Source organism: Actinoplanes sp. NBRC 101535, assembly GCF_030269225.1.
GTDB lineage: Bacteria > Actinomycetota > Actinomycetes > Mycobacteriales > Micromonosporaceae > Actinoplanes > Actinoplanes rectilineatus.
The window spans coordinates 57672-111589 of the sequence record NZ_BSSY01000026.1; the positions used below are offsets into that span (position 1 = coordinate 57672).

Below are 53918 nucleotides of genomic sequence, written 5' to 3' on the forward strand. Positions count from 1 at the left end.
CCGTCACTTACGAGAAGGCGTCCCGGATCTACCCGGGCACCGAGCGTCCCGCGGTCAACGAGCTCAACCTCGAGATCAGCGACGGCGAGTTCCTCGTCCTGGTCGGCCCGTCCGGTTGTGGCAAGTCCACCAGCCTGCGCATGCTCGCCGGCCTGGAGGATGTCGACCGCGGCCGCATCCTGATCAACGACAAGGACGTGACGCACCTCCCGCCGAAGTCCCGTGACATCGCGATGGTGTTCCAGAACTACGCTCTCTACCCGCACATGACGGTGTACGAGAACATGGCCTTCGCCCTGAAGCTGCGCAAGACCCCGAAGGCCGACATCGACAAGGCCGTCAAGGAGGCCGCCGCCCTGCTTCAGCTGGAGGAATATCTCTCCCGCAAGCCGAAGGCGCTCTCCGGTGGTCAGCGTCAGCGTGTCGCCATGGGCCGCGCGATCGTCCGTAAGCCGCAGGTCTTCCTCATGGACGAGCCGCTGTCGAACCTCGACGCCAAGCTCCGCGTCCAGACCCGTTCGCAGATCGCGTCCCTGCAGGCCAAGCTGGGCGTCACCACGGTCTACGTGACCCACGACCAGGTCGAGGCCATGACCATGGGTCACCGGGTGGCGGTCATGCTGGACGGCGTGCTGCAGCAGGTGGACACCCCGCGGGCACTCTACGACACCCCCGGCAACGTCTTCGTCGCCGGCTTCATGGGCTCCCCGGCCATGAACATCAAGACCGTTCCGCTGACCGAGACGGGCGGCAAGTTCGGTTCGCTCACCATCCCGCTGACCCGCGAGCAGGTCGAGGCGGCGAAGAGCGGCGACGGCAAGGTCACCATCGGGTTCCGTCCCGAGGCGGCCTCCGTGGTCAGCGAGTCGCCCGACGCGCTGCCGATCGTCGTCGACCTGGTCGAGGACCTCGGCTCGGACGCCAACGTCTACGGTCACGCCGACCTGGACGGCACCCAGGAGCGTTTCACGGTGCGGACCGAGCGCAGCAACATGCCGAACATGGGCGAGACGGTCTACATCAAGCCGCAGCCGACCGCGCTGCACGTGTTCAACGCCGGCACCGGCATCCGGATCTGACGCCGGACACTGAGAACGGCCGGTCCCTTCGGGGGCCGGCCGTTCTCGTATGACGGGGACTATTCGGAGAACCGGTAGAGGACGAAGTTCTCCTTGCCCACACAGGCCAGGGCGTAGGTGTTCCACGAGCAGGTGTCCGGCCGGACGCCCAGGGCCTGGCCCAGTTCGACCGGCTCGCCGCCGAGCGGGACTCCGGCCACCGAGCGGTCCTCCGCGTACCCGGTGGTCAGATCGTCCGAGAAGCGCAGCAGATTGCCGTCGTTGAGGCGGACCGTGACGCCGGGCTGATCGCTCCACACGGCTTTGCCGTCCGCGCCGATGAGCGTGGTGGTCGTGGTGGTGACCGCCGCGACCGCGTCGCCGACCGGCACCAGCGAGGTGACGTCGGGGACCGGGAGCCGCCACTTCTCGCCGAGACCGGTCACGTCCAGTGCCACCACTTCGGCTTTCTTCCGGTCGTACCCCGGCGTCTCCACGAAGCAGAGCAGCTCGCCGCACGGGGTCAGCTTGCCGAGGTCGGCGCCGGACTGTTGCGAGGTGTAGAGCGCCACCGGCTCCGCCGTGTTGATCTTCGCCAGGTCGTAGGACCAGATCCGCCGGGAACTGCCGCTCTCCGGGACGAAGAGCCGGCCGTCGTGCGCGACCATGCCGGAGCCGGTCGCGGCGATCTCGTCCCGCTCGGCGGTGGTGCCGAGCTCGCGCATGTCCCGGACCATCACCGCGCCGCGTGAGGTGACCTGCACGAACGGGTTGTCGTCCGCCAGGGCCGGGTTGATCGCGGTGCCGGTCGCGTCGGCCGGGCCGGTCAGATCCGCCGGCGTGGTCGGCACGACGATGGTCGAACCGATGGTGTTCCTGGTGACCTGAACCGTCCCGCCGGTGCCGGAATCCAGGCTGTACAGCAGCTTTCCGCCGTCGGCGACGACGAAGACGACACCGGTTCCCAGGTGGATGCTGTCCGCGGCGGCCAGACCGTCCCGGTGCCAGACGGAGGCGCCGCCGGACTCGTCGAGCAGCTCCATCCGGGTCTCCGTGCTGCCACTGCCGATCCCGGCGACGAGCAGCGGACCGGCCTCGGTCGCGATCAGCCTGTCCCAGCGAGCCGCGGAGAGGGTGGTGTTCCCGTGCCAGAGCTCCTCGCCGCTCGCCGTGTCGACAGCGGTCACCGCGGCCACCCCGTTCGCGGCCGCACTGACGTAGTAGGCCCGGTCGCCGATCACCGTCGCGTCCGAGAACGCCGAGGTCAGCGCGATGCCGGGGGTGAAGACGGACGGCTCGCCCAGGCGGTGGAAGTCGATCGAACTGCTCGGCCAGAGGACCACCGCGGCGGTCACCCCGAGTGCGACGGCGGCGGCGCCTGCCGTGCTCCAAAGACCGATTCTGTACGCTCGGCGCGACCGTCCACCGGTCTTCCCCGCGGGGTCGCCCACCCCTGGCGCCGGTGTGCCCGCCGAGGGGCCGCTGACCTGGTACGGCAGGTGACCGCCGGCCGCGACGGCCGCCGCCTCCGCCTCGGCCCACGGGTCGACGGGCCGTGCGTACTGCACGTCGGCGACGGTGGGTTCGGAGAACGACGGGTCGATCCGGGTCGGGTCCGGTGGTGAGCCCGGCTCTTGCCTGGTCTCGTCGTGGCCCTGTGCCGCCATCACGCTGCCCTTCCGCCGCTCGTACCGCCGCCACGCTACCGACCGGCGTGCGGTTGATCAGTCCACCGACCGGCCGTGACAGTGTCCAGCGATCGAGTGCTTCGTCACGCCGTCCGGCCTGGTTAACGTTGACGGATGCGGATCGAGCGAGCCACCGCGGTGGCCGAGGTGCAGCGTGCCGCCGACCTCTTCGACGCGCCGCCGCTCGAGGCGGCGACCCGTCGTTTCCTGTCCGAGCCCACCCACCATCTGCTGCTGGCGTACGACGACGCGGACCGCGCGGTCGGCATGATCAGCGGGGTGGAGACCACACATCCGGACAAGGGCACCGAGATGCTGGTGTACGAGCTCGGGGTGGCGCCGGTGGCGCGGTTGCAGGGCATCGGCGCGGCGCTGGTCGAGGCGCTGGCGGAGCTGGCCCGGCGCAACGGCTGTTACGGCATGTGGGTGGCGACGGAGACCGACAACAAGGCGGCGCTGGCGACCTACCGGCGGGCCGGGGCGCTCGAGGAGATGACGTTCACCCTGCTCAGCTGGGATCTGGTCGAGGATCCCGGCCGCGCCTGAAGCCGGCACGGCGGGACTGGCGGACGACAGCGCGGGAGCGCGCGCCGATGGACGTACGGCACGCGCTCCCGCGGGTTCTGCGACTGCTCGAACTACTTGGTCGAGGGGACGCCCTCGGCCGGCTCCTCGAACAGGCGCGGGTCGGCCTTGACCGGGTCCTCAGTGCCCGCGTCGGCCGTGGCCTGCTTCGAGGTCACGGACGGCGTGGCGGACGGGGTCACGGTCGCGGTGGCGGTCGGCGCCATCGTGCCGGTGGTCGCCGGGGCGGTGGTCGCCGGGGTGGCGGCCGACGCGCTCGGTGCCGCGCTCGGCGACTGGGTGGCGTTGTGCTTCTTCTTGTCGTGCTTGTCCTTCTGGACCGGCTCGTCGGTGTCGTCGTCGACCGGCGTACCGCCGGCCGGCATGCCCAGGGCGGTGCCGACCCGCTTCTGCACGTTGTTGCTCACCGGGACGACCCCGCCGAGACCACCGAGCAGCGGGCCCTCGTCGTCGACCGAGGCGCTCTCGGTGAGGTGCCCGCAGCCGCAGTTCTTGCCACCCTGGTGGCCGTAGCCGCCGGCCTGGTGGCCGTAGCCACCACCCTGCTGGTGGCCGCCGCCGAGGCCCGGGAAGCCCGGGATGCCGGCCGGGCCGAGACCGCCGGCCATCGGCAGCCCGGTCAGCGAGCCGAGGCCGCCGCCGTGCGCCAGGTTGTGCCCGGCGTTGGCGAACTGCTGGCCCAGGTTGCCGTGGGCCACGTTGTGCCCGGAGTTCGCGAGACCCTGGCCCAGGCCGCCCAGGCCGTAGTCCCCGCCACCGTTGGAGACGGTGGTGTGGGTGTAGGTGTAGGTCCGCTTCTGGTTGCCGTTGCCCAGGCCGTAGGCACCGTAGTTCCCGTGGGCGAGGTTGTGGGCCAGGCCGGGGAGCGAGGTGCCGTTGCCCGCGCCGTAGTTCCCGTGAGCCAGGTTGTGGGCCAGGCCGGGGAGGGCGATGCTGTTGCCCGAACCCGCGAGGGCGTTCAGGGGCAGGGTGCCGAAGGGCAGGCTGCCGATCGGCAGGTTCCCGACGGGCAGGTTCCCGGTCGGCAGGTTGCCGGCCGGGGTGTTGCTGTCGTTGCCGTACCCGTGCTTGTTCGGGCGGTTCGGCTTGGTTCCGCTGAGCACGTCGGCGTCGGCCACCGCCGGCTTCTTGTTCGGCTTGGCGTACGGCTTCTCGCCGCCACGCTGGTCGTCGAGGTCCATCGGGGCCTCGTCGTCGACGAGGACGTCGTCGTCCATGGCGCCGGCGTCGATGACGTCGTCGCCGTAGCCGCCGGCGCCCATCACGGCGTCGGGCTCGTCGCCGTGATGCAGTTCGATGAGCGACTGACCGCTGAGCGGGTCGGCCGCCATGGGGGTGGAAAGCTGCCAGTCACTGGTCGCCGCGTACGGGTGGGCGAGGCCGTGCAGAGCGCTCTGCAGGGGATCACGGGCCGCTCCGGCGCCGCCGACCACGTCTGCCTGGGCGGGCGTAGCCGCTCCGAACAGGAGGAACATCCCGCCGGCGACAGCTCCGGCACACCACAACTTACGCACTGAGTCTTCTCCTGACCACATCGGACAACGGGTTGGTGTATTTGCTACCAACTCGGACGAAAGGTTCGGATGGGGCAACGAGCGGCCCCGCGAGAGGGTTCCGGCTGACTACGATCTGCAAACGTGAGCGCCACATCCGTATCCGGGCAGCCCGACCACCATTCGTCCGATGAGGACAGACGGCGGCATCTGGTGCTCTGTGGAGCGGATGCGCTGGTCTACACCCTTGCCGAGGAGCTGGCGAATTCACGGCACGGAATCCGGATCACCGTCATCACGCCGCTCCGGTTGCGTTCTGACGTCCCAAATCTCTCCACACTTCGCGACCGCGGTGTCGAGTTGCGCACCGCCGACCGGCTGGACGAGACGACTTTCCGGGACGCCGGGCTCGACGGGGCCACGGCGCTCGCGCTGATCATGCCGGACGACATGGTCAACCTGCATGCCGCGCTCTGCGCCCGCGAGGTCGAGGCCGAACTGCGGGTTGTGGTGCGGATGTTCAACACCGGCCTGGGCCGCAGCGTGGCCCGGCTCTTCCCCGGCTGCACGGTGCTCTCCGACGCCGAGATGGCCGCACCCGCCTTCGTCGCCGCCGCGCTGGGCGAGGTCGCACCCACCCACTTCCGCCGGTCCAACCGCACCTTCTACCTCGCCGAACGCACGGACGTCCCGGACCGCCGGGTGATGCTGACCCTGGCCACCATCGCCGACGACGGGGAGATCGGCGTGCTCCCGGCCGAACCCGGCCCCGAGGGGACCCGCTCCACCGATCTGGTCCTCGCCGAAGCCGTCGGCGGACCACCCGGCGAGGACGTCACCCGGCGGCTGCTCGTCCGGGCCGGCCGCCGGCGGCGACCCCTGCGGGCCGTGGCACGCGCGATCAACGCGGCCCTGAGCCGCAAGCTCGGCCTCGCCGTGCTGATCACCCTGGCCACCACACTGCTGGCCGGTGCGGTGCTGAACAAGTTCGACGACAGCCCGCACGGCGTCTGGGAGTCGATCTACATCACCCTGCTGACCGCGGTCGGGTCGTCCGATGTGGAGGTCGGGCGCAACGCGATCGCGCAGGCCGCACAACTGGTCCTCACCATCGCCGGCCTGGCCCTGCTCCCACTGATCACCGCGGCGGTCGTGGACGGCATGGTCAACGCCCGGCTCGCCCTCGCCGAGGGCCGGGTCCCCCGCGACCTGAGCGACCACATCGTGCTGGTCGGCCTCGGCAACGTCGGCACCCAGGTGCTACGCCAACTGCACGACCTCGGCGTCCGGGTGGTGGCGATCGACCAGGACCCGAACGCCCGCGGCATCGAATCGGCCCGCAGACGGGGAATCCCGGTGGTCGTCGGCGACGCGTCCGTCGAGGAGACCCTGCGGGCCGCCTCGGTCGACACCTGCCAGGCGCTGGTCGTGCTCTCCACCAACGACCCGGTCAACCTGCAGGCCGCGCTGCGCGCCCGGGACGCCCGTCAGGACCTGCGCGTGGTGCTGCGGCTCTTCGACGACGACTTCGCCAAGCGGGTCGAGTCGACGTTCCAGATCGACACGTCCCGCAGCGTCTCCCGGATCTGCGCACCGGTGTTCGCCGCCGCCCTGCTGGAACGGCACGTGCACGCCACCATCCCGGTCGGGCGGCACACCGTCATGGTCGCCACCCTGGAGGTCGCCGCCGGGTCCCCCCTGGACGGTGCACCGCTGTCCCAGGCCGAACAGGACGGGGCGTCCCGGGTGATCGCGCTGTCCGCGGTCGGCCAGGAGTGGATGGACTGGGTGCCGGATCGCCGCCGGGTGCTGGCCGCCGGCGACCGGATCCTGGTGGCGGCCCGCCGCGGCGGGCTGCACGCGCTGTCCGAGATGACAGCGCAGGACTAGACACGTTCCGCGGTCCGGGTGCGAACCCCGTCCGTCAGATCAGCTCGGCTTCGACGGTGCTCAGCGCGTCCGCGTCCACACCGAGGACGGCCTGCTCGTCGGGCATGTTGACGAGCACCTCGGAGAGGTAGGACTGGACCGCCGGGGCCATGCCGACGTCCCGGCCGGCCTCCTCGGACAGCAGCCACTTGTGCTGGATGATCTGCGAGAAGATCTCCTGCGGTTCCAGCTTGCGGCGCAGGTTCACCGGCACCGCGCGTACCACCGGCTCGAAGACCTCGGTCAGCCAGCGGTGCGCGGCCTGCTGCTCGTCGGTCAGGTGACTCTCCGCGCGGTACGCGTCCAGATCGTTGAGCAGTGCCCGGGCCTGGTTCTCCTCGGCGTCCAAGCCGGTCAGGCGCATCAGGCGGCGGGTGTGGTAGCCGGCGTCGACGACCTTCGGGCGCACCCGGTAGCCACCGTCCACGGTGGACATCGACACCTCGGCGATGTCGAAACCCATCTCGTTGAGGCGGCGGATCCGGCGCTCGATGTGGTGCCGCGCGTCCTTCGCCACCTCCTGCTCGTAAGTCACCTCGTGCCACAGACGCTCGTAGCGCGCGACGATGTCGTCGACCACCGTCTCCGGGTCGATCGACTCGTGCAGCAGCTCGGCGGCCTGCAGGTCCAGGCACTCCCCGAAGATGTTCAGCCGCAGGATCTCGATGTCCTCGCTGCGCTGGCCCTCGGACAGTTTCGGATAGAGGTTGCCGGTCTCGGCGTCCACCAGATAGGCCGCGAAGGCGCCCGCGTCCCGGCGGAACAGCGTGTTGGAGAGCGAGCAGTCACCCCAGGAGAAACCGGTCAGGTGCATCCGCACGATCAGCGCGGCGAGCGCGTCGAGCAGGCGGTTCATGGTGTCCGGCCGCAGCACACGGGAGAACAGTGCCCGGTACGGCAGGGAGAACTGGAGGTGCCTGGTGACCAGCACGGTCTCCAGCGGCTCGCCTTCGGGGGTCCGCCGGTCGGTGGCGATGGCGACCGCCTGCACGGCCGGGAAGTCGATCCGCTCCAGCGCGCGGAGCAGGTCGTACTCCTTCTCGGCGATCCGTTCCCGGGTCTCCTTCATCGCATAGACCGTGTCGTTCAGCTTGACGAAACGCACGATGTGCCGCGAGATGCCCTGCGGCAGGGCGACCAGATGGTCGGCCGGCCACTCCTCGAGCGGAATGTGCCAGGGCAGATCCAGCAGCGCGGGGTCGATGAGGGCGGAGGTGATGCGCACCGCCCAAGTGTGCCCGTTCGTTCGGCGCGTCGCGTCCGTACGTGGCTCGTTACACAGGTGCGAAACGGCCGACGACGTAACGGGAGTGGCATGCGACGCAGGACTGGCATCGTCATCGGAGCATGCGCCGCCCTGGCGCTGGCCGCAACGGCCGGCGCGGTGGCGTCCGGGTCGGCGGGGGAACAGCCGGCCGGGGTCTGGCACGAGGCGAGTGCTGTGGAGCGTACCCCCGTGTCGGCGCGGGGGAAGGCGACTGCCGCGCCCAGCGGGAAACCGGATCGTGCGGCCCGGCCGGAGACGACCGCCCCGGCCGGAACCGACCCGTCCGTGCCGGGGAGGTCGGCGGGTCGGGAGTCGGCGGGTCGGGAGTCGGCGGGTCGGGGGTCGGCGACCGGGAAGCCTGCGGATGAGAAGGCGACGGCGGGCGCCGGGACGCCGCGGAAGGGTCAGGACGCGCGGCTCGAGTCGGCGGCCACCAGCCGGCAGCGGGTCGGCGAGCTGCTGCGGGTGGAGAAGCTGCTCGGCTACCTCGCCGGGCCGCAGACCGAGACGTTCCGCTACCCCGGCGCCTCCTACGTGAAGGTGCACTTCGACCGGATGGCGATGGCGCCCGGCGACCACGTGACCGTGTCGAACCCGGAGAAGACCGAGTCCTACCGCTACGACGCGCCGGCCGCGGTCGACACCGGCGGCGCCGACCGCTGGGCCATGTCGATCACCGGCGACACGGCGGTCGTCGAGGTGCACCGGGCGGCCGACCCGCTCGGCCTCGGCGCGGCGCTGGGCAGCCTCGGCGTCCACGTCGACCGGGTGGCCCGCGGGTACACCCGCACCGAGCAGCGTCGTGAGAAGGCGGGCCGGGCCGGGCCGGGGCGCGAGGAGTCGGTCTGCGGCGTGGACTCGTCGACCGACGCGGTCTGCTACCGCTCGGCGGATCCGGTGGCGTACACGAAGTCGAAGGCCATCGCCCGGCTGCTGATCAACGGCACCGAGCTGTGCACCGGCTGGCGGGTCGGCGCCAAGAACCGCATGATCACCAACAACCACTGCCTGACCTCGTCGGAGGAGGCCTACGACACCGAGGTCTGGTTCAACTACCAGTGCGCGACGTGCGGCGGCTACGACGTGTTCAAGCCGACCAAGGTGTGGGGCGACAAGGTGCTCGCCACCGACAAGGTGCTCGACTTCACGCTCTTCTCGGTGGACGGCTTCGCGTCGGTGGAGAAGTTCGGGTACCTGACGCTCGACACCGTGCGCCCGGTCAAGGGGCAGGAGCTCTACGTGCCGCAGCACCCGGCGGGCGAGCCGACCCGGATCGCCGGGGGCCAGGGGGACAAGGCGGGCAACTGCGCGGTGGAGGATCCGGCCTACACCGGGTACGCGGCCCAGTCGGACGTCTCCTACTACTGCGACACCGCGGGCGGTTCGTCGGGTTCGCCGGTCCTGTCCCGCGCCACCAACAGGGTGGTGGCGCTGCACCACTTCGGCGGATGCCCCAACTCGGGCGTACGCGGCGACCTGCTCGCCGCCAAGTTGCGCACCTACCTCTAGTTTTGGAGGGGTGACCTCGCCCCGCACTCTGAGCTGGTGGCCCGACGCACTGGCCGCGGGTGCCCTCGTCTGGCTGACCGCGGCCCTCGCCACCGGCCTCCTGCTCGACCTGGACGTGGCGGTGGCCGACTGGGTGTTCGCCCACCAGCCGCCGGTCGTCTACTGGACCGCCCGCACCTTCAACTATCTGGGCCAGGGCCTCACGGTGGTGACGCCGATCGCGGCGATCCTCACCTTCTTCCTGGTCCGCCGGACCCGGTCGGTGCGGGCGATGCTGCCGCTGATCGTCACGTTCGTGCTGACCTACGTGACGATCGGCCCGATCAAGCTGGTCTTCGACCGGGCCGCACCGCGTTTCACCGGGCCGGACCGGGCCGAACTCTTCAACCCGGCGGCGATCGGCGATCTGGGGATGAGCTACCCGTCCGGGCACATGGGCAACGTGATGACCTGGTACGCGATCATCGCCCTGCTGACCGCCGCGCTCCTCGGCCGGCGCCTGCACCCGTGGGAGTGGGTGACGATCCGGGTCGCCCCCGTGGTGATCGTCTTCTGGACCACGGTCTACCTGGGTTTCCACTGGGTGACCGACTCGGTGGCCGGGCTGCTGCTGGGCCTGGTGCTGGCCCGCGTCCTGCAACGCATCCCCTGGGAGCGGCTGCCACTGCCGGCGTTCCTGCACCGCTGGGACCGCCCGGCCGGCCTGAACGCCGACAGGCCCGGCCACGAATCGGCCGAGCCTGTCGTCTAGCGATCGAATCCGGTCAGGACTGGAACGAACGGTGCCCGATGTCGGACACCTCGGTGACGCCGTAGACGTCCCGCAGCGTCGACACCATCAACTCGGCGATCCGGGCCGCGTCCCGGCTGTGCAGCGGCCACTTCGGGACCTCCAGCCACCAGTTCAGCCGGGACGGCCGTTCCGGGGGCTGCCAGCCCTTCGCCGCCAACTCCCGCTCCTGCTCCGGGCCGAGACGCCCGTCCGGCGGCAGGAACTCGTTGGAGACCGCGTCCAGCGCGAGACCGCCCGCCAGCTGCACGAGTTCCGTGTACCGGTTGCCGGGCGCCTCGACGATGACGACCTCGCCGGTCGCCAACCGCGGAAGACGGTCGGCGACCTGCCCGGTCAGTTCCGCCCACGAGGAGGCACTCACGACAGCGCCTCGGTGACCCGGTCCCAGTCGTCCTGGAACCGGTTGCTCGCCCAGGTCACCGTCACGGTCGATTCGAGGAGCGTGATCAGGACGGTGCTGTCGTCGAACCGCCAGCGCACCGTCGGCGGTTCGTCCTGCTGCCGGGCCGTCGGCTCGCCCAGGACGGTGGCGCTGTCGTCCACCGCGTCGGCGAAGACGTCCCGGAGGAAGCTGTCCCGTTCCGGCCCCTCGTCCCAGATCGGCTGCGTGATGCGCAGCTTGAGATCGTCGACCTGACCGTCCCGGAACGCCATCCGGAGCCGGTCACCGGGCACGCCCAGTCCGGCATCGGCGAAGGCGCCGTTGTCGTACGACTCGAGCAGTGTCCAGCCCATCGTCCGGCACAGCTCCTCGACGCCGTCCGGCTGCCAGGACCAGCGCACGTCCCTCATCTGTGTCACCGCTGATCGCAGCACGTCGGAACCGATCCGGGCCCAGGTCGTCACGCGTCTCTCCTCACGGGATGCCTTTCGCATCCTTTCACGGTCATCGGGTGGCTACGGAGTTCCGGCGATGGAGATGACTCCCCGGCCGAGGCCGGTCAGGGAGAAGTCGAGTTCGTACTCCACCGTCGTCACCAGGCCCGTGGGTGACGTCTTGACCTGCAGATAGATGATCTGTTTCGGATCGTTTCCGTCGAGGACCCGCTGGAACTTCCCACGCAGTACCGCGTCCTTGGCGAGCAGCGGTCCGAGCTTGTTGTCGTACTGGAGCATGTGCCGCAGGTACGCGGTGCTCATCTGCTGCGCCCGGATGTACGGGCCGGTCAGGTCCTTCGGGTTCCGGACCAGCCGGCTGCCGAGGTTGCTGCCGGCGCCCTTCTCCTCGATCACGATGATCCGGCCGCCGTTGCTCTCGTCGAACAGGACCCGGTCGAGGTTGCCGGACGTCCCGGGTGCGTCATCGGCCGGCGTGATCTTCTTCGCGGTCGGGAACTCGGTCCGGGCGACGTAGTCACCGCCCGCGGTGCCGAGGTCCTGACTGGCGTCCCGGAGATCGACGGTCAGCTCGTTGTAGGTCTTCCCCTTCTCGCCCAGGTCGAGGAGTTCCTTGCCGGTGAGATACGGTTCGGCCTTCTCCAGGAGGTTGGCCATCCTCTTCGGGCTCATCGAGGCCTCGTTGACGATGATGCCCTTCGGGGACAACTTGGTCGCGATGGGACCGAGGATCTTGTCCCAGATGTCCTTACGCGGATCGAAGACGTTCTTACGGCCCTCGACACCGATCTTGACCCCGGCATCGCTTGCCGCGTTGGTCGTCGTCGACTTGCCGGGAACAGCGGTCACGTCGATCTTCGTGGGACCGCTCGAGATGAACTCGCCGGACGCGGTGTCGTGCAGCTTGCCGTTCACATCCCGCCACGTACCGATCGGGTCACCGACGAAGTGCGTGTTGGCGTCGCTGCCGACCCGCAGCGGCTCGCCGCTCGGAGACGTCGGAGAGAACTCCGCGGGGGCCAGGTCGTTCTCGCCGTACCGCGGAATGTCGGGGTCGTTGATGCAGTCCTCGTTGTGCACGAGGACCGGCGTCCGGCCGGCCAGCACGTAGTACGTGTGCACGTCCGCCACGGTCAGGTCGAACATGTCCCGGGAGCCCCAGTGCCGGTGCACCCCGGCCACCGTGGCCTCGCCGTCGTGGGCGAGCAGCGCGTCCCCGGCGTCCAGGGCCGCCGCGTCGTCCCAGTGCTGGTCGGTGACGTTCCAGAACGGGTGGTCGGACGTGGTGCGCACGATCGCGCGGCTGCCGTCCGCCGCGGTGACGGTGACGTCGGCGAACCGCTCGTCGAGGTTCCGGTGCAGTGCGGTGACCGGCCGCGCCGAGGTCCGCCCGGTGAGCGGGTCGGTGGCGAGCACCTGGTCGCCGAGCCGGATGGACGCGATCCCCTTGGTCGACCCGTCGGCCATCAGCACCGGCGTCTCGGGGGTGAAGCTGCGGCCCTTGGTGCAGGCCTTCAGCAGGCCTTCCAGCAGGTCGGTGAGGTTGATGTCGATGTTGTCGAGCCCGCGGATGGCGGCCTCGACGGCGGAGAAGCCCTGGCTGTCGACGACGGCCTTGAGCGCCTTGAGTTCCGGCGTGGTGAACTTGAGCCGGTCCGGCAGGTCGACGTCCAGGTCGAGCAGCTTGGCCACGTTGATCGCGCCGAGGTCCTTCAGCGCCGCATCCATCGCGTCGGCACCGAACTTCTTGATGCCGGCCATCAGGTCGCCGTTGAGGAGCTTCTTGAGGCCGTCGGTGAGGGTGCTCTCCAGCACCCGGATGCCCCCGGCCACCTTGCTCACCTTGGGGATGACCAGGCTGGCGATGTCGTACGTCCACAGTCCGAGGAACTTGGCGTACTCGCCGTTCTGCCACTCCTCCAGGTGGATGAGCGAGCCCGGGTCCTGGATCAGGCCCTTGACGCCCTCCACGAGCATGTCGCAGGCCTCTTCGGAGTCCGGCGTGTTGCCCGGGCTGTTCCCGCCGGGGCCGAACGCGCACAGACCGGACAGCCAGATGCCGCCGGCGGACTCCACCGCGCCCTCGTTGATGGCCTTCAGGTACTCCCGTACCTTCGGGTCGTCGAACTTGCCGTCGATGAACTTGCTGAAGCTGTCGCGCCAGCTCTGCATCCACGCGGTCTGACGGGCCTGTTTCTCCGCCTTGGACAGCTCGGCGACCTGGTCGACCGCGCCGGTCAGGTTGTTGGCCAGGTTGGTCATCTCGACGGCGACGAGTTTCATCGCGTCGGCGACCTTCTTGGCGGCGGCGGCCGCGGTGGTGACCTTCTTGGTGATGGTGCTGACGTTGTCGGCGGCCTTCTCCGCGGTGTTCGCGAAGCTGCGGGCCGAGTTGGCGGCCTGCCGGGCCACCGCCGCGTCGTGACCGGCCTCGGTGGCGACCCGGTCGGCCCCGGCCGCGTACGCCGCCGCCTTCTTGGCCGCTGCGGCGGCGTCCTTGGCGGCGGTGACGGCGCCCTTCGCCTCGGCCGCGGCACCGATCGCCGCGTCGATGGCCACCTTGGAGGCGCGGATCGCCCGTTCGGCTTCCTCAGCGGCCTTCTTGGCCGCCTCGTACGCCGGTTTGACCTGGTCCTGCGCCTTGAGCGCCATCTCCGCGGCGTGCACCGCGGCGGCTTCGGCGTCGACAGCGTGCTGTTCGGCCTGAGTGCTCTGCTCGGTGCTGATCAGCAGGGCGCTGTGCGCGATGTCGATCGCCATGGCGGCGTCGTTGTCGGTCTCCGCGTAGTAGGACGCGATGTCGAGGGCCACCGCTACCGGTTCGGCGAGGGCCAGGGCGGACACCCGGGCGTTGACCGCGTTGCGGCCGGCCACCCGGCTCTGGAACGACGCGATGCCCGCCTCGTTCACCGCGGCGTCCGCCGCCGACTGGGTCAGTTCGGCGTTCGCCTTGGCGGCCACCGCCTGGTTGACGGCGGCGCGTGCGGTGTTGACCGCCTGCCGGGCGTACTCGTTGGCCTTCTGCGCGTCGGCGATGGCCTTGTTGGCCGCGTTCGCCGCGCTCTGCGCCTCCCGCTTGGCGCCGGCCGCCGCGGCTGCGGCGGCGTCGGCCTCGGCACGGGCGGCAGCGGCCGCGGCCGCTGCCCGCTGTGCCGCCACCGCTGCGGCGTCGGCTGCCGCGGCGGCGGTGTTCGCCGCACCTCGCGCGGCGGTCTCGGCGGCGCGGAGGCCCGGCAACTGCGCGTCGATGATCCGGACCTGCTCGGCCGCCTTGTCGCCCTCGGCGGTGCCCGCCTTGGCGATCGCGTCCGCCGCGTGCGCGGCCCGGCTCAGTTCCTTGGTGTTCCGTTCGTTGATGTACTTGTTGGCCTCGACGGCCTTGTTCCGGGCGTCCGAGGCGAGACCCTCGAAGCGCTTGGCCGAGGCGTTCAGCTCGTCGCCGGCCGCCTGCGCCTTGAGGCCCTTCTCCGAGGCGATCTCCTGCTGGGCGACCGCCTTCTGTGCCGCTGACAGCGCGATCGTCTGCTGGACCACGGCGATCGACATCTGCTGCCGGGCGATGTTGCGCTGCACGACGGCCGCGTTGTAGTGGTCCTCGGCCTGCTGGGCCTTGGCCCATGCGTCCTGGGCGTCCTGCTCGGCGCGCAGCCGCTGCTTGCGGGCGTCGGCCTCGGCGGCCTTCGCCGCGGCGGCCAGCTTCTCCGCCTGGTCGGCCAGCTTCGTCGCGGTGGCCTGGTTCCTCTCGGCGGCCTCCCGGTACTTGACCGCGTTCTTCATCTCGATGGTCGCGTTGCGGTCGGCGTCGAGTGTCTTGCCGGCCGCTTCGGTGGCCTTGGTGGCGCTGCAGACGGTGTCCGCGGCCAGCTTCGCCGCGGTGGCCGCCTCGCTCTGCGCCATGAGCACTTCGGCCCAGTCGACGCCGTTCGACAGCCCGGTCGCCATCAGCACCCGTGCGGCGGTGTCCGCGACACCCGCGTGCGCGGCGACCTGGTCGGCGTTGCGGGCGGTGACGACCGCCTCGGCGCACGCGTCGGCGCTCAGCCGGGTCAGGTCGGCGGTGTGGGTCTGCCCGCCCGCCTTACGGATCGGCAGGTCGGCGGCGTAGATCGCGTCGGCCTGCTTGGCGTACCTGTTGGTCAGCAGCATCGAGTTGGCCGTGATGGTCAGCGACTGGGTCGCGGCCACGCTCGACTCGATGATCGTCGTGCGGGCGGTCGCCGCCCGGGTGGCCCGGTTCGCCAGGTCGATGAGGTCCTTGAGCGACTGGGACCGCGCCGCGAGGGCCGCCTCGATCTGGGTCTGTGCGGCGGCGTCCCGAGCGGATGCCGCCTTGTAGCCGGTGTTGTAGAACTCGGCGATGGTCGCCGGGTCCTCGCTGTCCAGCGCCATCTGGCCGGCGCTGGACACTTCGTAGCCGCCGGCGGCGACGATCTGCACGACCCGCGCCTTGATCAGCTTGGCCTGCTCGGCGGCGTTCAGCTCGTCCTGTTTGTCGGCCGCGACCGCGGCCTCCTTGCCGATCGCCACGAAGTCGGCGATCTTCAGGTCGTTGTTGGTGGCCAGCACCGCCGCCGCGCGCTCGCGCAGGATCGGCCCGCCGGTCTCCGCCCAGCCGGCCACCAGAACCCGGTTGGCCGCCGCGATCTGCTTCTTACGCTCGTCGGCCACGGCCCGGTAGATCGGCAGTGCCTTGTCGAGGAACGCGATGAACTCGTCCGGATCCTCGGTCAGCAGCACCGCCGCCGCGGCCGCCCGCACTTCCGGGTCCTCGTCGTAGTCGGCGAGATCCTGGATCAGCATCCGGTTCAGTTCGAACTCGTCGATCGGGCCCTGGGCGAGCAGGCGCTGTTCACTCTGCTGCGCGGCGACCCGTTCCATCTCGATGGCCTCGGCCAGGGTCAGCGACCGGGCCGCCACCGGCAGGCGTTCCGCCGCCGCGGCGGGCACCGACACCGCCTGCGGCAGCAACGTCACCGCGGCGAGGCCGGTGGCCAGGGCGAGCAATCGTCGGGATGGGACTTTGCGACGTGTACGCCGTGCGTACAGGTGGTCGCGGAACATGGAACCCCCGTAGAGCTGATCGATGAAGCGCACGAGGACGTCGGTATACGTGTGCGGCTGCTGTAGGGGCCGCGACAACGGACCTCGGCCGCAAACCTTCGTCGATCGACTGACATGCGCGGCCGGCGCGATTCATGGATCCCCCGAACGCCCTGGAGATCGACGCCGTGCGAGCCTTCCGCCCCGTCGCTTCAATGAAAAGGATTGATGCTGTCGCATATTTAAGCAGTAATCGGATCACCACGATAGGCGGGTTTGATCAATGCCCGTGGGGGACGATGAGGGATCCACCACACTGGAGGCGTCCCATCCGGCTCACCCCACGATCGCGTGGTGGTCCGAGGATCCGACGCGGCGAGCCCACAGGATCGATTCGATCCTGGTATGAGTTCTGCACTGGTCGCCGCGATACTCGCGGTCCTCACTCTGCCTTCGGAGTGGGCCCAGCCGGGCTACGGTCCCGGCGCCACCTACTACAACCCGGGTGAGACCCGGCTGACGGCGGCCACCGTCGGCACGGCCGTCGAACGCTGGGCGATCAAGACCCACGACGCGCCGGACTGTGAGGTCGGCAGGGAACCTCTGGCCGCCTACGGCAAGGTGTTCAGCAGCGACCCGGGCGGAGTGGGCGCCTACGACCCGGTGACCGGGCAGTTGCGCTGGCATGCGCCGCTGTCCCGGCGTGGTGTCACACGGATGGCGGTCTCCGGCGGCTCGCTCGTCACCCTCACCTATGCCTGCGACACCACGGCCAGTTTCCTCACCGCCTTCCGCACCTCGGACGGGGCCAGACAGTGGGAGATCCCGGTCGGCGGGCTGGCCCAGGACATGGTCGTGGACCGGGGTGTGGTCGTCGTCGACACCCGCCCCGACTTCGCGCTGGCCACCACCGGGTACCGGCTCACCGACGGCACGCAGCTGTGGCAGCTCACCGGCACCCGCGGGGACGGCCTGCTGTCCTCAGGCGGCCGGCTGCTGCTGCGGACCGAGAAGCAGGGGACCCGGGTCGTCTCGGTCGCCGACGGGACGACGGTCTGGGAGAAACCCCGCAACTGGTACGCCGTCGGCAGCGACCCGGCCGGCACCCGCTTCTACATCGGTGGCTCCGGCACCGGGCTGGCCGCCGTGGACGCGGCCACCGGCACGGTCCTGTGGAGCAGCGATCAGCCCGCACCGAACGTGACCGCCGACGACAGGCACGTCTACGTACCCCGGCAGCGCACCATGATCTGCCTGGACGCGCGGACCGGTAAGCGACTGTGGGCGGTGCATCTGGGCGACGGCGCCGGGCAGCCGGTGAGCGCCGGCGGCCTGCTCTACAGCCCGGCCGGCATCGACGAGCCACTGTCGGTCGTCGACGTGCGCACCGGGCGGCCGGTCCGCACCGCGAAGATCCCCAGCACGCAGAACTACGCGCCGATGGTCGCCGGCGGCCGACTCTTCGTGACCGACGGCGACCGTCTGCGCGCGTACTTCTGAGAGCTAGCTCTGGTAGAGCCGGCGGCGGGTCACCTCGGCGAGGGTCACCGCGGCGGCCACGCTGGCGTTCAGCGACTCGACGTCGGACGCCATCGGGATGCGGACCCGCAGGTCGCACGTCTCGCCGACCAGGCGCGACAGACCGCGCCCCTCGGAACCGACCACCACCAGCAGCGGCCCGACCGCGGCCTCCAGCTGGTAGAGATCGGTCTCGCCGTCCGCGTCCAGGCCGATCGCGGTGAACCCGGCCTTCTGCGCCGTCTTGACCGCCCGGGTCAGGTTGACCACCTGCGACACCGGCACCCGCGCCGCCGCGCCGGCACTGGTCCGCCACGCGGTCGCGGTGATGCCCGCGGCACGCCGCTCGGTCATGAACACACCGTGCGCGCCGAACGCGGCCACCGACCGGATCACCGCGCCCAGGTTGCGCGGGTCGGTGATCCCGTCGAGCGCGACCAGCAGCGGAGCGGTCTGCTCCAGCGACGCTGCGACCAGGTCGTCGAAGTCCTCGTACGCGAACGGCGGCACCTGCAGGCCGACGCCCTGGTGCAGCACCCCGCCGGTCATCCGGTCCAGTTCGTTGCGCCCGATCTCCAGGATCGGGATGCCCCGGTCGCCGGAGGTCCGGACGATCTCGTTGATCCGGTCGTCGACGTCGATGCCCTGCGCCACGTACAGCGCGGTCGCCGGCACGTTCGCCCGCAGCGCCTCCACCACCGGGTTGCGCCCGAGCAGCAGCTCGGGGCCTTCCTTGGTGGGGTTGGAGCGGCGACCCGGCGCGACCCGCGGGCCCCGAGGACCGGCGGCACGGCCGCCACGGGTGGTGGGACGGCTGACGCCGGCGCCACGGCCACCGCCGCGACCCCAGGTGGTGTCCTTGGAACCGGGCACGCCGATCTTGGGCGCCCGGCCCTCGGCCGCCGCCGCCTTGCGTTCCTTCTCCTGCTTACGCGCGGTCTTCTCGGGCAGCTTCTCGGTGCCCGAGTAGCCCTTGTGCCACGGGCGCTCGTCGGCGGGCAGGGTCTTGCCCCGGCCCTTGAGCCCGGCGCGGTTCTTGCCGCCGGAGCCGAAGGACGCGCCCTTCTTCGAGGTGGCGCGCTTGCTCGCGTTCTGTGAATTTCCCGGCATCAGTGTTCTCCTACCGTCCAGCGCGGACCGGCCGGAGTGTCCTCCACCTGAATACCCGCGTTCTTGAGCTGGTCCCGCACCGAGTCGGCGGCAGCCCAGTCCTTCCTTGCGCGGGCCTGCGCCCGCTGTTCCAACGCCAGGGCGACGAGACCGTCGACCACCGGCTTGAGATCGTTGCCGCCCTCGCCGCCGTCCCAGGCGGCGTCGAGCGGGTCGAGGCCGAGCACGCCGAGCATGGCCCGGACCGCGGTCAGCGCACCCCGGATGGCCGGCTCGTCACCCGCGGTCAGGGCGGTGTTGCCCTCGCGGATGGTGTCGTGCACGACGGCCAGCGCCGCCGACGTGTTCAAGTCGTCGTTCATCGCCTCGGCGAAGGCGGGCGGCACCGCCTTGGGCCGGCCGGGGCCGACCACCTCGGCGGCACGCCGGACGAAGCCCTCGATGCGCTGGTAGGCCACCGCGGCCTCGCGCAACGCCTCGTCGGTGTAGTCGATCCGGGAGCGGTAGTACGGGCTGCCCAGGTAGTAGCGCAGCTCGACCGGGCGGATCCCGGACTCGATCACCGACGGCAGGTCGATGACGTTGCCCAGCGACTTGCTCATCTTGGACTTACCGAGGTTGAGCAGGCCGTGGTGCACCCAGAACCGGGCGAAGCCCAGGCCGGCCGCCTTGGACTGGGCCAGCTCGTTCTCGTGGTGCGGGAACGTCAGGTCCAGGCCGCCGCCGTGGATGTCGAACTCGTCGCCCAGGTAGCGCCGGGCCATCGCGGAGCACTCGATGTGCCAGCCCGGACGGCCCCGGCCCCAGGGGGACGACCAGGACGAGTCGGCGGGCTCGTCGGCCTTGACACCCTTCCACAGGGCGAAGTCACGGAAGTCGCGTTTGCCGGGCTCACCACCGTCGGTGGGAACGCGCATGTCGGCCGGGTCCTGCCCGGAGAGCGCGCCGTAGCCCTCGAAGGACGGCACGTCGAAGTAGACATCCCCGTTGCCGGCGCTGCTCGGGTAGGCATGGCCGTTCTCGATCAGCGTCGTGATCAGCTCGTGCATCTCGATGACGTGCCCGGTGGCCAGCGGCTCGTAGGTCGGCGGCAGGACGTTGAGAGACCGGTAGTCGCGATCCAGCAGGAGGCGGTTCTGATAGGCGATCGCCCAGTACGGCTTACCCTGCTTGACCGACTTCTCGAGAATCTTGTCGTCCACGTCCGTCACGTTGCGGATGAACGTGACCTCGAAACCGGTGTGCAGCAGCCAGCGGCGGAGCACGTCGTAGTTGACGGCGGAGCGGAGGTGGCCGATGTGTGGTGAGGACTGCACGGTGAGACCACACAGGTAGATCCCCACCTGACCGGGCGTCATCGGGACGAAGTCCCGGACCGATCGGGTCGCGGTGTCGTACAAGCGCAGCGTCACCGTACAAGGGTACCGGCCCACCGCCCCGCCCGTACCACACGGGCGGGGCGGTGACCCGGAGCGGCTAGCGGCCGCCGACCGCCGCGTACGCGTCGACGATGCCGTGCCCGTAGAACCCGTTGAACTGCTCGCCACCGCTGCAGTACGCGTCGAACTCGGCCTCCCGGCCCTCCCGCACGTAGCTCTGCAGGCGCGGCTCGGGGCAGGCCTGCTCGGCCGCGCTCTGGTAGAGGCGCTTCTCCACCAGATCCGGCGCCAGGGTCTTCCCACCGCGACGGTGATCCGGGACGCCGTACCGGCTGACGATCAGCGCGGCGACACCGGAGGCGTGCGGAGCGGCCATCGAGGTGCCCTGCAGATAGGTGTAGTACCCGCACCTACCGGCCTTGGTGCACTCCTTGAGCACCGTGCCCTCGCCGTCCGGGGTGATCTCGCCGAACTCGTCGACCAGCCCCTCCTCCTGCAACACCTTGAGCGGGTAGCTGGAGAGGATCTCGTTGCCCACCGTGCGGTACGTGTCGGTGCCGAACCCGTCACGGAACCACCCGCCGGGCGCGGCGACCGAGATCTGCTCGGTGCCGTAGTTCGAGTAGTCGGCCTTGGTCTTCGACGGCCCGATCGAGGACACCCCGATCACGTGCGGGCCCTCGGTCGGCAGGTCCCAGCAGGATGCGTTGTCGATCGGCCGCGGGTACGGGTCGGCGCCGTAGTCCGGGCTGCTCACGTCGGTCCGCGGCTTGCCCAGGTCCTCGTGGTTGTTGCCGAGCGCACCGACCAGGGTGACACCCTTGCGGTGCGCGTACTCCAGGGCCCGCTTCATGCCGGTGATGATGGCCCGCTGCTCGGCCTGGTCCTCCGGGCTGTCCGCCGGGTTCGCGGTGCAGTTGTAGAGCCACGGGTCGACGTAGAAGGACATGTTCACCACGTCCAGGCCGACGTCACCGGCGTACGTGAGGGCGTTGACCACTGGGTCGAGGAAGAAGTACCCGGAGTCCTGGCCGCCCTTGAGCTCGACCAGGGTGACCCCGGGCGCGACGCCGGACAGGCCGGTGCCGTTGGCCGCCGCGCCGATCGTGCCGGCCACGTGCGTGCCGTGCCCGCCGTCGTCGGTGCCGATCGGGTCGAGGCAGCTCGCCACCTCGCACGGGCCGTCGACGTCGACTATGTCCGGCGCGAAGTTGCGGGACAGTTTCGCGTTGAAGTTGGGGGCGAGGTCCGGGTTCGAGGCGTCCAGACCGGTGTCCAGCACGCCGACGGTCACGCCGCGATCACCCGGCTCGATCTTGCGGGCCTTGTCCGAGCGGACCATCGCCAGGCCCCAGAGCTGGTTGTCGAGCGGGTCCAGTCTCGCCGGGCCGCCCTTGCCCCGGCCCGCGCCCTTCGCGGTCCGGTCGATCTTCTCGATGCCGTTCGGTGCGCGGCCGAGGGCCCGGCGCTCGCTCGCCCCGATCAGGGCCGCCGAGGCGGTCGCCTTGCTGCCGAACCGGCTGTCGGCCGAGCTGACCCGGTAGACCCCGACGGTGTCGTTGCTGGTCACGATGGTGCCGCCGGCCGCTGTGATGGCCTTCGCGGCGTCCGTGGCGGAGACCCCGTCGGCGGCCACCACCGTGTATTCGACCGTGTTACCGGGTTCCGCCACCGCGGAACCCGGGATCACGGCCAGAAAAGCCAAGCCCGTCGTGGTGACGACGGCCCCCGTGATGAGGCGTCTTCTCATGGAATGCGCTCCTCCTGGAAATGGAACCTAGGAGGATCAGATCGAGAAGAGTGAGTTTTTACAAGAGTCGATTCATGGCCGGGTCATCCGCAGCACGTCGAGCGCCTCGTCCAGCTGCGCCTCGGTGAGCTTGCCGGACGCGACGTGCCCCCGGTCGATCACCACCTGGCGGATGCTGGCACCGGAGGCGAGCGCCTGCTTGGCGATGGCGGCGGCCTCGTCGTACCCCAGGTGGCGGTTGAGCGGGGTGACGATGGACGGGGAGCCCTCGGCGTACCCGCGGGCGATCTCCTCGTTCGCCTCCAGCCCGGCGATGCACCGGTCGGCGAACTGGCGGGCGACCGCGGCCAGCAGCCGGATCGACTCGAGCAGGTTGCGGGCCATCACCGGCAGCATCACGTTGAGCTCGAAGTCGCCCTGGGTGCCCGCGAAGGCCACAGTCGCGTCGTTGCCGATGACCTGCGCGCACACCTGGCGCACCGCCTCCGGCACCACCGGGTTCACCTTGCCCGGCATGATCGACGAGCCGGGCTGCAGGTCGGGCAGGCGCAGCTCGCGCAGGCCGGCCCGCGGACCGGAACCCATCCAGCGGATGTCGTTGGCGATCTTGTAGAGGCCGACGGCCACCACCCGCAGCTGACCCGACGCCTCCACCAGCGCGTCCCGGGCGCCCTGCGCCTCGAAGTGGTCCCGGGCCTCGCTCACCGGCAGACCGGTCTCCGCCTGCAGCAGCGCGATCACCGCCGGGGCGAACCCGGGCGGGGTGTTCACCCCGGTGCCGACCGCGGTGCCGCCGAGCGGCAGCTCACCGAGCCGGGGCAGGGAGTCCCGGAGCCGTTCGACGCCGTTGGTGACCTGCCGGGCGTACCCGGAGAACTCCTGCCCGAGAGTGACCGGCGTGGCGTCCATCAGGTGGGTCCGGCCGCTCTTCACCACGGTCGCGAAGGCCCCGGCCTTGGCGGTCAGGGCCGACGCCAGGTGCTCCAGGGCCGGGACCAGGTTCTGCGAGAGGGCCTCGGTCGCGGCCAGGTGGATCGACGAGGGGAAGACGTCGTTGCTCGACTGCGAGGCGTTGACGTGGTCGTTCGGGTGCACCGGACGGCCCAGCTCCCGCGAGGCCAGCGTCGCGATCACCTCGTTGGCGTTCATGTTCGACGAGGTGCCCGACCCGGTCTGGAACACGTCCACCGGGAACTGATCGTCGTAGCCGCCGTCGGCGACCTGCGCCGCGGCCGACGCGATCGCCTCGGCCAGGTCCTTCTCCAGAACGCCCAGGTCGGCGTTGGCCCGCGCGGCGGCCCCCTTGATCCGGGCCAGCGCCCGGATGTGCGACGGCTCGAGCCCTCGCCCGGAGATCGGGAAGTTCTCCACGGCCCGCTGCGTCTGCGCACGCCACAGGGCATCCGCGGGCACACGGACCTCGCCCATCGTGTCACGTTCGATCCGGAAACCACTCTCGTCAGTCGTCACCGGACCATCCTCTCTCGGCTTCCGCCGGTCGTCCGCCGCTCGCCGTCCAGGGCCACGGACCCTTTCGGGTACGCGGTGAGGCCCCTCTCGGAAGGTGACACTCCGACCCTCGGGCCTGACTGAGAGTAGTTCTCATGTGCCACGCCGACGCCGTGTTCACAAGAGGCGGAACGGCCTGCTCAGGCTCCCGCAACCAGCCCATTCCGTGGCCCGATGATCACTGTGGGTTGGACGTGGACGGAAACGGAACGTACCGTCGGCGGAGTTTGGTCCCCCGACGAAGAGGATCCACTGATGCGAGGCGCCATCCTGGCCGCGGTCGTCGGCGGCGTGCTGCTGTCCGCCGGCTGTGCCGCGGACACCAGCGAGGTCGCGGCACCGGCCCCCACCTGGGCGACGCCCGCCGCCACCGTGGCCACGCCCGACTACTCGGCCGACACCGAGCAGGTCTGCGGCCGCCTGGACAAGGTCTTCACCACCGCCCTCGGCGACTTCGGCACCCAGATGGGCAAGATGATCGCCCACAAGGAGGCCAAGGACACCGACCAGGCGGAGAAGGCGGAGAAGGCGGCCGCCGCCGAGCTGAAGACGGTCGGCAGTCAGATACGCAAGGAGACCGCGGCCGCGCAGAACCCGGATCTCAAGCAGGCCGGCGTGACGTCCGCCGACAAGTTCGAGAACAGCGCGAAGGACCGGGAGTACATCGCGGCCATCAAGACCGCCAAAGACCTGGACCGGACGCTGAAGACCCAGCTCGAGGAGTGGCTCAGCCCGGTCGCCGGCTACTGCGGCTGACCCGTTCCCCTCGTATCCTTCACAAGGCGAAGGCCCGGCGCACTTTCTCTGCGCCGGGCCTTCGCCTTGTCCACGGGCGGCCCTGCCACTCGCCGCCGCGCTGCCGGAGTTCATCGTAGGGTATAGACGTCTTGAACGTCCAGGACGTATTCCACGATCGTGCACGTTCTGAACGTTCTAGCTTGAGGTGGTGACGATCGATCCGCTCGCGCCGACACCGCTGTATGTCCAGCTCGCCGACCTGCTCGCCGGCATGATCGAGCGCGGCGAACTCGCCGAGGGCGCCTCCCTGCCCAGCGAGTCCTACCTCCAGCAGGAGCACGGGCTGGCCCGCGGCACGGTCCGCTCCGCCGTCCGCCTCCTCCGCGAGCGCGGCCTGGTCACCACAGCCCCGCAGCGCGGCACCTACGTCAACCGCCACCCCGCCTGAGGGCCGGCCCTCACCTGATACGCCCACCCTCACGCACGCGAGCACCAGCCCGCCCCCACGCACACGAGCACCGGCCCCAGCCGTCGCCCAGAGCACCCCAGCCGTCGCCGGAGCACCCCAGCCGTCGCCCACGGCTCACCCCGGCCCACGAACCGACCACAGCCGACGGCTCAGCCACCTCCGGCCGTCGCCCACGGCTCCATTCCGCCTCCCGAACAGCCGCAAACGACGGCTCAGCCACCCCAGCCGTCAGCCATGGTCGACCCGCGAGCCGAAAACAACCACAGACGACGGCTGAGCGATCCGAGCCGTCACTGACGGCTATCCGGCGCCGACCGAGAACCGTGGACTACGGCTGAACGATCCGAGCCGTCACCGGCAGCTGCCCGGCACCGGCCGAGAACCGTGGACGACGGCTGAACGATCCGAGCCGCGGACGACGGCCGGGTGCTGCAAAACCGTCAGGCCCTGCCGCTGATCTGGAACAGACTCTTCGGCTTGGTGACCTCGGCGAAGAAGTCGTTGCCCTTGTCGTCGACGACGATGAAGGCCGGGAAGTCCTCGACCTCGATCTTCCAGACCGCCTCCATGCCGAGTTCCGGGAACTCGAGCACCTCGACGTGCCGGATGCAGTCCTGGGCGAGCCGGGCCGCCGGCCCACCGATCGAGCCCAGGTAGAACCCGCCGTATCTCTGGCACGCGTCGGTGACCTGCTGGGACCGGTTGCCCTTGGCCAGCATGACCATCGAGCCGCCGGCTGCCTGGAACTTCTCCACGTACGAGTCCATCCGGCCGGCCGTCGTCGGGCCGAACGAGCCGGACGCGTACCCCTCCGGGGTCTTCGCCGGGCCGGCGTAGTAGACGGCGTGGTCGCGCATGTAGTCCGGCATCGGTTCGCCGGCGTCCAGCCGTTCGGCGATCTTCGCGTGGGCGATGTCGCGGGCCACCACCAGGGAGCCGGTCAGCGACAGCCGGGTCTTGACCGGGTACCTGCCGAGTTCGGCGCGGATCTCGGCCATCGGGCGGTTGAGGTCGACCCGCACGGCGGGCTCCTCGCCCATCTCGACGTCGGGGAGGTAGCGGGCCGGGTCGGTCTCCAGACGTTCCAGCCAGACACCCGACGGCGTGATCTTGGCGACCGCCTGGCGGTCCGCGGAGCAGGAGACGGCGATCGCGACCGGGCAGGACGCGCCGTGCCGGGGCAGGCGGATCACCCGGACGTCGTGGCAGAAGTACCGGCCGCCGAACTGGGCGCCGATGCCGAAGTCGCGGGTCAGCTCCAGGACCGCGGCCTCCAGCTCGAGGTCGCGGAAGCCGTGCGCCAGCATCGTGCCGGAGGTCGGCAGGTTGTCCAGGTATTTCGCGCTGGCCAGCTTCGCGGTCTTGAGCGCGTGTTCGGCGCTGGTACCGCCGACGACCACGGCCAGGTGGTACGGCGGGCAGGCCGACGTGCCGATCAGGCGCAGTTTCTCGTCCAGGAACTGCATCATCCGCTGCGGGTTGAGCAGCGCTTTCGTCTCCTGGTAGAGGTACGACTTGTTGGCCGAGCCGCCGCCTTTGGCCATGAACAGGAATTTGTACGCGTCCGGCTGGCCGCCCGGGTCTTCCGCGTACAGCTCGATCTGGGCCGGCAGGTTGGTGCCGGTGTTCTTCTCGTCCCACATGGTCAGCGGGGCGAGCTGCGAATACCGCAGGTTCAGCCGGGTGTACGCCTGGTAGACCCCGAGGGCGATGGCCGCCTCGTCGGTGCCGTCGGTGAGCACGTGCCGCCCACGCTTGCCCATCACGATGGCGGTGCCGGTGTCCTGGCACATCGGAAGGACGCCGCCGGCTGCGATGTTCGCGTTGCGCAGCAGGTCCATCGCGACGAAGCGGTCGTTGGGCGACGCCTTCGGGTCGTCGATGATGGATCGCAGCTGGGTGAGGTGCGCGGGGCGCAGGAAGTGCGCGATGTCGTGCATGGCCTCGGCGGTCAGCTGGGTCAGCGCGGACGGCTCGACGGTCAGGAACCGGCGCCCGCCCGGGCCCTCGACGACGTCGACGCCCTCGTCCGTGACCAGACGGTATTCCGTCTGGTCGGCACCGGTCGGGAGGAGCGGCGAGTAGCTGAAATCGGCGCCTTTGCTCATGAGCCGCAAGCCTAAGCCAGCGACGGTCGGGCGTGCGAACCCCTCCCCCACGTTCTGTCACCGGCGGCCCGGTTTCAGGCGAACGGCAGGTACGCCATGTCCCGCCCGGAGACGGCGATCATCCCGTCCGGGCCGGTCGCGAAGATCTTCGCGTCGGTCTTCACGTCGGCGCGGACGGTGCCGTTCTTCAGCGTCAGGGCGGTGACCCGGCCGCGGCTGACCACGATCACCGCGTGCGGGGTGAGCGCCGCCTCGGTCTTCGCCCGCCCGGTGAGGGTCCAGACGGCCTTCTTGCGGCCGAGGGCGTACCCGCGCAGGGTGTCGTCCTTGCGGATGACGGCGTAGGTGTCGTCGACGGCGAGGACGTCCGACTCCTTGTCGCCGTACCAGAGGTTCCGCCCGTCGTTGCCGTTGATCAGGACTTCCCGCCCGTACGGGTCGACGCCGAGCAGCACGTTGTAGCCGCCCGCCGGGTCGTGTTCCTGAACGCAACCGGATCCGTTGTCGGCGGTCCGCAGGTTCAGCCCGTCGCGCTGCCACACCACCTGGCCGCTCGGCGGGTCGGTGGCGACCACCCCGTAGTAGCAGGTGCCGTCGCGGGCGGTGCCGGTCACCGTGAGGACCCGGCCGCCGACCACCACGATCCGCTGTTCGCGGGTGGGCCGGACGGTCTGTGCCAGCCGTCCGGTGGCGGTGTCGACGACGCGGATCTGCCCGTCGTCGGGGAAGCCCAGCAGGCCGGGCATCGAGGGCGGCCCGGTGATGTCGTCGTCGACGGTGTCGGCGGTGAGGCGCCGGGTGTCGGGCAGGTCGGGGTTGGCGGCGTCGAGCACGAATCCGATGCTGCCGCTCTCCACCGACCACCGCTGGGTGTTCGTCTTCGGGTCCCAGGCCGTGATCCGGCAGTCGCCGCCGCCGGCACAGCTCAGGTCGACGATGGCCTCCCGGTAGGTCCACACCGCGGCGGCCGTGGTGTCCGACCGTTTGACGGCGCCGGTCGCCGGGTCCAGCACCTGGTATCCCTTGGTGAGCAGCCGGCCGGTCACGACCACCGCGTTGGCGCCCTTCCCGGCCATCGACGCCCAGTCCGCGTCGGAGGACCAGAGTTTGACTCCGGCGGTCAGCCCGTACGCCTCGATCGACGTCCGGTACTCCACGATCACCGAGTCGCCGGCGATGGCGACGCTCTGCGGGGTGCCGCCGAGTTGCTGCTGCCAGCGGGCGCCGGGGGCGACCGGTCCGCTGGTGGTGACCCAGGACCACAGCTGCGGGAACGGGTTCCACACGCCGGTCGCGGCGAGCACGGTGACGACGACCGTGGCGGCGACCAGCGTGAGTCCTTTCCAGGAACCGCCCGGTGAGGCCATTCGGGCAGGGTAATGACATCGATCCGCGGATGCGGAGAGCGAGGAATGTCCGTGTCGATCGGTTATGGCCTACTTGCCGCGTGGACCAGGGGCACCGTCCGGTACCGGATCAGCTCGGCCAGCGCGATGATCGTGTGCGCCCGGACGACGCCCTCGTACCCGACGATCTTGTCGATCACCCGCTGCAGGTCGGCGTTGGAGCGGGCCACGATCCGGCACAGGATGTCGCCGCTGCCGGTGATCGTGTGCGCCTCCAGCACCTCGGGGATCTCGGCGAGGTGCTCGGCGACCGCGTCGTGCCCGTACCGCTGGCTGATCTCCAGGGTCACGAAGCTCATCACCCCGAAGCCGATGGCGGCCGGTGCCACCTCCGGGCCGAAGCCGACGACCGCGCCCCGGGCGGTCAGCTTGTCGAGGCGGGCCTGCACCGTGCCCCGGGCCACCGCGAGCCGGCGGGAGAGCTCCAGCACCCCGATCCGCGGCTCCGCGCGCAGCAGGGCGATGAGGCGGGCGTCGAGATCGTCGAGCTGGACAGTCTGCTCCTCCATCCCCGGAACCTACCGGGACCGAGCGGGCGCAACAGCGGCGCGACGACCTGTGACACTGTGAACAGGCCCCGCGGATCGGTTCTCCGGCCCGCAGGGAACCGTCAGGCTGTCGTGGTAAAGGTTTGCGCATGAGTTCCCTTCCCGCGGGTTGGTACAAAGACCCGGCCGATACCAGCACCCAGCGTTACTGGGACGGTGAAGGCTGGCTGGGCAAGGCCATCCCGGCTGACGCCGTCCCGCCGGACGGCCCGCCCGCGGTCGAGGAGGAGGAGCCGCCCGCCGAGCCCGAACCGGTGGCCGCCGAGCCGGCGCCCGCCGCCCCACAGCCCTATGCGATGCCCCCGGGGCAGCCCACCGCGGTGGGCCCGCCGGCCGGCTGGGCGCCGCAGCCCCCGCCGCCCCCGGGCTGGCAGCCTCCGCCCGGATGGCAGCCCCCACCGGGCTGGCAGCCGCAGCCGGGCCAGCCGATGCACGCCTACCTCTATCCGATGCCGCAGGCCCAGCCGCACGGTTTCGCCCTGGCCGGCCTCGGTGCACGGTTCACCGCCCGGCTGATCGACATCCTGGTCGTGCTGGTGCTCAACATCGTGGTCAACGGCTGGTTCGTGTACGAGTACTGGCAGGACTTCCTGCCGATCCTGCGCGAGTACATGGCCCAGATCGCCGCGGGCAACCAGTCGCCGGTCGTCGAGCCCACCTCCCGGATGCAGACGCTCAGCGTGGCGATACTGCTGGTCACCACGCTGCTCTGGCTGGCCTACGAAGCACCGTCGATCGGCGGCCGGGGTCAGACCCTGGGCAAGCGGATGCTCGGTATCAAGGTGATGGGCGTGGAGAGCACCAAGCCGATCGGTTTCGGTCGCGCGTTCTCCCGCTGGGCCGGCCTCGGCATGTGGACCCTGTTCTGGTGGTGCGGGATCGGCCTGGTGGTGCAGTTCTTCGGGGCGCTCTCGCCCGCATTCGACCCGCGCCTGCGGCAGGCGTGGCACGACAAGTCAGCCGCCACCGTCGTCGTCGCCGTTCCGCGCCACGCATCAACCACCGTCGAGCCCGCACCGAGCGGCGACGCCCCTGGAGGATCGAAGTGACCCGCCTGACCCGCCCCGACCTGGACGCACTCCCGAACTACGTGCCCGGGCGCAACGTCGCCGACCTGGCCCGCGAACTGGGCATCGCCGAGGCGGTCAAACTGGCCAGCAACGAGGTGCCGTTCGGCCCGCTGCCCGGGGTGGTCGAGGCGATCACCGAGGCGGCCGCGAGCGTGCACCGCTACCCGGACATGGGCGTGACCCTGCTGCGGGAGGAGATCGCGTCCCGGTTCGGGGTGGACGCGGACCGGGTGGTCACCGGCTGCGGGTCGGTGGCGCTGGCCGAGATCCTGGCGAAGGCGACCTGTCTGCCGGGCGACGAGATCGTCTACTCGTGGCGGTCCTTCGAGGCGTACCCGATCATCGCCGCGGGTGGCGGCGCGGTGAGCGTGCGGGTGCCGAACACCGCGGCGCACGGTCACGACCTGACCGCGATGGCCGAGGCGATCACCGACCGGACCCGGATGGTGCTGGTCTGCAACCCGAACAACCCGACCGGCACCAGCCTGCGCAAGGCCGAGATCGACCGGTTCCTGGACGCGGTACCCTCCGACGTGCTGGTGGTGCTCGACGAGGCGTACCGGGAGTTCGTCGACGACCCGGCCGTGCCGGACGCTTTGGAGACCTACGGCGACCGGCCCAACGTGGTCGTGCTGCGCACGATGAGCAAGGCGTGGGGGCTGGCCGGCCTGCGGATGGGTTATCTCGTCGCGCAGCCCGAGGTCGCGGCCACCATCCGCAAGGTCGTGACGCCGTTCTCCACCAACACCCTGGCGCAGGCCGCGGCGATCGCCGCCCTGGGCCGGCAGGAGGAGGTACGCCGCCGCTGCGCGATCGTGGTGTCCGAGCGGAAGCGGGTCACCGAGGCGCTGCGCGCGCTCGCCGTCGAGGTGCCGGACAGCCAGGCCAACTTCGTCTGGTTGCCGCTCGGCGACCGGACCGCCGCGTTCGCGACGGCGTGTGAGAACCGTGGCGTGATCGTGCGGGGCTTCCACCCGGACGGCGTCCGCGTCACGATCGGCACCCCCGAGGAGAACGACCTGTTCCTGGCCGCCGCCGAGGCCGCTCTCAAGGAGTGATCTGAGCCTCCTCCTCGGCCCGGTGGTGGTCCTCGGCGCTGATCCGGTGCGGGAAGACCGCCGGCGAGAAGACCACCAGCAGTGTCGCGACCAGTGCCAGCCCGGCCGCCAGCAGCGGCAGCGTGCCGAGTCGTTGCGCGCTCACCAGCCGCTCGCCGATGAACGCGCCGCCGCCGATGCCGATCTGGAAGGCCACCACGTACACCGCGGAGGCCGCGTCCCGGGCGGCCGGGGCCACCCGCAGCACCGCCGCTGCCAGAAAGACCGGCACGGCGGTGAAGGCGCCGCCCCACAGCAGCGTCGCGACCACGGTCGGGACTCCTCCGAGCACCGGCGCGAGCAGCCCCACGGCCAGCGTGATGATCGCGAGCAGGCCGATCAGGATCGGTCCCGGGCGCCGGTCGACGAAGCGTCCGACCACGAAGTTGGCGATCAGTCCGACCGCGCCGTACCCGAGCAGCAGCGCGCTCAGCCCGGCGCCGTCGAGACCGGCGTCGCGGCGTACCAGCGGCGCGATGTAGGTGTAGGCCGCGAAGTGCCCGATCACCAGGGTCGCGGTGATCAGGCAGAGCCGGGCCACCCGGCCGTTGCGCAGGATCCGGACCGCGTCGCGCAGCTGCTGTCCGGTGCTCGTTCCCAGGTCGCGGGGCAGCGCCGGTAGTTTGGGCAGGACCAGGACGAGCAGCAGCACGCCGATCGCGCCGGCCGCCGCGAACATCCCGACCGCCGTACGCCATCCCAGCCACTGCCCGACCGCGGTGCCCAGTGGCACGCCGAGCACGATGGCCAGCGAGTTGCCGAGGAAGACCAGCGCGGTCGCGCGGCCGGCCTGTCCCGGTGGAGCCAGACGTGCGGTGATCGGCCCGATCACCGACCAGAACACCCCGTGTGCGAGCGCGCAGAGCAGCCGGGAGAGGGTGAGCACGGTGAAGTTCGGGGCGAGGGCCGCGGCGGTCTGCGACACGGCGAACACCGCTACCGTGACGGCGATCAGCAGGTGCCGGGGCACCCGCATGGTGAGCGCCGTGAGCGGGATGGTGCTCACGGCGGCGACGACGGCATAACTGGTGAGCAGCAGACCGACCTGCGCCTCGGGGACGCCGAGGTCGGCGGAGATCTCGGGCAGCAGCCCGACGGGGAGGGTTTCGGCGGTGACGTAGCAGAACGAGGATGCGCCGAGGACGACGAGCGCCGGGCGGTTGAGTCTCACCACCGCAGAATAAGCTCTGATAAAGAGCATAAAAAGGGAGAGGAAATGTGACGACGCGCTCCACCGAACTCCTGCGAGTGGTGCACAGCCGTCCCGGCGTCACCCGCGCCGACGCGGCCCGCCTCCTCGGCGTCGGCACCGGCGCGGCCACCGAGCTGGTCACCAAGCTCAGCAAGGCCGAACTGCTGGCCCAGGCCCCGGCCGCGCCCAGCGGCACCCGCGGACGCCCGACCACCGTGCTCCTGCCGCACCCGGGCGGCCCGCTCGTGCTGGCCGCCGCGATCACCCACGAGTCGTGGCGGATCGACGTGGTCGAACTGGGCGGCACCACCGCCGCCTCCCGCACGGGACGACACGCGGGCTCCGACTGGCCCGCCGTGCGCACGGCGGTCGCCGCCGCGATCCAAGACCTCCTGCGGGGGTACGCGCACCGCCCGCGCGCCATCGGCGTCTCGGTCCCCGGCACCGTCCGTTCGCTGCGACTGCAGGCCGCCAACGCCGGCTGGCACGACGCCGACCTGACCGAACTCTGGCCCGGCGCCGAGGTCTTCGTGGCCGGCAACGACGCCACCCTGGCCGCCGCCGCCGAGTCGCACCGGGGCGCCGCCGCCCAGGCCACGGTCGCGCTGCACCTGCGGATCGACGCCGGACTCGGCGGCGCGGTCGTCGAGCACGGCCGCCCGGTGATCGGCGCCCACGGCGCGGCCGGCGAGTTCGGCCACATGCCGTTCGGCGACCCGGCGGTCCCGTGCCCCTGCGGCGCGCACGGCTGCTGGGGCTCGGCCGTCGACGGCACCGCCCTGGCCCGCCATCTGGGCGACCCGACTCCGCGCGACCCGGTCACCTACGCGCGTCGCGTCATCGCCGTCGCCCGGACCGCCGTCGCCCACACCGCCGGCACCCGTGCCTCCATCACCCGCGCCCCTGGAACAGCGAGCGCCGAAGCCACGAGTGCCGACCGGCCGGACAGCTCCACCCGGTCCCGTCAGGACCTCGCCGGACTCCCGCCACCGGACCCCGCGGATGCCCTGGACGCGGTACGCGCCGCCGGGACAGCCCTGGGCCGCGGCATGGCGGGTCTCGTCAACGCCCTCGACGTGGACCTGATCACGCTGGGCGGCCTCGGCGCGGACCTGCTCGACACGGTCCCGGAGCAGATCCACGACGCCTACCGGCGCGGCCTCATGATGATCCACCGGGACACGCCACCGCCGGTGCTCCGGGCCACCCTCGCCGACGAGGACGGCCCGGTGGCCGGCGCCGCCGAGGAGGCCTGGGCCGCCCTGCTCCCCACACTGGCCTGAGGCCGGGAGGGATCAGAGAGACGCGATGATCACGGTGTCCAGGGTCAGGTAGTAGACCGGGGACTCCGGATCGTCCGGCGCGTTCGGCAGCAGACGCTCCATCGCCAGGTGGTCCCCGGACAGCCGGAACGCCCCCGGCTTCCACAGAATGCCCTCGTCGTCGACGGCGAGGGCGAACGAGCCGCTCGCGGAGCCGGTCCGCGGGTCCACGCTGATCACGGTGTTGTCCCTGGTCAGCAGGACCACCCGCTTCTGCGCCGTGCCGAGCACCCGGGTCAGGCCGGTCCACGACGTCCACAGTTCGGCGCCGTCCGCGTCCTGGGCGACCACCCGGTCCTCCAGGGCCGTGACGATCACCCCGGCGGCCACCGTCGCGCCCGGGGCGTCCAGGGCGACGGCGCGCTGCGGCGGCAGGCTCGTACCGGCGAGCCAGCCCTGACCGGCGGCGTCCCGGAACCCGGCGCAGTTCGAGCTCTCCGAGTCGCAGCCGACCGGCGTCCACGGTCCGGACGGCCACGTGGTGATCGCGGCACCGGTGACCCCGTCGTAGACGCTCGCCTCGCACACGTACGCACCACCGGCCGTGGTGAAGCCGCCGGCACACGAGGACGTCGTCGAGGCCTGCCACCGTGGTGTCCCGGTGCTCACGTCGTACCCCGCAAGGGTTTGATCGTCGCTCGCCAGCACCGCGCCCGCGGCGAGTCGCAGACCCGGCGGCGCCCACACCACCGACGCTCCGGTGCGGTGCCCGGTGTATCCCGGACCGGCCGGACCGTCCTGCCGCCAGGCGATCTCCCCGGTCCGCGCGTCGATCGCCACCAACTCGCCGTCCGACCAGCGGGTGACGACCGTCGTGCCGCTCGCCACCACCCCGCTCAGCTGTTGCGGCCAGCGGCGCAACGACCAGCGGGCGGTGTACTGCGTCCGCCCGTCGACCGGGCCGTCGGCCTTGACCTGGTGTTTCGCGGCATAGACGCGGATCCTGCCGTCAACGATCAGCGGCGCGACCGGGGTGTGCCCGGTAGCACCGGGTGACCGCACGGCCAGCTCCGGATAGGGCGTGGTGGCGACCGCCAACACCTCGGTCGGCGCGATCACCCGCCAGCCGATCAGGCCACTCACCAGGAGAAGAACAACGGACGCGAGGGTTCTCAGCAGCATCCGGGTCACGGCCGGAAGTATTCCAGGTCAGTCTGGGACGGCCCCCGCGCCGTCACTCATAGCCGCCGTTGACCAACCCGAGCCGGACCAGTTCGGTGAGCGGCTCGACCACGTTGGCCGCGCCGAACCCGGTGAACAGCGGCCGGGGATCGTCGCGCCGGACCCGGGCCGGTTCGACCAGCGGCACCGGGTGGGTGGCCGCCAGCGCCTCGGCCACCTCGGCGACCTCGCCACCCTCGGCCGCGAGCACCGACGCGATCAGGATGTTGAGGAAGCCGTGGTGGGTGAAGCCGGTCTCCGGGTCGGTGTGCCGGGTGGCGTGCCGCAGACCGGCCGCCAGCCGGAACGACAGGCCCCGGTCCCGGCAGGCGCAGATCACCGCGGCCAGCTCGACCGGGGTCGGGAAGAGCTCCGCGGCCAGCCCGCCGACCCGGAACTTCGGCGCGATCGACAGCCCGGCGTCGCGGGCCTCGGCCACCGAGTCCAGGGCGGCCAGCAGTCCCCAGCTCAGCGGGATCTCGGCGTAGACGCGCAGACCGGGGTGGGCGGCCGCGAACGAGCCGAGCGCGGCGATGCCGGGCTGCGGGTCCTCGCCACGGCGGGCCACCGCCGCCTCGACGTGCCCGATCGCCACCCCGGCGGCGGTCAGCTTGTCCACGATGGCCGGCAGCACGGCGGCCGGCACGTCGCCGATCAGGCCGGCCGAGAGCCGGGGCGCCGGCTCGGCGCCGACGATCGAGGCGGGCAGCAGCAGCGCGCCCAGCAGATCCGAGTACCACGACGCGGTGTGCTCGTGGAACTTCAGCACCGCGTCGGCGAGGCCGATCGGGCTGGGCGGGAGCAGGGACGCGTCATCGACCAGCCCGGCATAGAGCGGAGGCACCATCGTTGACACGAACCCGAACCTAATGGACGCTGCGAGAAACGGACAACCAAGTCCGCTATGTCGCTTTCCAATCTGGTGGAGGCAACGATGCCTTACTACCGCAGCGTCGGCGAGGTGCCCCACAAACGGCACACGCAGTTCCGGCGCCCCGACGGAGGCCTGTACGCCGAGGAACTGATGGGCCAGGAGGGCTTCTCCTCCGACTCGTCGCTGCTCTATCACCGACATCCCCCCACCGCGATCGTCACGGCCGAGGTACACGAACCACCGGCCGTCCGGCAGACCGCCAACCACCCGCTCAAACCCCGCCACCTGCGCACCCACAAGCTCGACGCCGGACCCGCGGACGCGGTGCTCGGCCGCCGCCCACTGCTCGCCAACAGCGACGTCCGGATCGGGTACGCCGTAGCCGACCGCCCCTCCCCGCTCTACCGCAACGCCGTCGGCGACGAATGCCTGTACGTCGAGGACGGCACCGTCACCGTCGAGACCACCTTCGGCGAACTGCGGGCCGGCCCCGGCGACTACGTGATCGTCCCGACGTCGGTGGTGCACCGGATCGTCCCGCACGGCACCGCCCGGCTCCTGACCGTGGAGGCGACCGGCCACATCGGCCCGCCCAAGCGTTACCTGTCGTCGCGGGGCCAGTTCCTGGAACACGCGCCGTACTGCGAACGCGACATCCGCGGCCCCGGCGAACCGTTCACCGCGGACGGCACCGACGTCGAGGTGCTGGTCCGGCACCGGGCCGGCTGGACCCGGCACGTCTACGCCCACCACCCGTTCGACGTGGTCGGCTGGGACGGCTGCCTGTACCCGTGGATCTTCTCGATCCACGACTTCGAGCCGATCACCGGACGGGTGCACCAGCCACCGCCGGTGCACCAGACGTTCGAGGGGCCGAACTTCGTGATCTGCTCGTTCGTCCCGCGCAAGGTCGACTACCACCCGTTGGCGATCCCGGTGCCGTACAACCACCACAACGTCGACTCCGACGAGGTGATCTTCTATACCGGCGGGAACTACGAGGCCCGCCGCGGCTCCGGGATCGAACAGGGGTCGATCTCGCTGCACCCGTCCGGTTTCACACACGGCCCGCAGCCCGGGGCGGTGGAGAGGGCCCTCGGCGTGGAGGCCTTCGACGAACTGGCCGTCATGGTCGACACGTTCCGGCCGCTCGACCTCTGCGAGCCGGCCCTGGGCGTCGAGGACAGCGGTTACGCCTGGACCTGGAACCGCGCCTAGGAAGAGGTCCTCTCCCGCTGCTGACCGGCCTCCGCCGGTCAGCAGCTCCCACCGGTCAGCAGCTCCCACCGGTCAGCAGCTCCCACCGGTCAGCAGCTCCCACCGGTCAGCAGCTCCCGCCGTCGGCCAGCGGCTTCCGCCGTCGGTCAGCGGCGGGAGAGGACCGCCAGCAACTCGGCGACCGCCGCCGCCACCATCGCCGCGATCAACGTCGGCAGGCCGCCCACCACCGCGTAGGCCAGCAGGAACAGCGGCGCCATGAACAACAGGTAGGCCGAGACCGCCAACCGGATGTTCCCGGCCCGCAGCCGGGCCAGCACCACACCGACCGGCTCGGGCAGCCGGCTGCGCAGCCAGAAGAGCACCGCGACGAACACCAGCACGCCGATCAGACCCGCCCACGCCCGGGAGATGCCCGGACTGATCTGGGTCATCGCCGCGGTCAGCACCGCCGCGATCAACGTGCCACCCGCGCCGAACTGCACCGTCTCCCGCAGGCCCTCAGCCGCCTCGTCCGAGACGTCCAGGACCGGGCGCGTCGGTCGCGCAATCCTGGCGTACGCGTCCTTCGCGTGAGTTTCCTTCTCGGTGTACGCGTCGAAGCCCGGTCCCGCGGCCGGCGGCTCCGCGCTCGGACTCCCGGCCGGCGGCTCCCCATCCGGGCCGGTGGCCGCGGCCGGCGCGTCGAGCGAAGCCTCCTCGGCCAGCGACTCCAGGGCCTGCGCCCACCGGCGGCGCTCCAGCCGGACGATCCCCACGTCCTGCCCCGCGTCGCCGATCGCCGCATCGAGTTCGAGCGCCTCGCCGTACGCCCGCTGCGCCAGGTCGAACAACCGCAGACGGGCGGCGACGACTGCCAGCACCAGGTGGGCCTCGGCCTCCTTCGGCGCCACCCGGACACCGTTCCAGGCGGCGTTCAGCGCCTCCTGCCCGTTGCGGGACTCACTCAGCAGGGCGGCTCCGGTGCGCTGCGCGTACGCGTCGTCGGGCCACCGGGCCAGGATCTCCCCGGCGTCACGGGCGGCATCCGCGTAACGCCGGATGTCGATCAGCGCCATCGCCCGGACCACCAGCGCGGTGAGCGCCGGCGGCTGAAGCGTGGCGGCCCGGTCCGCGGCGGCGAACGCCTCGGCCGGTTGATCCGCGGCGAGGTGGATGCGGGCCAGGGTGGCGAGCAGCGCGGTCTCCTGCGGTGCGCTGCTCAGACCGGCGGCGATCTCGTCGGCCGCCTCGTCGTAGCGACCGAGATCGGCGAGCAGCAGGGCTCGTTGCCGGTGTTCCTCCGGCGTGGTGTCAGGCTCCAAGGGGGCGGGCACGTGCCGAGCGTAAGCGCTCTACCTGGAGATGACGTGAGTCGGGGTGAGGCGGCACACCACGCGCACCGTCCCCGGGGCGTCACTGGTCCACGGCTCGTTCGCGTACTTGTAACTCAGCTCGCCGATCAGATCACCCTCGTCGTCACAGAGCGCGACCACGCCCTCCACGGTGAAGTACGAGTACGGCTGCGCCGGGTCGTATCCGCAGATCGAGACCCGCGGCTCCCGTTCCATGTTCAGCGCCTTCCGGCGCCCCCGGATCGTCGAGAACACGACATGGTCGCCGTCCCGTTTGACCCAGATCGGCGTCGACTGCGGGCTGCCGTCCGCGTTGATCGTCGTCAGCACCACATACGTGGGGTTGTCGATCAGTTTCCGGGCGACATCCGGCAGGGCGACGGTCATGGCAGCGATCATGCCCGATACCGCCCGTGCCCTCCCCGTGACGCTGAACACCACACCGCCACAACCACCGCAAACTGCCGCAGACCCCACACGCGCTCATCCCGGCGGGGTAGCCCACCACCTGCTCAGGTGGCCGGATAGACCAGTGCGGTGGCGATCCCGGCCAGCCCCTCGGCACGGCCGGTCAGTCCCAGCCCGTCGGTCGTGGTGCCGGCCACCGTCACCGGCGCGCCGACCGCCTCGGAGAGCACCTTCTCCGCCTCGTCCCGCCGTTTGCCGATCTTGGGGCGTACCCCGACCACCTGCACCGACACGTTGCCGATCGCGAATCCGGCCTCCCGAACCCGGCGGGCCGTCTCGGTGAGCAGCGCCACCCCGGAGGCTCCGGCCCACTCCGGCCGGCTGGTCCCGTAGTTGCTGCCGAGATCGCCCAGCCCCGAAGCCGACAGCAGCGCGTCACAGGCGGCGTGGGCGGCCACATCCGCATCGGAGTGCCCGGCGAGACCCGGCTCACCCGGCCAGTGCAGTCCCGCCACCCAGCAGGGCCGAGAAGCGTCGAACGCATGGACATCGGTCCCGATACCAACCCGCGGAATGATCACCCCAAAAGCCTAGACACGTTCCGCGGTCAGGGCACGAAGCCCATCCACGTGGTGTGCCCGATCAGACGGCAGCGACAGGACCCGGGACGACAGCAGAGCCGACCACCGCTGAATCCAGCCGCGGCAGGTCCGAGAAGGTCGGGCGAGATCAGGTCCGAGACGGTCAGGCGGGGGCGGTCAGGCGCGAGACGGTCAGACGGGGGCGTCGGGATCCGGGTGGGACAACAGGTAGCCGGCCACCACCAGGTCCAGAGGTCTGGTGATCTTCAGGGCCAGGTCGGAGCCGGGGACGCAGAGGACCGGGTGGCCGAGTTTCTCGACGGCGCCCGCGTCGTCGGTGTGGGCGTCGGCCGCGGCGGCGTGGGCGGCACGCAGGACGGGTGCGCGGAAACCCTGCGGGGTCTGGACGGCGCGCAGCACCGAACGGTCCACGGTGCCGAGCACCGTGCCGTCGGGGGCGGCTTCTTTGATCGTGTCGACCACGGGGAGGGTCGGGATGACCGCGTCGGCGCCGTCCCGGACGGCGGCGGCGACCCGTTCGAACAACGACACCGGAGCCAGGCAGCGGGCGGCGTCGTGCACCAGCACCACACCGATGTCGTCGGGCACCACGGCGAGCGCGGCCGCGACCGACTCCTGCCGTTCGGCACCGCCGGCCACGACGGTGACCGGGGCGATCCGGTCGAGCAGAGCGCGCACGTCATCGACACCGGCCGGCGGGGCGGCCACCACGATCATGCGAACCGAGGGCGCCGCGGCGATCCGGCGGATCGCGTGGACCAGAAGGGGCTCGCCATCGAGCAGGCGGAGCGCCTTGGGAGCGCCGGGCCCGAGTCGCAGGCCGGCGCCGGCAGCAGGAACGACGACCGCGACGTCACCGCGAGCATTGAGCATCGCGGTCACATCGCGGTCGTCGGTCACCGTTTGAAGAGGGATGGCGTCGGGTGATCAGGCCTCGGTGAGGACCTTGTCGAGCAGAACCTCAGCCTCGTCCTTGGTGCTCTTCTCAGCGAGGGCCACCTCACCGACCAGGATGTCGCGCGCCTTGGCAAGCATCCGCTTCTCGCCCGCCGACAGGCCACGCTCACGCTCACGACGCCAGAGGTCACGAACGACCTCGGCAACCTTCAGCGGGTTGCCAGAAGCGAGCTTCTCGAGGTTGGCCTTGTAACGCCGCGACCAGTTGGTCGGCTCCTCGGTGTGCGGAGCGCGGAGGACGTCGAAGACCTTGCCGAGGCCTTCCTCGCCGACCACTTCGCGCACGCCGACTTCTTCGGCATTCTCAGCGGGCACCCGAACCGTCAGATCGCCCTGGGCGACACGCAGAACGAGATACTGCCTTTCAACGCCCTTGATGACCCTAGTCTCGATTGCCTCGATGAGTGCGGCCCCGTGGTGGGGGTAAACAACGGTCTCGCCGACACTGAAAACCATAGGTTCGAAACCCCTTTCGCTGTGTCTAGGGTAACACGCCCAGGCGCCCGTGTCTCGCCCTGACGGTCACTGTTAGTGCAGCTCAGGGGCCCTGTGACGGGGCTTTCTACCGCTTGACAGCGACGCGAGAAGCTGCCTTCGTAACGCAATGTGACCGGTTAGTCACGACCCCTGCTAACGAGTCGGAAATTCCGGACCTGTTGGCTTTGTGAGATCAAGCTTATCGCTAATGTCCGCAACAGCGCACCACTGGCGATGCGGCCCCCCGTGCGGGAGGCTGGACGGGAGTTCCCCGACCGAAGCAGGATCTGGTCGGCCAGGGGGGAGGTTGAGTCATGGCTGGCGTGAGCGACAACAACGGCAGGCCGCCCGGGGGCGGTGCGCCCGACGACCTTCCCGATCTCCCCGAGGAGTGGGGGGTCATCGTCATACCGGACGACCTCTCCGCGCTCGCCGACGAGGTCGAGGCGGTTCGTGCCGAGCTGAACACGGCCGAGCCCGCCACCCGGTGGCAGCGCGTGCTGCGGCGCCCGGCGGTCCGGCGTCTCCGGCGGATCGGCAGGTTCGCCGTGCGCACCCCCGCTTTGATCATCTCGGTGGCGGTGATGGTGACGGTGGCCAGCCTGTTCGCCTCGGCCTGGCCCGGACCCGCCCGCCAGCCCGCCACCCAGCGCACCTCCGGCACGGTCGACGAGCCGACCACCGGCGCGCTGCCCGCCACCGACCTGGTCGGCGCCGACGGACAGAGCGTCTCGATCCGCGGGCACCTCCCCGCGGTCGTGCTGCTCACCGACGGCTGCGACTGCGGTGCCCTGATCGCCGACACGATCAGTGCCGTCTCCGCGGAGACGGCCGTCCTGGTCGTCACGGTCAGCGCCGTCTCCGCCAGTCCGTCCGTCCTGCGACCACCGGCCCAGACGCCCCGGGCCGACGGCAAGAGCGTCACCTTCCTGCTCGACCAGACCGCCGGGTTGCGCCGCCATCTGCGCCTCGGCACCCCGGACGGCACCGCCGCGGTGATCCTGGTGAACAGCTCCGGCGACATCATCCGCACTTGGCAACGAACCGCCTCGGTCGAGGACATCCGCCCCGACCTGGCCCGGCTCTGAGCTGGGGAGCGCCACACCGCGTGACCAGCCGTCAGACCCCACCGGCGGCGTGTGACGACCCCGGCGATCCGGCCGCGTACGACAACTGGGGCAATCGCGCAGGACAGCCCCAGTAATAAAGCCTCGACTGATATCCGGAAAATCAGCCGAGAGACCGCTCCAGCTTGTATCGGAAGATCACCGGCCCGGCGTCGTCCACCGCGATCCGCAGGTGCAGTTCGTCGGCGAGACCGAGGCTGAACATCTCCGGCGTGCGGTCGCCCGAGCAGGCCAGCCCGCGGCCCGACTCGTTCTCTGCCAGGCTCACCCGGACCCGGCTGCCCTCGGCGCCCGCGCAGACCACCGACACGGTGAAGTCGCCGCCGCCGACATCGGCCACCTCCTCGTGGCTGGTGCCGGCGGCGAGCGCCACGCTCGCCGCCATCTCCTGCCGCCCGGTGTCCGGCAACAGCTGCTCGGCGGAGCCCCGCCATTCGGCCACCCGCGCGTCGGTCGCCGGCCGCGGCGCCGCGCGTATCCACCACACCACGGCCGCCACCAGGATCAGCGCGGCGGTCGTGTGCAGCACCAGTCCTCGTCCCCGTTCGCCGTTCACGCTGTGAGAGTAGAGGCCTCCAGGAGAGTGACATAGAGCGTGAGTCCCGGGCCGAACGCGAGCATCAGGATGCGCCGCGGCGGCAACTGTCGTTTACGCAGCGCATCCAGCACCAACAACACAGTGGGTGAGGAGCAGTTGCCGTAGGCGGACAGCACCCCGCGGGAGGCCGCGAGCGCGTCGTCGTCCAGGCCCAGTTGTTCCTGGACGACGTCGAGGATGCGCGGACCGCCCGGGTGCACGGCCCAGCCGTCGATCGCGTCCACGGTCAGGCCGTGCCGGGCGAGCACGTCGTCGACCAGTCCGCGGACGTGCGCCGCCAGCACGGCGGGCACCTCGGCGGACAGGCCCATCCGGAACCCCAGGTCGGTGACTTCCCAGGTCATGTGGTCGGCGGTCGTCGTGTCGGTGACGGCGGCGACCTCACGCACGGCGTACCCCGCAAGGGCCTGGTCCCGGGGTGTGAGGACGACGGCGACCGCCGCGTCCGAGAAGAGGGCGTGCGACACGATCTGCTGGATGTCGGTGCGGTCCGCCGGGGGCTGCAGGTGCAGGCTGGTCAGTTCGGCGCAGAGCAGCAGCGCGGGTCGGCCGCGGGCGGTCACGTAGTCGGAGGTGGCGCCGAGTCCCGGCAACGCCGCGTAACAACCCATGTGCCCGACGAAGAGGCGTTGCACCGTCGGTGACATCCCGAGGTCCCGGGCCAGGAGGATGTCCAGGCCCGGGGTGGCGTAGCCGGTGCACGAGCAGACCGCGAAAAGACCCACATCGCCCGCGCTCAGCCCGGACGTCTCCAGAGCCCGGCTGACCGCGGCCTTGCCGAGCGGGATCGCCTCGGTCTGGTAACGGCGCATCCGGCGTTCGGTCGACCAGTTCGCGACGTCCTCCACCAGTGGGCTGACCGCGGCCTGCCGGGTCCGCACCCCGGAATTCTCGAAGATCCGCCGGGCGATGCGGCGTTGCGCCCCGGTGTACCGCCGGGCGAAGTAGCCGTCCCAGACCTCGGCCTGTGCCGTCGCGGGCGGCAGCGCCACGCCCATCCCACTGATCACCGCTGCCATGACCGGCCTCTCACCATCGGGGTGTGACGCCACCGGCGTCCGGGTCGCCGCCGAGAGCCTCCACGCCCAGCCAGTCCGCGCAGACGTCGCTGGTCGCGGGTTGCAGGGAGCCGGCCCGGGCGTCGCGGTAGAGCCGTTCCAGCTGGTTACCGCGGCGCATCGCCGAGGTGCCCGCCGCCTCCAGCATCGACGCGGCGACCTCGGCCGCGGTGGTTCCGGCGAGGAGTTTCGCCCGCCACACCCAGCGTTTCGTCTCGGCGTCGCCGGGTTTCTCGTCCACCCGGCGGGCGGCTTCCCGGACGGCGAGGTGCGCGGCCTCCACCGCCGCGTCGGCGCGACCGATCCGGGTGCGTACCGACGGCAGGTGGGTCAGGCCGCGTTCGGTGAGGTGGGCGACGGCGGCATCCACCGCCGCGCGGGCCACCCCGACGTAGACCGCCGCGTAACTGGCCACCATCCAGTGCGGCGCCAGTTGCGCCACCATCAGCGCCAGGCCCTCCACCCCGCCCAGGAGCGCGGCCGGCGGGACGGTGACGTCGATGTGCAGATCGTGCGAGCCGGTGGCGCGCATCCCGAGGGAGTCCCAGGTCTCCTCGACGCGCAGGCCCGGACCGGCCGGGACCAGGAACTGCGAGACCTGGGCGGGGTCATCCTCGGCGCGGGCGGCGATCAGGTACGCGTCCGCGTGCCCCGCCCCCGAGCAGAACGTCTTGGCGCCGGCGATCCGGTACCCGTCCTCGGTCCGCCGGTACGTGGTGCTGATCTCGGACAGGCGGGAGCCGGCGCCGCGTTCGCTCATCGCGACCGCGTACCAGCTGCCCGCGGCGGCCGCCTTGAGGTGTTCGTCGCGGGCGGCCAGGGCCTCGTGCGGGAGTCCCAGGGTCTCGGCCATCCGGTCGCTGACCCCGACCAGGGCACCGGTGACCGAGGCGTGCATGTTGAAGACCAGCGCCGTGGCGCCGTTGCCGCGGGCCAGCTCGTAGGCGACGTCGGCGTACTCGGCGAAGCCGGCCCCGCCGCCGCCGAGCGTGGACGGCACGGTCAGTCCGAAGAACCCGGACGCGCGCAGGTCGGCGAAGTCCTCGACGGGGAACGTGCCGTCACGGTCGGTGGCGGCGGCGCGGGCGGCGAAGCGGGGGGCGAGTCTGCGGGCCTCATCAAGCATGAACCTCTCCTACCAAGCGGGAGTCCGGCGTGCGGCCGGCTTCGCGGCCGATGCCCTGATAGAGGACAACCGTGGAGAGCGTCGGAACAAGGCGACCACCACCGGGGGTACGCCGGAACGCGGGCCGCCGGAACAGGCCGGGAGGGGACATGCGGTCGAGCCTCGCATGAGATCACCCCACCCGCCACACCAGCGGTCACGCGACAAGCACTCAACGTGATCAAGTCTGCCCGTCCGGAACCCGGCGCGGCGGTCACCCTCGCCACCACACTGCCGGCCGGCTGCCGGCCCTCAACGGCCGATCGACCTGATCACGGCGCCGGATGCCCGGGTAGGCGCACGCCGCCGATCGCCGCCCATTACGCTGATCTAACACCTTGGTGTCTCTATTTGGAGGATCGTGATGCGCTCGCTGCGAACCCGTCGCGCCGGCCTGGTCGCGGGTGCCGCCACGGTCGCTGCCCTGATCTCCGGCTGTTCAGCCGGTCAGGTCGCGGAAACCGCCATCCTGGACACGCCGATCGCCGGCGTGGACTCGGAGAGCGCCGACGGCAGTGTCCTGGTCCGCAACCTCCAGGTGGAGTACAACGGGATCGAGGGCTACGAGGCCGGCGAGAACGCCCCGCTGGAGCTCAGCCTCTACAACCAGACCGCCGAGGCGATCACCGTCACGATCACCAGCCAGGCGCCGGACCGCGCCCAGGTGGTCGCCGCCGACAAGGTCGGTTTCGTCGGTGCGGCGAGCCCGTCCGTGTCCGCGTCACCGTCGGAGAGCGCCTCCCCGTCGCCGTCCGGGGGCGCTTCGGCCTCCCCGTCGGCGAGCGAGAGCGAGTCCGCCGACCCGGAGACCTCGGACTCCGCGTCCCCGTCGGCCGAACCCAGCGAGAGCGCCGCTCCGTCGGTCACCGCCGCCAGCATCAAGGTCGAGGCGATGAGCACCGCGCTGTTCCGTCCGAGTGACGCCAGCCCGCTGCAGGTCGTCGGCCTGTCCGAGCCGCTGAAGCCGGGCACCGCGGTCAACCTGGTCTTCGCGTTCAGCAACGGCGCCCCCGAGCTCGTGCTGCAGGCGCCGGTCGCCAGCCCGCTGACCCCGGCCTCCCGCGGTGCGGCCGAGGCCGTCGAGGGCTCCGAGTCGGAGCACTGAGCCCGAGCGCTCGGCCCGAGCACTGAGTTTCAAGCCCCGATCTTCAAGCCCCGAGTCGGAACGCCGGCCCGGGGCGCTGAGCTCGACCGCCGCGGGGCACCGGACCGGATTGTCGGACCGGCGAGCTAGCTTGTCGGTGTGACGTCCTCGAAGACCGCCAAGGCGCCCCGGCCCGCATACCTCTGCGACGCCTGTGGCCACCAGCCACCGAAATGGCTCGGCCGCTGCCCCGAGTGCGGCGAGTGGGGTTCGGTCGTCGAGTCCACCGTGAGCGTGCCGCTGGCCTCCGGCCGGGTGGTCAGCTCACGGATGCCGGCCGAGCCGGCCCGCCCGATCGCCCAGATCAGCGCCGCCCCCGCCCAGGCGGTGGCCACCGGTGTCGGTGAGCTCGACCGGGTGCTCGGCGGTGGCCTGGTCCCCGGTTCGGTGGTGCTGCTGGCCGGCGAGCCCGGTGTCGGCAAGTCCACGCTGCTGCTCGACGTCGCCCATCAGTGGACCAAGCACGCGGGCACCCCGTCGCTGGTGGTCAGCGGTGAGGAGTCGGTCAGCCAGGTCCGGTTGCGGGCCGAGCGGCTGGGTGCGCTGAGCGACCGCCTCTTCCTCGCCGCGGAGAACGATCTGGGCACGGTCATCGGCCACCTCGACGCGGTCAAGCCGGGCCTGCTCATCCTCGACTCGGTGCAGACCGTGTCGGCGCCCGGCACCGAAGGCGTCCCCGGCGGCGTCACCCAGGTCCGCGCGGTGACCGCCGCCCTGGTCGCGATCGCCAAGGAGCGCGGCATCGCCACCGTCCTGGTGGGTCACGTCACCAAGGACGGCCAGGTCGCCGGCCCCCGGGTGCTGGAGCACCTGGTCGACGTGGTGCTGCACTTCGAGGGCGACAAGCACTCCTCGCTGCGCCTGGTCCGCGGGGTGAAGAACCGGTTCGGCGCGGCCGACGAGGTGGGCTGTTTCGAGATGCACGAGGGCGGCATCACCAGCCTGCCCGACCCGTCCGGCCTCTTCCTCACCCGCTATCTCGAGCCGGTGCCGGGCACCTGCGTCACCGTGGCGATGGAGGGCCGGCGCGCCCTGGTCACCGAGGTGCAGGCGCTGATCGGGGCCGAGGTGCAGGGTTCGCCCCGGCGCACCGTCTCCGGGCTGGACAGCGCCCGCCTCGCCATGGTCCTGGCGGTGCTGGAGCGGCGCACCAAGCAGCTCAAGCTCTACAACCGGGAGGTCTTCGCGGCCACCGTGGGCGGCATCCGGCTGACCGAGCCGTCGGCCGACCTGGCGATGGCCCTGGCGGTCGCGTCCGGCGGTCTCGACCTGGCGATGGCACCGACCCTGGTGGCGATCGGCGAGGTCGGCCTGACCGGTGAGATCCGCCGGGTCGGCGCGGTGGGCCGGCGGATGGCCGAGGCGGCACGGCTCGGTTTCAAGGTCGCGCTCGTCCCGCCGGGCTGCGGCTCCGACGGCGAGGCCGGCGCGCCCAAGGGCATGGAGGTGATCGAGGTCGGTGATCTCCGGTCGGCGCTGCAGAGCGCGGCGCGCGCCTCGGCAGCCCACGGCACGCGGTGACTGATGGTCACGAATCATCACGCTACGGAGCATTCATCGAACCATGCCTCGTTGACGTGGATAACAGTCCGTAGAATGTCCAGGTGCCGCTCGACCGCGATGCTTCCCGACCCGCCGCAGCCAGTTCCACGCCGCGCCCCGGCGTCAACGGCGCGGGTCATCGCGCGATGACCCCGCCGACCGGCTCCGGACTCAGCGGGAGCGCCAGTGATCCGCTGCGCGCCAACCTCGCCCTGATGGCTCCCGGCACGGCGCTGCGTGACGGCCTCGAACGCATTCTGCGTGGCCGCACCGGCGCGCTGATCGTTCTCGGTTACGACGCGGTGGTCGAGACCATCTGCACCGGCGGCTTCGCGCTCGACGTGGAGTTCTCCGCCACCCGGCTGCGTGAGCTGTGCAAGATGGACGGGGCGGTGGTGCTCTCCAGCGACGGCACCCGCATCGTCCGGGCCGCCGTGCACCTGATGCCCGACCCGTCGATCCCGTCCGAGGAGTCCGGCACCCGGCACCGCACCGCCGAGCGGGTGGCCAAGCAGTCCGGCTTCCCGGTGATCTCGGTGAGCCAGTCGATGCACATCATCGGCCTGTATGTGAACGGGCAGCGCCACGTCCTGGACGACTCGGCGGCGATCCTGTCCCGGGCCAACCAGGCGCTGGCCACCCTGGAGCGCTACAAACTGCGCCTCGACGAGGTGTCCGGCACCCTGTCCGCCCTGGAGATCGAGGATCTGGTCACGGTCCGGGACGCGGTCGCCGTGGTGCAGCGTCTCGAGATGGTCCGCCGGATCGCCGACGAGATCTCCGGTTACGTGGTGGAGCTCGGCACCGACGGCCGGCTGCTCGCCCTGCAGCTCGACGAGCTGATGGCCGGTGTCGACGCCGACCGCACCCTGGTCATCCGCGACTACCTGCCGACCGGCCGCAAGTCACGCACCCTCGACGAGGGCCTGGTCGAGCTGGACCTGCTCACCGCCACCGAGATGATCGACCTGATCGCGGTGGCCAAGGCGATCGGCTACGCCGGGGCCTCGGACGCGCTGGATTCGGCGGTGTCGCCGCGTGGGTTCCGGCTGCTCGCCAAGGTGCCCCGGCTCCCTCCGCAGATCGTCGACCGGCTGGTCGATCACTTCGGCAGCCTGCAGCGGCTGCTCGGTGCGACGGTGGAGGATCTGCAGGCGGTGGAGGGTGTCGGCGACGCCCGGGCCCGCGGGGTCCGGGAGGGCCTGTCCCGGCTGGCCGAGGCGTCGATCCTGGAGCGGTACGTCTAGGGCCCGTTCCCCCGCCGGTGAGATGGGTCACTCCAGCTTCGGACAGTCGGGTTGAGGTAAGCCGCATAAGCCGCCAATCCGGCACGACTTCACCGACGACACGATCACCCTGCGTAGTCAACCCTTTCGGGTTCGCCCGACGGGGACCTACCGTTGCGGCAGCCGCTCGTCGCGGCGTCCCGCAGGGGAGATTCTGATCCGGGCCGAGCAACTTATCGGTCACCGCATGACGGCCCGGGGAGTCAGTGGTGAGACCGCCCCCGACCCGACATCCGGGGGCCGATCTTGCGCTGGTTCACGCTCGCTCTCGGCGGCGCCGTCCTGGCCACCGCCGCCTTCACCGGTGCCGCATCCGCGGTGGGCTCGTCCCCGGACTGTGCCACCGCCGCCACCGCGACCTACCGGCACACGTTCGACGGGGCCGGCGGCACCGCCACGGTCACCGCCGAACAACCGCTCTGTGCGGGCCAGGAGCAGGCGTTCACGCTGGTGTCGTACACCGATCAGGGGTCGGCCTACGACAGCGACCGGGTGTGGATCACGGCGGACCGGTCGACAGTCACCATGGAGGTCGCTGTGCCGGCCTGCCGCGCCCGGGTGGTCGGTTCGATCGGCGCGAAAGCCGGCGGCACGAGCCTGGACACGTACCGGGGCGGGACCGGCGACTGCACGGTCACCCCGGCCGTGAGCTTCGAGAGCTACTGCGACGGGGTGCTGCACATCCGGCTGGGCAACGGCACGGACGCGACGGTGGACGCGGTGTTCCAGGTCCGCGGGAAGACGGTCCGGGTCGCCCCGGGCGAGAGCACCGACCAGGTGTTCCGGACCACGGAACCGGTCGAGGTCCGGGACGGCTCCCCGGCCACCCACACCGGGGTCTGGGCCGATCCGGGGACCTGCCCGGCCTCCTGACGGGGCCGGGCTCACGGTAGGCGTACTCAGAAGAGCTTTTGAACGTCGCCTTTCGGCCCGTCTCCGGCAAGGACGAAGTCCTCACCCAGCGATTCGACGAGACCGTCCTCGACCAGCCCGGACAGGGCGCGGGCGCGCTGCACCTCGTCGGTCCACACCATGTCCAGGCGCTGGCGCGGCACCGGGCCCTCGGTGTGCCGCAGCACCTCCAGCAGCAGCCCCCGCACCTGCCGGTCGGTCCCGGCGTAGCGCTGCGGCTTGCGGCTGGGGCCCTCCGGCAGCGGCTCGCCCTTCAACCGCCAGGCGCAGACCGCGTGAAACGGGCAGTCCACGCACTTGGGCGACCGGGCGGTGCAGACGATCGCGCCCAGCTCCATGAACGCGATGCTGGCGACCGCCGCGGTCTCGGCGTCCTCGGGCAGGAGCGCCTCCATCGCCACCAGGTCGGCGGTCGTGGTGGCCTGACCGGCGTCCGGTTTGCCCTCGACCACCCGGCACACCACGCGGCGCACGTTCGTGTCGACCACCGGATGCCGCTGGCGGTAGGCGAAGGTGGCCACCGCGCGGCCGGTGTACGTCCCCACCCCCGGCAACGCCAGCAGCTGGTCGAGGTCGTCCGGGACCCGCCCGTCGTGGCGTTCCACGATCGCGACCGCGCAGGCGTGCAGGCGCATCGCCCGCCGGGGGTAGCCGAGCCGCCCCCACATCCGGATCGCCTCCGACGGCGGGTCCTCGGCGAGCGCGGCCGGATCGGGCCACCGCGTCATCCAGGATCTCCAGGCGGGTTCCACCCGGACGACGGGGGTCTGTTGCAGCATCACCTCGCTGACCAGGACCCCCCAAGGAGTGGTGTCGGGCTGCCGCCAGGGCAGATCCCGAGCGTTGGCGTGGTACCAGGCGATGGCGTCGTCGGCGAGAGTCATAGCAGGACTTACTGTAGGCGGGTGCATGAGCTAGCCATCACCGTCATCGGTCCGGACCGGACCGGCATCGTCGCCGACGTGGCCGAAGCCCTCGCGGGCGTCGGCGCGAACCTCACCGACTCGACGATGACCCGTCTGCGGGGCCATTTCGCGATGACCCTGGTCTGCAACGGCCCGACCGCCGAGGAGGTCGAGGGCGCGCTGGCCCCGATCACCACCGGCGGTCTGCTGGCCACGGTCCGCCGGGTCGAGCCCGAGTCGGACGGCAAGCCGGCCGGCGAGCCCTACCTCGTGAGCGTGCACGGCGCCGACCGTCTCGGCATCGTCGCCGCCGTGACCAGGGTGGTCGCCGCCGCGGGTGGCAACATCCTCGATCTCACCACCCGGCTGACCGGCCCGCTGTACGTGCTGGTCGCCGAGGTCGATCTGCCCGCCGGCGCCGGTGAGGAGCTGGCCGAGCGGCTCGCCGTGGCCGCCGCCGAGCTGGGCGTCGACGTGACGTTGCGGCGTTCCGATTCGGAGATCCTGTGAGCGACCCCGACCTCCAGTGGACCGGGCCCGAGGGCCGGGTCCTGCCCGTGGTCACCGCCCCGGCGAGTGTGCTGAGCACGGTCGGCGAGGAGGTCGACCCCACCGACCCGGCGATCGTGCAGCTGGCGGCGGACCTGGTTTCCACCATGCGGGTGTCACCGGGTTGTGTCGGTCTGGCCGCTCCGCAGGTCGGTGTCGGCGTGCAGATGTTCTCCCTGAACGTCGTCGGCCACCCGAAGACGGCCACCTCGCACGGCACGTTCGTGCTCTGCAACGCGAAGATCATCGAGGCGAGTCGCTGGCGTCCCGGACGCGAGGGCTGCATGTCGGTGCCCGACCTGACCGGCGACGTCAAACGGGCCGGCCGGATCGTGGTGGAGGCGGTCCTGCCGGGCAGCGGCGAGGCGGTCACCATCGCCACCGACGCGTTCGAGGCCCGCGCCCTGCAGCACGAGATCGATCACTGCGGCGGCAAGCTGTTCCTCGATCGGGTGGCCGGAGCACACGCCATCTACCAGCGCAAGGTCTACCTCTGACGGCAGTCTCTAACGAGCGAATCGCGAGTTGGTGTCGCATAACCGGCGCGTCGTGCACATGGCGCCGGGTATGCGGTCTACCGTGTGCGCATCATGCGTGCGACGGTTGGTCCCCTCTCAGCCTCTGTCTACTGGCGGCGGCGCGCGGTCGTTCTCGGCGCGGTGCTGCTCGGCGTCATCGTCCTCTTCGTGTCCTGCTCCGGCGGGGACGACAAGGATTCGGGCACCAAGAACGCGTCGACGCAATATCCGACGCCCGCACCGGCATCGGCCTCACCGACCCCGTCCTTCCTGGACAGTGCGCCGGGCGCCGGTCCCGCGCTGCCCGACCCGGCCGATCTTCAGTCGGCGACGCCGGACGACAACGAGCTGCCGGCCGGCACCGACCCGACCGTCACGTTCGGCTCCACCGCGAGCGCCGGCTCCGGCACGGCCGCGCTGCCCGCCGACGGCACCTGCGCCGACTCCGAGCTGTCGGTGACGCCGATCCCGGCGGCCGCCGAGGTCAAGCGGGGCGTGCCGGTCGAGCTCCGCATCAAGGTCAAGAACGTCGGGACGCGGACCTGCAACCGCGACGTGGGCTCCGGCCCGCAGGAGCTCTACCTGGAGCAGGGCGCGCAGAAGTTCTGGTCGTCGGACAAGTGCAACCCGTCCGCCGACAGCGACCTGCGGTCCTTCGCCCCGGGTGCCGAGCGCGAGTACCAGGTCACCTGGAACGGCCGCCAGTCCACGCAGTGCGAGGGCACCACCCCGTCCGGTCCGGTCCCGGCCGCCGGGCAGTACGAACTGCGGTCCCGCCTCGGCACGATCATCAGCGAGCCGGTCACCCTGTCGATCGTCGCCTGACCGTCCCTTGGTCGCCGCACTCGAGCTCTACCTGGACGTAGACGCGACACGACGACTTCGTACCCTCTGGCGCGCGCTGGAGGCCGAAGGCATCCCGACCATGGGATCACTGCACCAGAAGCACCGGCCGCACATCTCGCTCGCCGCCGCCCACCGCCTCGACCCGCATGCGGTGGCGGACGCGCTCAGCGGCTTCCCGGTCGCCCGGGACCTGACGGTGAGCATGGACTTCGCCGGCCAGTTCGTCGGGCGGGTCCTCTGGCTGGGCGTCACGGTGACCGCCGAACTCCTGGACCATCACCGGGCCGTCCACGACCGTCTGACGGCCGGCGGCGTGGAGGTGTGGGAGCACTACCGGCCGGGCCGCTGGGTCCCGCACTGCACCGTGTCGTTGCGTGTCCCCAACCCGATGATGGCGCCGGCGATCCGTCGCTGTCTGGAGATCCTGCCCCTGCGTGCCACGGTGACCGGCGCCGCCCTGGCCGACCACGCCAACGACATCCTCCACCCGCTCTGAGACACGGTCAGGTCGCGGCGGCGCCCAGACGTGCGGCCGTCTCCGGTGGCAGCGGGTAGGGCCGCTCGGCCGGCAGCAGCGCTGCGGCGGCCGTCTCGTCCCCGGCGCCGAGGTGGTCGCGGATCGTCCGCACCAGCGGCGTCACGTCGGTGATCGACACCGTCCACTCGTCCACGTAGCGCGGCACCGCGGAACCGCCCAGCCCCAACTGCAGCGACCGGTACGGCAGCGCCCGCAACCGCAGGTCCCGTTCCGGATCCCACTGCACCCGGGTCGGTGCCCGTTTCAGGTCCCGCTGCCACGATGCCCGGTCACTGTGGAGACCGCGCACGTAGTGGCTCAGCGAGGCCCGTTCCAGCGCCCACTCGAACCCGTCGCGGGTGATCGTCACCGCCAGCACCCGTTCCTGGCCCGCCGCGGTGGCCCACGAGCAGCGGTACATCATCCACAGGAACGACGGCTTGATCCAGGTCATCCGGTCCCGTTTGAACGGCTCCACGAACCGTCCGGCGGCCACCGCCGGCGTTGCGATCGCCGTCGAGTAGGCCTGGTAGACGGTCACTGTTCGATCGTCGTAGTCGGCTCGTACTTCATGCATCCGCCGATGATCCGTCCGCGGCCTTGTCCGGGCCATCGATTTTGCCGCGCACTTCAGGCGAAATATCGGTCAACCGCTCCAATGAGTTGTTAGCGAAGAATCATGTGATATGCGGTATCGAACAGCAAGAACGGCCCGGACCGAAAGGTCCGGGCCGTTCTCGATGAAACCGTCCTACTCCTCGGTGTTGCTGACCCCGAGGTCGGCCGGAACCGCATCCGGCACCGACACACCACGGTCAGCCCCGCGGAAGACCAGCTTGGCCTTCTCGACCTTCTCCGGGTCGCCCTCGCAGTCGACCACGACGATCTGGCCGGGGCGCAGTTCGTTGAAGAGGATCTGCTCGGACAGGGTGTCCTCCAGCTCGCGCTGGATGGTCCGGCGCAGCGGGCGGGCGCCGAGGACCGGGTCGAAGCCCTTGGCCGCCAGGTACTTCTTGGCGGTGTCGGTCAGCTCGAGGCCCATGTCCTTGTTCTTGAGCTGGCCCTCGATCCGCGCGGTGAAGATGTCGACGATCTGCAGGATCTCCTTCTGCCGCAGCTGGTGGAAGACGATCGTGTCGTCGATGCGGTTGAGGAACTCCGGGCGGAAGTGCTGCTTCAGCTCGTCGTTGACCTTGATCTTCATCCGCTCGTACGACGACTCCTCGGCCTCGGAGGCCTGGAAGCCCAGCGACACGGCCTTGGCCACGTCACGGGTACCGAGGTTGGTCGTCAGGATGATGACCG

Annotated in this window: 48 protein-coding genes (1 of these 48 only partly in view); 21 read left to right on the forward strand and 27 right to left on the reverse strand. The window is 71.0% G+C overall.

Annotated features, from left to right (window positions below; all coding sequences use genetic code 11):
* Positions 1–1079, forward strand: partial view of an ABC transporter ATP-binding protein gene (locus QSK32_RS41660; protein WP_045744516.1) — the 3' portion only. 7 nt of this gene lie to the left of the window's left edge; 1079 of the gene's 1086 nt are visible here — the last part of the coding sequence; the start codon falls outside the window, past its left edge; it ends in the stop codon at positions 1077–1079.
* Positions 1080–1138: 59 nt separating this feature from the next.
* Here QSK32_RS41660 and QSK32_RS41665 read toward each other — a convergent pair whose 3' ends face one another.
* Entirely contained in the window at positions 1139–2725 is a 1587-nt protein-coding gene (locus QSK32_RS41665; RefSeq protein WP_285475071.1) for a PQQ-binding-like beta-propeller repeat protein, read from the reverse strand.
* A gap of 135 nt (positions 2726–2860) precedes the next feature.
* On the opposite strand from QSK32_RS41665, the gene QSK32_RS41670 reads away from it, so the two are divergent.
* Positions 2861–3292, forward strand: a complete 432-nt coding sequence (locus QSK32_RS41670; protein ID WP_285475072.1) for a GNAT family N-acetyltransferase — start codon at positions 2861–2863, stop codon at positions 3290–3292.
* Positions 3293–3384: 92 nt separating this feature from the next.
* Here the strand turns inward: QSK32_RS41670 and QSK32_RS41675 are convergent, their stop codons facing one another.
* Complete coding sequence (locus QSK32_RS41675; protein ID WP_285475073.1) at positions 3385–4845, reverse strand: hypothetical protein; 1461 nt, start codon at positions 4843–4845, stop codon at positions 3385–3387.
* Between the two features lie 123 nt (positions 4846–4968).
* Here QSK32_RS41675 and QSK32_RS41680 point away from each other — a divergent pair, with 123 nt between their 5' ends.
* The gene (locus QSK32_RS41680; RefSeq protein ID WP_285475074.1) at positions 4969–6714 is read left to right on the forward strand and encodes an NAD-binding protein; all 1746 of its coding nucleotides are present in this window, start codon (positions 4969–4971) and stop codon (positions 6712–6714) included.
* 34 nt (positions 6715–6748) lie between these two features.
* Here the strand turns inward: QSK32_RS41680 and QSK32_RS41685 are convergent, their stop codons facing one another.
* The gene (locus QSK32_RS41685; protein ID WP_045744511.1) at positions 6749–7978 is read right to left on the reverse strand and encodes a DUF4032 domain-containing protein; all 1230 of its coding nucleotides are present in this window, start codon (positions 7976–7978) and stop codon (positions 6749–6751) included.
* A gap of 90 nt (positions 7979–8068) precedes the next feature.
* Between QSK32_RS41685 and QSK32_RS41690 the strand changes: the two genes are divergently transcribed.
* Positions 8069–9529 carry a trypsin-like serine peptidase gene (locus QSK32_RS41690; protein ID WP_285475075.1) on the forward strand — a complete coding sequence of 487 codons (1461 nt, stop codon included), beginning with the start codon at positions 8069–8071 and terminating at the stop codon, positions 9527–9529.
* Positions 9530–9539: 10 nt separating this feature from the next.
* The gene (locus QSK32_RS41695; protein ID WP_285475076.1) at positions 9540–10280 is read left to right on the forward strand and encodes a phosphatase PAP2 family protein; all 741 of its coding nucleotides are present in this window, start codon (positions 9540–9542) and stop codon (positions 10278–10280) included.
* A 13-nt stretch (positions 10281–10293) separates the two neighbouring features.
* Here the strand turns inward: QSK32_RS41695 and QSK32_RS41700 are convergent, their stop codons facing one another.
* The 3 genes from QSK32_RS41700 to QSK32_RS41710 are packed head-to-tail and all read right to left on the reverse strand — an operon-like array spanning position 10294 to position 16253.
* On the reverse strand, positions 10294–10683 hold the full coding sequence (locus QSK32_RS41700; RefSeq protein WP_285475077.1) for a TY-Chap domain-containing protein: 390 nt from the start codon (positions 10681–10683) through the stop codon (positions 10294–10296).
* Positions 10680–11168, reverse strand: a complete 489-nt coding sequence (locus QSK32_RS41705; RefSeq protein ID WP_285475078.1) for a DUF6301 family protein — start codon at positions 11166–11168, stop codon at positions 10680–10682. The genes QSK32_RS41700 and QSK32_RS41705 overlap by 4 nt, the downstream gene beginning before the upstream one ends.
* 51 nt (positions 11169–11219) lie before the next feature.
* Positions 11220–16253 (reverse strand): polymorphic toxin-type HINT domain-containing protein, encoded by a 5034-nt coding sequence (locus QSK32_RS41710; RefSeq protein ID WP_285475079.1) that lies wholly within the window; start codon positions 16251–16253, stop codon positions 11220–11222.
* Positions 16254–16604: 351 nt separating this feature from the next.
* Here QSK32_RS41710 and QSK32_RS41715 point away from each other — a divergent pair, with 351 nt between their 5' ends.
* Positions 16605–17699 carry an outer membrane protein assembly factor BamB family protein gene (locus QSK32_RS41715; protein ID WP_045744506.1) on the forward strand — a complete coding sequence of 365 codons (1095 nt, stop codon included), beginning with the start codon at positions 16605–16607 and terminating at the stop codon, positions 17697–17699.
* Between the two features lie 3 nt (positions 17700–17702).
* Here the strand turns inward: QSK32_RS41715 and rlmB are convergent, their stop codons facing one another.
* From rlmB to QSK32_RS41735, 4 genes are all read right to left on the reverse strand, one after another.
* A complete protein-coding gene (gene rlmB, locus QSK32_RS41720; RefSeq protein ID WP_045744505.1) occupies positions 17703–18827 on the reverse strand; it encodes a 23S rRNA (guanosine(2251)-2'-O)-methyltransferase RlmB in 1125 nt (374 codons plus the stop codon).
* On the reverse strand, positions 18827–20239 hold the full coding sequence (gene cysS, locus QSK32_RS41725) for a cysteine--tRNA ligase (protein WP_045744504.1): 1413 nt from the start codon (positions 20237–20239) through the stop codon (positions 18827–18829). Before cysS ends, rlmB begins: the two co-directional genes overlap by 1 nt.
* 64 nt (positions 20240–20303) lie before the next feature.
* On the reverse strand, positions 20304–21956 hold the full coding sequence (locus QSK32_RS41730) for a S8 family serine peptidase (RefSeq protein ID WP_285475080.1): 1653 nt from the start codon (positions 21954–21956) through the stop codon (positions 20304–20306).
* Positions 21957–22028: 72 nt separating this feature from the next.
* Complete coding sequence (locus QSK32_RS41735; protein ID WP_425394663.1) at positions 22029–23384, reverse strand: class II fumarate hydratase; 1356 nt, start codon at positions 23382–23384, stop codon at positions 22029–22031.
* A gap of 336 nt (positions 23385–23720) precedes the next feature.
* Here QSK32_RS41735 and QSK32_RS41740 point away from each other — a divergent pair, with 336 nt between their 5' ends.
* Positions 23721–24221 carry a hypothetical protein gene (locus QSK32_RS41740; RefSeq protein WP_285475081.1) on the forward strand — a complete coding sequence of 167 codons (501 nt, stop codon included), beginning with the start codon at positions 23721–23723 and terminating at the stop codon, positions 24219–24221.
* Between the two features lie 190 nt (positions 24222–24411).
* Positions 24412–24651 (forward strand): GntR family transcriptional regulator, encoded by a 240-nt coding sequence (locus QSK32_RS41745; protein WP_281179081.1) that lies wholly within the window; start codon positions 24412–24414, stop codon positions 24649–24651.
* Between the two features lie 461 nt (positions 24652–25112).
* Here the strand turns inward: QSK32_RS41745 and QSK32_RS41750 are convergent, their stop codons facing one another.
* The 3 genes from QSK32_RS41750 to QSK32_RS41760 form a co-directional block, all read right to left on the reverse strand.
* Positions 25113–26780 (reverse strand): fumarate hydratase, encoded by a 1668-nt coding sequence (locus QSK32_RS41750; RefSeq protein WP_045744499.1) that lies wholly within the window; start codon positions 26778–26780, stop codon positions 25113–25115.
* 74 nt (positions 26781–26854) lie between these two features.
* Positions 26855–28147, reverse strand: a complete 1293-nt coding sequence (locus QSK32_RS41755; RefSeq protein ID WP_285475082.1) for an outer membrane protein assembly factor BamB family protein — start codon at positions 28145–28147, stop codon at positions 26855–26857.
* A 62-nt stretch (positions 28148–28209) separates the two neighbouring features.
* Complete coding sequence (locus tag QSK32_RS41760) at positions 28210–28695, reverse strand: Lrp/AsnC family transcriptional regulator (RefSeq protein WP_285475083.1); 486 nt, start codon at positions 28693–28695, stop codon at positions 28210–28212.
* Between the two features lie 128 nt (positions 28696–28823).
* Here QSK32_RS41760 and QSK32_RS41765 point away from each other — a divergent pair, with 128 nt between their 5' ends.
* Both QSK32_RS41765 and hisC read left to right on the forward strand, forming a co-directional pair.
* Positions 28824–29783, forward strand: a complete 960-nt coding sequence (locus tag QSK32_RS41765; protein ID WP_285475084.1) for an RDD family protein — start codon at positions 28824–28826, stop codon at positions 29781–29783.
* Positions 29780–30862: a histidinol-phosphate transaminase gene (gene hisC, locus QSK32_RS41770; protein WP_045744496.1), complete on the forward strand. Its 1083-nt coding sequence runs from the start codon at positions 29780–29782 to the stop codon at positions 30860–30862. Before QSK32_RS41765 ends, hisC begins: the two co-directional genes overlap by 4 nt.
* On the opposite strand, the gene QSK32_RS41775 is transcribed toward hisC, so the two are convergent.
* Entirely contained in the window at positions 30852–32072 is a 1221-nt protein-coding gene (locus tag QSK32_RS41775; RefSeq protein ID WP_245674084.1) for an MFS transporter, read from the reverse strand. The genes hisC and QSK32_RS41775 overlap by 11 nt on opposite strands.
* Before the next feature lie 47 nt (positions 32073–32119).
* Between QSK32_RS41775 and QSK32_RS41780 the strand changes: the two genes are divergently transcribed.
* Positions 32120–33376 (forward strand): ROK family protein, encoded by a 1257-nt coding sequence (locus QSK32_RS41780; RefSeq protein WP_285475085.1) that lies wholly within the window; start codon positions 32120–32122, stop codon positions 33374–33376.
* Between the two features lie 12 nt (positions 33377–33388).
* On the opposite strand, the gene QSK32_RS41785 is transcribed toward QSK32_RS41780, so the two are convergent.
* Both QSK32_RS41785 and QSK32_RS41790 read right to left on the reverse strand, forming a co-directional pair.
* On the reverse strand, positions 33389–34537 hold the full coding sequence (locus QSK32_RS41785; RefSeq protein WP_045744539.1) for an outer membrane protein assembly factor BamB family protein: 1149 nt from the start codon (positions 34535–34537) through the stop codon (positions 33389–33391).
* Between the two features lie 52 nt (positions 34538–34589).
* Positions 34590–35432, reverse strand: a complete 843-nt coding sequence (locus tag QSK32_RS41790; RefSeq protein ID WP_211275438.1) for a hypothetical protein — start codon at positions 35430–35432, stop codon at positions 34590–34592.
* 78 nt (positions 35433–35510) lie between these two features.
* Here QSK32_RS41790 and QSK32_RS41795 point away from each other — a divergent pair, with 78 nt between their 5' ends.
* Entirely contained in the window at positions 35511–36668 is a 1158-nt protein-coding gene (locus tag QSK32_RS41795) for a homogentisate 1,2-dioxygenase (RefSeq protein WP_045744493.1), read from the forward strand.
* Between the two features lie 146 nt (positions 36669–36814).
* On the opposite strand, the gene QSK32_RS41800 is transcribed toward QSK32_RS41795, so the two are convergent.
* The 5 genes from QSK32_RS41800 to QSK32_RS41820 form a co-directional block, all read right to left on the reverse strand.
* A complete protein-coding gene (locus tag QSK32_RS41800; protein ID WP_285475086.1) occupies positions 36815–37984 on the reverse strand; it encodes a tetratricopeptide repeat protein in 1170 nt (389 codons plus the stop codon).
* A gap of 18 nt (positions 37985–38002) precedes the next feature.
* Positions 38003–38389 (reverse strand): PPOX class F420-dependent oxidoreductase, encoded by a 387-nt coding sequence (locus tag QSK32_RS41805; protein ID WP_285475087.1) that lies wholly within the window; start codon positions 38387–38389, stop codon positions 38003–38005.
* A gap of 125 nt (positions 38390–38514) precedes the next feature.
* A complete protein-coding gene (ispF, locus tag QSK32_RS41810; RefSeq protein ID WP_045744490.1) occupies positions 38515–38991 on the reverse strand; it encodes a 2-C-methyl-D-erythritol 2,4-cyclodiphosphate synthase in 477 nt (158 codons plus the stop codon).
* Between the two features lie 192 nt (positions 38992–39183).
* Positions 39184–39894 (reverse strand): 2-C-methyl-D-erythritol 4-phosphate cytidylyltransferase, encoded by a 711-nt coding sequence (gene ispD, locus QSK32_RS41815; RefSeq protein ID WP_045744537.1) that lies wholly within the window; start codon positions 39892–39894, stop codon positions 39184–39186.
* A 45-nt stretch (positions 39895–39939) separates the two neighbouring features.
* A complete protein-coding gene (locus QSK32_RS41820; RefSeq protein ID WP_014447856.1) occupies positions 39940–40425 on the reverse strand; it encodes a CarD family transcriptional regulator in 486 nt (161 codons plus the stop codon).
* Between the two features lie 335 nt (positions 40426–40760).
* Between QSK32_RS41820 and QSK32_RS41825 the strand changes: the two genes are divergently transcribed.
* On the forward strand, positions 40761–41534 hold the full coding sequence (locus tag QSK32_RS41825; protein ID WP_285475088.1) for a hypothetical protein: 774 nt from the start codon (positions 40761–40763) through the stop codon (positions 41532–41534).
* Between the two features lie 142 nt (positions 41535–41676).
* Here the strand turns inward: QSK32_RS41825 and QSK32_RS41830 are convergent, their stop codons facing one another.
* From QSK32_RS41830 to QSK32_RS41840, 3 genes are read right to left on the reverse strand one after another with little or no spacing between them, the layout of a single operon-like run.
* Positions 41677–42129, reverse strand: coding sequence for a DUF6023 family protein (locus QSK32_RS41830; protein ID WP_045744488.1), 453 nt, complete (start codon positions 42127–42129; stop codon positions 41677–41679).
* Positions 42126–43190: a type III polyketide synthase gene (locus tag QSK32_RS41835; RefSeq protein WP_285475089.1), complete on the reverse strand. Its 1065-nt coding sequence runs from the start codon at positions 43188–43190 to the stop codon at positions 42126–42128. Before QSK32_RS41835 ends, QSK32_RS41830 begins: the two co-directional genes overlap by 4 nt.
* Positions 43191–43200: 10 nt before the next feature.
* A complete protein-coding gene (locus tag QSK32_RS41840; protein ID WP_285475090.1) occupies positions 43201–44355 on the reverse strand; it encodes an acyl-CoA dehydrogenase family protein in 1155 nt (384 codons plus the stop codon).
* A 403-nt stretch (positions 44356–44758) separates the two neighbouring features.
* Between QSK32_RS41840 and QSK32_RS41845 the strand changes: the two genes are divergently transcribed.
* The 4 genes from QSK32_RS41845 to QSK32_RS41860 all read left to right on the forward strand — a co-directional run bounded on the left by QSK32_RS41845 (position 44759) and on the right by QSK32_RS41860 (position 49239).
* The gene (locus QSK32_RS41845) at positions 44759–45499 is read left to right on the forward strand and encodes a hypothetical protein (RefSeq protein ID WP_052720785.1); all 741 of its coding nucleotides are present in this window, start codon (positions 44759–44761) and stop codon (positions 45497–45499) included.
* Positions 45500–45637: 138 nt separating this feature from the next.
* The gene (gene radA, locus QSK32_RS41850; protein WP_045744484.1) at positions 45638–47059 is read left to right on the forward strand and encodes a DNA repair protein RadA; all 1422 of its coding nucleotides are present in this window, start codon (positions 45638–45640) and stop codon (positions 47057–47059) included.
* Positions 47060–47226: 167 nt separating this feature from the next.
* Positions 47227–48327, forward strand: a complete 1101-nt coding sequence (gene disA, locus QSK32_RS41855) for a DNA integrity scanning diadenylate cyclase DisA (RefSeq protein WP_425394662.1) — start codon at positions 47227–47229, stop codon at positions 48325–48327.
* Positions 48328–48612: 285 nt separating this feature from the next.
* A complete protein-coding gene (locus QSK32_RS41860; protein ID WP_285475091.1) occupies positions 48613–49239 on the forward strand; it encodes a hypothetical protein in 627 nt (208 codons plus the stop codon).
* Between the two features lie 26 nt (positions 49240–49265).
* On the opposite strand, the gene QSK32_RS41865 is transcribed toward QSK32_RS41860, so the two are convergent.
* On the reverse strand, positions 49266–50162 hold the full coding sequence (locus QSK32_RS41865; RefSeq protein ID WP_285475092.1) for an iron-sulfur binding domain-containing protein: 897 nt from the start codon (positions 50160–50162) through the stop codon (positions 49266–49268).
* Between the two features lie 21 nt (positions 50163–50183).
* Here QSK32_RS41865 and QSK32_RS41870 point away from each other — a divergent pair, with 21 nt between their 5' ends.
* The 4 genes from QSK32_RS41870 (at position 50184) to QSK32_RS41885 (ending at position 52592) form a co-directional block, all read left to right on the forward strand.
* Positions 50184–50693, forward strand: coding sequence for a glycine cleavage system transcriptional repressor (locus tag QSK32_RS41870; protein WP_045744480.1), 510 nt, complete (start codon positions 50184–50186; stop codon positions 50691–50693).
* The gene (locus tag QSK32_RS41875; protein ID WP_045744479.1) at positions 50690–51229 is read left to right on the forward strand and encodes a peptide deformylase; all 540 of its coding nucleotides are present in this window, start codon (positions 50690–50692) and stop codon (positions 51227–51229) included. The genes QSK32_RS41870 and QSK32_RS41875 overlap by 4 nt, the downstream gene beginning before the upstream one ends.
* 93 nt (positions 51230–51322) lie before the next feature.
* Positions 51323–52075: a hypothetical protein gene (locus QSK32_RS41880; RefSeq protein WP_045744478.1), complete on the forward strand. Its 753-nt coding sequence runs from the start codon at positions 51323–51325 to the stop codon at positions 52073–52075.
* 7 nt (positions 52076–52082) lie between these two features.
* On the forward strand, positions 52083–52592 hold the full coding sequence (locus QSK32_RS41885; protein WP_285475093.1) for a 2'-5' RNA ligase family protein: 510 nt from the start codon (positions 52083–52085) through the stop codon (positions 52590–52592).
* A 7-nt stretch (positions 52593–52599) separates the two neighbouring features.
* On the opposite strand, the gene QSK32_RS41890 is transcribed toward QSK32_RS41885, so the two are convergent.
* On the reverse strand, positions 52600–53190 hold the full coding sequence (locus tag QSK32_RS41890; protein ID WP_045744476.1) for a DUF4291 domain-containing protein: 591 nt from the start codon (positions 53188–53190) through the stop codon (positions 52600–52602).
* 174 nt (positions 53191–53364) lie between these two features.
* Positions 53365–53918: ClpB D2-like domain containing protein (locus tag QSK32_RS41895; protein ID WP_285475094.1), on the reverse strand; the 554-nt coding region annotated here is incomplete at its 5' end.

Bases quoted from the DNA above. Each gene is read 5' to 3' on its own strand.
- QSK32_RS41665 (WP_285475071.1), bottom strand. From the start codon at position 2,725: ATGGCGGCACAGGGCCACGACGAGACCAGGCAAGAGCCGGGCTCACCA.
- QSK32_RS41670 (WP_285475072.1), top strand. From the start codon at position 2,861: ATGCGGATCGAGCGAGCCACCGCGGTGGCCGAGGTGCAGCGTGCCGCC.
- QSK32_RS41690 (WP_285475075.1), top strand. From the start codon at position 8,069: ATGCGACGCAGGACTGGCATCGTCATCGGAGCATGCGCCGCCCTGGCG.
- QSK32_RS41715 (WP_045744506.1), top strand. From the start codon at position 16,605: ATGAGTTCTGCACTGGTCGCCGCGATACTCGCGGTCCTCACTCTGCCT.
- rlmB (WP_045744505.1), bottom strand. From the start codon at position 18,827: ATGCCGGGAAATTCACAGAACGCGAGCAAGCGCGCCACCTCGAAGAAG.
- QSK32_RS41730 (WP_285475080.1), bottom strand. From the start codon at position 21,956: ATGAGAAGACGCCTCATCACGGGGGCCGTCGTCACCACGACGGGCTTG.
- QSK32_RS41735 (WP_425394663.1), bottom strand. From the start codon at position 23,384: ATGGGCGAGGTCCGTGTGCCCGCGGATGCCCTGTGGCGTGCGCAGACG.
- QSK32_RS41740 (WP_285475081.1), top strand. From the start codon at position 23,721: ATGCGAGGCGCCATCCTGGCCGCGGTCGTCGGCGGCGTGCTGCTGTCC.
- QSK32_RS41750 (WP_045744499.1), bottom strand. From the start codon at position 26,780: ATGAGCAAAGGCGCCGATTTCAGCTACTCGCCGCTCCTCCCGACCGGT.
- QSK32_RS41755 (WP_285475082.1), bottom strand. From the start codon at position 28,147: ATGGCCTCACCGGGCGGTTCCTGGAAAGGACTCACGCTGGTCGCCGCC.
- QSK32_RS41760 (WP_285475083.1), bottom strand. From the start codon at position 28,695: ATGGAGGAGCAGACTGTCCAGCTCGACGATCTCGACGCCCGCCTCATC.
- QSK32_RS41765 (WP_285475084.1), top strand. From the start codon at position 28,824: ATGAGTTCCCTTCCCGCGGGTTGGTACAAAGACCCGGCCGATACCAGC.
- QSK32_RS41785 (WP_045744539.1), bottom strand. From the start codon at position 34,537: ATGCTGCTGAGAACCCTCGCGTCCGTTGTTCTTCTCCTGGTGAGTGGC.
- QSK32_RS41795 (WP_045744493.1), top strand. From the start codon at position 35,511: ATGCCTTACTACCGCAGCGTCGGCGAGGTGCCCCACAAACGGCACACG.
- QSK32_RS41805 (WP_285475087.1), bottom strand. From the start codon at position 38,389: ATGACCGTCGCCCTGCCGGATGTCGCCCGGAAACTGATCGACAACCCC.
- QSK32_RS41820 (WP_014447856.1), bottom strand. From the start codon at position 40,425: ATGGTTTTCAGTGTCGGCGAGACCGTTGTTTACCCCCACCACGGGGCC.
- QSK32_RS41825 (WP_285475088.1), top strand. From the start codon at position 40,761: ATGGCTGGCGTGAGCGACAACAACGGCAGGCCGCCCGGGGGCGGTGCG.
- QSK32_RS41835 (WP_285475089.1), bottom strand. From the start codon at position 43,190: ATGGCAGCGGTGATCAGTGGGATGGGCGTGGCGCTGCCGCCCGCGACG.
- QSK32_RS41840 (WP_285475090.1), bottom strand. From the start codon at position 44,355: ATGCTTGATGAGGCCCGCAGACTCGCCCCCCGCTTCGCCGCCCGCGCC.
- QSK32_RS41845 (WP_052720785.1), top strand. From the start codon at position 44,759: ATGCGCTCGCTGCGAACCCGTCGCGCCGGCCTGGTCGCGGGTGCCGCC.
- disA (WP_425394662.1), top strand. From the start codon at position 47,227: ATGACCCCGCCGACCGGCTCCGGACTCAGCGGGAGCGCCAGTGATCCG.
- QSK32_RS41865 (WP_285475092.1), bottom strand. From the start codon at position 50,162: ATGACTCTCGCCGACGACGCCATCGCCTGGTACCACGCCAACGCTCGG.
- QSK32_RS41880 (WP_045744478.1), top strand. From the start codon at position 51,323: ATGCGTGCGACGGTTGGTCCCCTCTCAGCCTCTGTCTACTGGCGGCGG.
- QSK32_RS41890 (WP_045744476.1), bottom strand. From the start codon at position 53,190: ATGCATGAAGTACGAGCCGACTACGACGATCGAACAGTGACCGTCTAC.